This is a genomic window from Pseudomonas canadensis (assembly GCF_000503215.1).
Taxonomy (GTDB): Bacteria; Pseudomonadota; Gammaproteobacteria; order Pseudomonadales; family Pseudomonadaceae; genus Aquipseudomonas; species Aquipseudomonas canadensis.
This window is the reverse complement of the sequence record NZ_AYTD01000012.1, coordinates 113,931-161,759: the sequence shown is the minus strand read 5'-3', so window position 1 is coordinate 161,759 and position 47,829 is coordinate 113,931. Positions and strand designations below refer to the sequence as shown.

40 protein-coding genes and 1 pseudogene (1 of these 41 cut by a window edge) are annotated in these 47,829 nt (G+C 61.6%); 25 read left to right on the top strand and 16 right to left on the bottom strand.

Translation table 11 applies throughout. The features are described from left to right. On the bottom strand, positions 1 to 1,916 hold a 1,916-nt coding region (locus tag U367_RS0108625), incomplete at its 3' end, for an RHS repeat domain-containing protein (protein WP_161634119.1). A gap of 222 nt (positions 1,917 to 2,138) precedes the next feature. On the opposite strand from U367_RS0108625, the gene lexA reads away from it, so the two are divergent. The 6 genes from lexA (at position 2,139) to U367_RS0108595 (ending at position 12,327) form a co-directional block, all read left to right on the top strand. After that, complete coding sequence (gene lexA / locus U367_RS0108620; RefSeq protein WP_028616585.1) at positions 2,139 to 2,756, top strand: transcriptional repressor LexA; 618 nt, start codon at positions 2,139 to 2,141, stop codon at positions 2,754 to 2,756. Beyond that, positions 2,756 to 3,370, top strand: coding sequence for a translesion DNA synthesis-associated protein ImuA (gene imuA, locus U367_RS0108615; protein ID WP_016980372.1), 615 nt, complete (start codon positions 2,756 to 2,758; stop codon positions 3,368 to 3,370). Before lexA ends, imuA begins: the two co-directional genes overlap by 1 nt. Before the next feature lie 7 nt (positions 3,371 to 3,377). Next, on the top strand, positions 3,378 to 4,790 hold the full coding sequence (locus U367_RS0108610) for a Y-family DNA polymerase (protein ID WP_028616584.1): 1,413 nt from the start codon (positions 3,378 to 3,380) through the stop codon (positions 4,788 to 4,790). 127 nt (positions 4,791 to 4,917) lie between these two features. Next, a complete protein-coding gene (locus tag U367_RS0108605) occupies positions 4,918 to 7,989 on the top strand; it encodes an error-prone DNA polymerase (RefSeq protein ID WP_028616583.1) in 3,072 nt (1,023 codons plus the stop codon). 109 nt (positions 7,990 to 8,098) lie between these two features. Beyond that, entirely contained in the window at positions 8,099 to 9,811 is a 1,713-nt protein-coding gene (locus U367_RS0108600) for an ATP-binding protein (protein ID WP_028616582.1), read from the top strand. Continuing rightward, the gene (locus U367_RS0108595; RefSeq protein ID WP_028616581.1) at positions 9,808 to 12,327 is read left to right on the top strand and encodes an excinuclease ABC subunit UvrA; all 2,520 of its coding nucleotides are present in this window, start codon (positions 9,808 to 9,810) and stop codon (positions 12,325 to 12,327) included. The genes U367_RS0108600 and U367_RS0108595 overlap by 4 nt, the downstream gene beginning before the upstream one ends. A gap of 619 nt (positions 12,328 to 12,946) precedes the next feature. Here the strand turns inward: U367_RS0108595 and tkt are convergent. Continuing rightward, positions 12,947 to 15,010, bottom strand: a complete 2,064-nt coding sequence (tkt, locus tag U367_RS0108585) for a transketolase (protein WP_028616580.1) — start codon at positions 15,008 to 15,010, stop codon at positions 12,947 to 12,949. 175 nt (positions 15,011 to 15,185) lie between these two features. On the opposite strand from tkt, the gene U367_RS0108580 reads away from it, so the two are divergent. Beyond that, the gene (locus U367_RS0108580; RefSeq protein WP_028616579.1) at positions 15,186 to 15,410 is read left to right on the top strand and encodes a DUF465 domain-containing protein; all 225 of its coding nucleotides are present in this window, start codon (positions 15,186 to 15,188) and stop codon (positions 15,408 to 15,410) included. Positions 15,411 to 15,565: 155 nt separating this feature from the next. Here U367_RS0108580 and hglS read toward each other — a convergent pair whose 3' ends face one another. Further along, a complete protein-coding gene (hglS, locus tag U367_RS0108575; protein ID WP_028616578.1) occupies positions 15,566 to 16,942 on the bottom strand; it encodes a 2-oxoadipate dioxygenase/decarboxylase HglS in 1,377 nt (458 codons plus the stop codon). Between the two features lie 289 nt (positions 16,943 to 17,231). Here hglS and U367_RS0108570 point away from each other — a divergent pair, with 289 nt between their 5' ends. Then, complete coding sequence (locus tag U367_RS0108570) at positions 17,232 to 18,641, top strand: OprD family outer membrane porin (protein ID WP_028616577.1); 1,410 nt, start codon at positions 17,232 to 17,234, stop codon at positions 18,639 to 18,641. A 69-nt stretch (positions 18,642 to 18,710) separates the two neighbouring features. Then, the gene (locus U367_RS0108565; RefSeq protein ID WP_028616576.1) at positions 18,711 to 21,347 is read left to right on the top strand and encodes an MGH1-like glycoside hydrolase domain-containing protein; all 2,637 of its coding nucleotides are present in this window, start codon (positions 18,711 to 18,713) and stop codon (positions 21,345 to 21,347) included. A 27-nt stretch (positions 21,348 to 21,374) separates the two neighbouring features. On the opposite strand, the gene U367_RS0108560 is transcribed toward U367_RS0108565, so the two are convergent. From U367_RS0108560 to U367_RS1000000131550, 3 genes are all read right to left on the bottom strand, one after another. Next, positions 21,375 to 22,802 (bottom strand): serine hydrolase domain-containing protein, encoded by a 1,428-nt coding sequence (locus tag U367_RS0108560; protein WP_028616575.1) that lies wholly within the window; start codon positions 22,800 to 22,802, stop codon positions 21,375 to 21,377. Between the two features lie 24 nt (positions 22,803 to 22,826). Continuing rightward, positions 22,827 to 23,741: a LysR substrate-binding domain-containing protein gene (locus tag U367_RS0108555; RefSeq protein ID WP_028616574.1), complete on the bottom strand. Its 915-nt coding sequence runs from the start codon at positions 23,739 to 23,741 to the stop codon at positions 22,827 to 22,829. A gap of 99 nt (positions 23,742 to 23,840) precedes the next feature. Further along, positions 23,841 to 24,122, bottom strand: coding sequence for a hypothetical protein (locus U367_RS1000000131550; protein WP_134743041.1), 282 nt, complete (start codon positions 24,120 to 24,122; stop codon positions 23,841 to 23,843). Between U367_RS1000000131550 and U367_RS0108550 the strand changes: the two genes are divergently transcribed. The 9 genes from U367_RS0108550 (at position 24,121) to U367_RS0108510 (ending at position 36,335) form a co-directional block, all read left to right on the top strand. Beyond that, positions 24,121 to 25,683, top strand: coding sequence for an ABC transporter substrate-binding protein (locus U367_RS0108550; RefSeq protein ID WP_028616573.1), 1,563 nt, complete (start codon positions 24,121 to 24,123; stop codon positions 25,681 to 25,683). The two genes, U367_RS1000000131550 and U367_RS0108550, sit on opposite strands and share 2 nt — an antisense overlap. Positions 25,684 to 25,685: 2 nt before the next feature. Next, positions 25,686 to 26,627, top strand: coding sequence for an ABC transporter permease (locus U367_RS0108545; protein ID WP_028616572.1), 942 nt, complete (start codon positions 25,686 to 25,688; stop codon positions 26,625 to 26,627). After that, positions 26,624 to 27,502, top strand: a complete 879-nt coding sequence (locus U367_RS0108540) for an ABC transporter permease (protein WP_028616571.1) — start codon at positions 26,624 to 26,626, stop codon at positions 27,500 to 27,502. The genes U367_RS0108545 and U367_RS0108540 overlap by 4 nt, the downstream gene beginning before the upstream one ends. After that, the gene (locus U367_RS0108535; RefSeq protein ID WP_028616570.1) at positions 27,499 to 29,142 is read left to right on the top strand and encodes an ABC transporter ATP-binding protein; all 1,644 of its coding nucleotides are present in this window, start codon (positions 27,499 to 27,501) and stop codon (positions 29,140 to 29,142) included. The genes U367_RS0108540 and U367_RS0108535 overlap by 4 nt, the downstream gene beginning before the upstream one ends. A gap of 112 nt (positions 29,143 to 29,254) precedes the next feature. Next, on the top strand, positions 29,255 to 30,508 hold the full coding sequence (locus tag U367_RS0108530; protein WP_032864160.1) for an OprD family porin: 1,254 nt from the start codon (positions 29,255 to 29,257) through the stop codon (positions 30,506 to 30,508). A gap of 130 nt (positions 30,509 to 30,638) precedes the next feature. Further along, entirely contained in the window at positions 30,639 to 31,757 is a 1,119-nt protein-coding gene (locus tag U367_RS0108525; protein WP_028616568.1) for a succinylglutamate desuccinylase/aspartoacylase family protein, read from the top strand. A gap of 27 nt (positions 31,758 to 31,784) precedes the next feature. Then, entirely contained in the window at positions 31,785 to 32,978 is a 1,194-nt protein-coding gene (gene rocD / locus U367_RS0108520; protein WP_028616567.1) for an ornithine--oxo-acid transaminase, read from the top strand. Then, positions 32,975 to 35,629, top strand: a complete 2,655-nt coding sequence (gene acnA, locus U367_RS0108515; protein WP_028616566.1) for an aconitate hydratase AcnA — start codon at positions 32,975 to 32,977, stop codon at positions 35,627 to 35,629. Before rocD ends, acnA begins: the two co-directional genes overlap by 4 nt. Further along, positions 35,622 to 36,335, top strand: a complete 714-nt coding sequence (locus U367_RS0108510) for a transporter substrate-binding domain-containing protein (protein WP_028616565.1) — start codon at positions 35,622 to 35,624, stop codon at positions 36,333 to 36,335. Before acnA ends, U367_RS0108510 begins: the two co-directional genes overlap by 8 nt. Here the strand turns inward: U367_RS0108510 and U367_RS0108505 are convergent. Further along, positions 36,321 to 36,683, bottom strand: coding sequence for an NUDIX hydrolase (locus tag U367_RS0108505; protein WP_028616564.1), 363 nt, complete (start codon positions 36,681 to 36,683; stop codon positions 36,321 to 36,323). The two genes, U367_RS0108510 and U367_RS0108505, sit on opposite strands and share 15 nt — an antisense overlap. A 127-nt stretch (positions 36,684 to 36,810) precedes the next feature. Between U367_RS0108505 and U367_RS0108500 the strand changes: the two genes are divergently transcribed. Beyond that, entirely contained in the window at positions 36,811 to 37,791 is a 981-nt protein-coding gene (locus tag U367_RS0108500; RefSeq protein ID WP_028616563.1) for a Gfo/Idh/MocA family protein, read from the top strand. A gap of 36 nt (positions 37,792 to 37,827) precedes the next feature. After that, positions 37,828 to 38,457, top strand: coding sequence for a ribonuclease T2 family protein (locus U367_RS0108495; protein WP_028616562.1), 630 nt, complete (start codon positions 37,828 to 37,830; stop codon positions 38,455 to 38,457). Here U367_RS0108495 and U367_RS0108490 read toward each other — a convergent pair. Further along, positions 38,448 to 39,314, bottom strand: a complete 867-nt coding sequence (locus U367_RS0108490) for an AraC family transcriptional regulator (protein ID WP_032864164.1) — start codon at positions 39,312 to 39,314, stop codon at positions 38,448 to 38,450. The genes U367_RS0108495 and U367_RS0108490 overlap by 10 nt on opposite strands. 108 nt (positions 39,315 to 39,422) lie before the next feature. Between U367_RS0108490 and U367_RS0108485 the strand changes: the two genes are divergently transcribed. Continuing rightward, complete coding sequence (locus U367_RS0108485) at positions 39,423 to 39,833, top strand: hypothetical protein (protein ID WP_028616560.1); 411 nt, start codon at positions 39,423 to 39,425, stop codon at positions 39,831 to 39,833. A gap of 126 nt (positions 39,834 to 39,959) precedes the next feature. Here U367_RS0108485 and U367_RS0108480 read toward each other — a convergent pair whose 3' ends face one another. Next, the gene (locus tag U367_RS0108480; protein WP_028616559.1) at positions 39,960 to 40,307 is read right to left on the bottom strand and encodes a hypothetical protein; all 348 of its coding nucleotides are present in this window, start codon (positions 40,305 to 40,307) and stop codon (positions 39,960 to 39,962) included. A gap of 91 nt (positions 40,308 to 40,398) precedes the next feature. Here U367_RS0108480 and U367_RS0108475 point away from each other — a divergent pair, with 91 nt between their 5' ends. The 4 genes from U367_RS0108475 (at position 40,399) to U367_RS1000000130460 (ending at position 42,888) form a co-directional block, all read left to right on the top strand. Continuing rightward, a complete protein-coding gene (locus tag U367_RS0108475) occupies positions 40,399 to 40,743 on the top strand; it encodes a hypothetical protein (protein WP_028616558.1) in 345 nt (114 codons plus the stop codon). Between the two features lie 55 nt (positions 40,744 to 40,798). Further along, a complete protein-coding gene (glsB, locus tag U367_RS0108470) occupies positions 40,799 to 41,707 on the top strand; it encodes a glutaminase B (protein WP_028616557.1) in 909 nt (302 codons plus the stop codon). A gap of 151 nt (positions 41,708 to 41,858) precedes the next feature. Further along, positions 41,859 to 42,149: a hypothetical protein gene (locus U367_RS0108465; RefSeq protein ID WP_028616556.1), complete on the top strand. Its 291-nt coding sequence runs from the start codon at positions 41,859 to 41,861 to the stop codon at positions 42,147 to 42,149. A 256-nt stretch (positions 42,150 to 42,405) separates the two neighbouring features. After that, positions 42,406 to 42,888 carry a zeta toxin family protein gene (locus tag U367_RS1000000130460; protein WP_236639969.1) on the top strand — a complete coding sequence of 161 codons (483 nt, stop codon included), beginning with the start codon at positions 42,406 to 42,408 and terminating at the stop codon, positions 42,886 to 42,888. Between the two features lie 39 nt (positions 42,889 to 42,927). On the opposite strand, the gene U367_RS0108455 is transcribed toward U367_RS1000000130460, so the two are convergent. From U367_RS0108455 to U367_RS0108430, 7 genes and pseudogenes are all read right to left on the bottom strand, one after another. Continuing rightward, complete coding sequence (locus U367_RS0108455) at positions 42,928 to 43,431, bottom strand: signal peptidase II (RefSeq protein ID WP_028616555.1); 504 nt, start codon at positions 43,429 to 43,431, stop codon at positions 42,928 to 42,930. Between the two features lie 72 nt (positions 43,432 to 43,503). Beyond that, positions 43,504 to 43,584, bottom strand: a pseudogene (locus U367_RS1000000132905) (DUF6124 family protein); the annotation flags it as partial. Between the two features lie 27 nt (positions 43,585 to 43,611). Beyond that, complete coding sequence (mddA, locus tag U367_RS0108450) at positions 43,612 to 44,397, bottom strand: methanethiol S-methyltransferase (RefSeq protein WP_028616554.1); 786 nt, start codon at positions 44,395 to 44,397, stop codon at positions 43,612 to 43,614. A gap of 127 nt (positions 44,398 to 44,524) precedes the next feature. Then, positions 44,525 to 45,793 (bottom strand): NAD(P)/FAD-dependent oxidoreductase, encoded by a 1,269-nt coding sequence (locus tag U367_RS0108445; RefSeq protein WP_028616553.1) that lies wholly within the window; start codon positions 45,791 to 45,793, stop codon positions 44,525 to 44,527. Then, a complete protein-coding gene (locus tag U367_RS0108440; RefSeq protein ID WP_028616552.1) occupies positions 45,790 to 46,542 on the bottom strand; it encodes an amino acid ABC transporter ATP-binding protein in 753 nt (250 codons plus the stop codon). Before U367_RS0108440 ends, U367_RS0108445 begins: the two co-directional genes overlap by 4 nt. Then, entirely contained in the window at positions 46,539 to 47,207 is a 669-nt protein-coding gene (locus U367_RS0108435; RefSeq protein ID WP_028616551.1) for an amino acid ABC transporter permease, read from the bottom strand. Before U367_RS0108435 ends, U367_RS0108440 begins: the two co-directional genes overlap by 4 nt. Then, positions 47,204 to 47,829: the 3' portion of an ABC transporter substrate-binding protein gene (locus U367_RS0108430; RefSeq protein ID WP_028616550.1), read on the bottom strand. The gene runs 157 nt beyond the window's last position; the window shows 626 of its 783 coding nt (coding positions 158-783); its start codon lies beyond the right edge, outside the window; its stop codon occupies positions 47,204 to 47,206. The genes U367_RS0108435 and U367_RS0108430 overlap by 4 nt, the downstream gene beginning before the upstream one ends.

Here is a 47,829-nt window from a genome sequence, read left to right as displayed (position 1 = left end):
AAACTCGCGCCACCGGCCAAGCCACGCTCAAGAATGACGTGCTGCTCGTCGTACCGATAAACCTCGCTTTCGCCTACCGCATTGGTCGCAGAAACCAACCGACCCGCCACGTCATAGGCGTAGGAAACAACGTTCTGCTCCGTCACCCAGACAAACGGACCGTCATCGACGGCCCGCTCAATCTGGTAGTCCACCGCCACAATGCGACCCAACGCATAGCGCAAAAACAACGAGCGCCCGACGCCGTTATCCAGCCGCTCAATCTGCCCCAGATAATTCCGGGAAATGCGCAACCGGTTGTCATACGCATCGCTGATCGCCGTCAGCACACCGTCGCGAAAATGGTAGAAGCGCGCCCCTTGAGACAGGACTAACTCATCGGGCAACGACCCCAAGTAGATCGCCGCTTCGGCCAGGCTGTTGGTAATCGCCGGTCGAGAGTCAGAAGGCAGGGGCAGGGTAGTCGACCGATTCTCATGATCGTTCCACACCACCGAATCCCCGGAAACACTCAGCCGATGCGCCAGCGAGTGACTCCAGCCAAACCCCAATCCACAATCCACTTCCACCGCGCTGGTGCGATACAACCGCGTCCACTCAAACGGCAAGATCCCATCCAACGTGCCATCGGTGAGCGTCAGCAGCTCCTCGCCCGTGACCATCGACACCGGGCAGCCGTTGGTGGCCGTCTTGTCCGAAGAATCAGCCGCATCTCCAGCCGGGTTTCGAGCAGAAGCAGGCGCATCATCCACATGTTCCTGGCGCACCAACACCGTCCGTTGGGACTTGTCCCGCACCACCGGCACCGCGTTGGAAACCACCTGATCCCCAGCCTTCAACGGCACATCCGGAATCGTCCGAATCGGCGTCGCCGAGCTGCCCAACAACATGGGCTTGGCCGCTTCGACATGCGCGTCCAACCGAGGCCCTGCCAGTTGCTCAGCCAACATCCCCAGCCATTTGCGCACCCGACCGGATTTGATATGCCCCATCACCTGGGCGCCGAGGCGCACCGCCACGCCCATGCCCGCCGTCGCCCAGATCAGCACCAGGTTGATCAGGATCTCTCCGGTGATCTCACCCATCACCTCGTTCATCTCCTGCGGCGGCAACATCCGAATCCAGCTGCAAATTGCCGACACATAAATGAACAGCAGCGGCTCATCGCTGAGCACCAACAAGCCTTTTGCGATGGACTCGCTGCCCAGTTTCAGCAGTTCATCCAGTTCGGTTTGGGACAGGTAGTGCAGGAGCTTTTCGCTGTTGGGCTTGAGGTCGGCCAGCAGGTCGCACAGTTGGGTGAGGTTGTCCCAGAGGTTGTAGAGCGCCTTGCACATGCCGCGCAGAAACGCCGCCTCCAGCATTCTGCGTTGATCAAGCGGGCTCGCATCGGTGTAGTCCTTCCACAGCGTCTGGAAGGTGCCGGTCCACTCGTTGCGCAGACGGATTTCCAGTTCATCAATCACTGTCTGATAAGACGCATACAGCGCCTTGACGTGATCCTTGGAGACATTGGGATAGAAGCTGACCCGATACTGCTGGTTGCGCTCACACTCGTCGATTTCGAGAATGCCGCTCGGGCCGATGGTCTTGTGGATCGGCTCGCCGAGTGGGCCGCCGTTGGGGTCGACGCGTTGCAGAATCACCGGCGTGTTGCCGATGGGCACAAATCGCGTGCTCTGGAACATATGCACCAGGGTCAACGTGCCGTTGGCCTGGCAGGTAGCGACGGTGCTGCTCGGGTAAAGAGAGCGGTTGATCGGCGCGACCAGCGCCACTTCGTCCCCGACCTTGAAGACCTGCTCGACATCCAGCGCCGAAAAGCTCCAAAAGCTCGATGCCCAGTCGTCAAAGGTATTCAGGCATTCTCGGAAGTCGCGAAAGACAGCCTCGACATCGACCGTTTTCACCTCCATTGGGGTCAGGGCCAGCCTGCCAATGGCCGGGTTCAAGAAACAGCTCCAACAAGAAAATTCATCCGCAATCCCTCGCACTGTGTATTCAGGCGAGGGACTTTGCTGAGGTTCTAAGGGGAGGGGAGTAGAGCTAATCCGGCCGATACGTGGGACGTTTCGACAAACCTTGTCGTCCCCCACACGACTAGCGGCTATTGTCAGAAAATTCCCACAGGAGTACAAATGTACTCCATGACGACTCTAACCCCCCGCCGTACCGCCATCCTGACCTTTATCCGCGACCGCATCGCGCAGCAAGGCCAGCCTCCCAGCCTCGCCGAGATCGCCGAGGCGTTCGGCTTTGCCTCGCGCAGCGTGGCGCGCAAGCACGTGCTGGCGCTGACGGAAGCCGGGTTTATCGAGGTCAACCCGAACCAGGCGCGCGGTATTCGCCTGCTCAATCAACCGAAGCGTCCGGAATGGCTGGATGTACCGGTGCTCGGCCGTGTGGCTGCTGGTTTGCCCATCGGTGCCGATGCCGAAGTGCACAACCGCCTGCAACTCGACCCATCGACCTTCGCGAAAACTCCGGATTACCTGCTGCGCGTGCAGGGTGATTCGATGATCGAGGACGGTATTCTCGATGGCGATCTGGTGGGCGTGCGCCGCAGTGCCGAGGCCTTGAACGGGCAGATTGTGGTGGCGCGCCTGGACGGTGAAGTGACTATCAAGCGTTTCGAACGCCATGGCGACAGTGTGCGTTTGCTGCCGCGCAACCCCGCGTATCAACCTATTGTGGTCGGGCCCGATCAGGACCTGGCGATCGAAGGGGTGTTCTGCGGCTTGGTGAGGCAAGGCTGATGGGCGCCGTGGTTGCACTGGACACGCTGTTCAATGGCGGGCGTGTCTGGAAAGGCCGGCCCGCCGCGCCGCCGGCCAGTGTGTATCCCACCGGGCTGGCAGCGCTGGATGCTGTATTGCCCACGGGCGGCTGGCCGGAGGCGGCCTTGAGTGAAATCCTCATGGCCAAGGAGGGGGTGGGTGAACTGCAACTGGTGCTGCCAACCCTGGCCCGTTTGTCAAAGGCGGGCGAGCGCATTGTGTTGGTGGCGCCGCCCTACACGCCCTATCCGCATGCCTGGCAGAACGCCGGGGTGGATCTGCGCCTGCTTTCGGTGATCCAGGCCGAGGAGCGCGATGCCTTGTGGGCGGTGGAGCAATGCCTGCGTTCCGGCAGTTGCGGTGCAGTGTTGTGCTGGCCGCGCAAGGCTGATGACCGCGCGCTGCGGCGCTTGCAAGTGGCGGCGGAAACCGGGCAGACCCTGGCCTTTGCCTGGCGTGCCTTGAGTGAGGCGGTCAATTCATCACCGGCCGCCTTGCGCCTGGCCGTGGAGGCCAAACCTGCGCAGGTGCGGGTGCTCAAGTGCCGGGGCGGCCTGGCCCATCCGGCGCCGATTGCACTGGCGGGGCATTGAGGTTGCCATGCGTTGGGTGTGTATTGTCTTCCCGCAATTGGCGCTGGACGGGGTGCAGCGTGTGCACCCCGAGCCGGAGCAACCCCTGGTCTTGCTGGCCGGCACGCCGCAACGCCGTCTGCTGCAAACCGTCAACGATGCCGCCCGTGCCCTGGGCTTGCGTCCCGGTCAATCCCTGACGGCGGCGCATGCCCTGGTCAAGACCTTTGCCAGCGCCGAATATGATCCCGCCGAAATCGAACGCTACCAGCAGTTCCTCGCTGCCTGGGCCTATCAGTTCAGCTCCCAGGTCAGCCTGTACTATCCGCGTGCCTTGTTGTTCGAGATCGAGTCGAGTCTGGGGCTGTTCGGCCCTTGGTCGCGCTTCGAAGCGCGCTTGCGCAAGGAATTGACCGAACTGGGTTTTCGTCACCGAATAGTCGCTGCGCCCAACCCGGCGGCGGCGCGGGTGCTGGCAAATATCTACGATGGCCTGGCGGTGCAGGATGACGGCTTGATGCAGGCCCTGGCGCCGCTGCCCATCGACCGCGCCGGCCTCGATCCGCAGGCCGCCACGGCTTTGTCGCGCATGGGCCTGCGCACATTGGCCCAAGTGCAGGCGCTGCCTCGGCATACCCTGGCACGGCGCTTTGAGGCCGGCCTGCTCAAGCATCTGGATGCACTGGCTGGGCAGCGGCCGCTGGCCTTGGCGTTCTATCAGCCGCCGGACCGGTTTGATGTGCGTATCGAGCTGAATTTCGACGTGCAATCCCATCAGGCGCTGCTGTTTCCGTTAAGGCGTTTGACTGGCGATCTGTCCGCGTTCCTGTGTGGCCGCGACAGTGGCGTGCAGCGTTTCGACCTGCATCTTGAACACGCCCAGGCGCCCGACAGCGTGATCAAGGTCGGCCTGCTCAGTGCCGAACGCGAACCGGCGATGCTGTTTGAATTGGCCCGTGGCCGTCTGGAGCAGGTGCAAGTTACCTCACCGGTACGCGGCTTTCGCCTGGTGGCCCAGGACCTGCCGGTGTTTGTGCCCCAGCGCCAGGACCTGTTCGACGACCGCCCGCAACAAACCCTGCCGTGGGAGCAACTGCGCGAACGCCTGCGTGCCCGCTTGGGCGATGAGGCGGTGCAGGGCTTGCGCTTTCACGCCGACCACCGCCCCGAATGCGCCTGGCAAGCGGCAGCGGATAAAACCCCATGCCCAACCTTGAACAAAGTGCAGCGCCCCGGCTGGCTGCTGAACGAACCGACCTTGCTGGGCGAGCAGGGCGTGCAGATCCTCATGGGGCCGGAACGCATCGAGTCCGGCTGGTGGGACGGCGCCGATGTTCGTCGTGACTACTACCTGATCCAGACCCGCGCCGGCCAGCAAGGCTGGGCCTTTCGCACTGTCGGGCAAAGTGATGGATTGTGGCTGCAAGGCTGGTTCTCATGAACACACCCTCCCTTTGTAGGAGCCGGCTTGCCGGCGAAAAAACCATAGGCACCGCGTTCTGCCTGGCTGTCCGCGTTATCGTTGACGACCCTCGCCGGCAAGCCGGCTTCTACAGGGGGTGGTGGTCATGAGCTACGCCGAGTTGCACTGCCTGTCCAATTTCAGCTTCCAGCGTGGCGCCTCCAGTGCGCTGGAACTGTTCGAACGCGCCAAGCGCCAAGGCTACAGCGCCCTGGCAATCACCGACGAATGCACCTTGTCGGGTATTGTGCGCGCCTGGCAGGCGGCGAAGGCGGTGGAGCTGCCGCTGATCATTGGCAGCGAGATGCGTATCGACAACGGCCCGAAACTGGTGCTGCTGGTGGAAGACCTCAGCGGCTACCAGCACCTGTGCCGCTTGATCACCCTGGCCCGGCGGCGCGCCGAAAAAGGCCGCTATCGCCTGCTGCGCGAGGACTTCGAGCAACCGCTGCCCGGCCTGCTGGCGCTGTGGGTGGCCGAAGACAGCGACACCCAGGCCGACGTCCAATGGCTGTGCCGGACCTTCGCGCAACGCCTGTGGCTGGCGGTGCACCTGCACTGCGGTCAGGACGATGCTCGCCACCTGGAACAACGCCTGCAATTGGCCGCCAGCCTGCATATCCCAGCTGTGGCCTGCGGCGATGTGCATATGCATGCGCGTGGCCGCCGCGCCCTGCAAGACACCATGACCGCCATCCGCCATCACGTTCCGGTGGCCGAAGCCGGCACGCGGCTGCACCCCAATGGCGAGCGGCACCTGCGCAGCCTGGAGGCGTTAAGCGCGCTGTACCCCGCGTCGTTGCTCGACGAAACCCAGGCCATTGCCCGCCGCTGCACCTTCGACCTCAGCCAATTGCGCTATCACTACCCACGGGAACTGGTGCCTGAAGGTCACGACGCCGAATCCTGGCTGCGCGCCGTGACCGAAGAAGGCATCGCCAAACGTTGGCCGCAGGGTGTCGACGCCAAGACCTTGCAGCAGATCAACAGCGAGCTGGAGTTGATCGGCGAGTTGGGTTACGAAAGCTACTTCCTCACGGTGCACGACATTGTGCAGTTCGCTCGCAGCCGGTCGATCCTGTGCCAGGGGCGCGGCTCGGCGGCCAACTCGGCGGTGTGTTTTGCCTTGGGCATCACCGAGATCGACCCGAGCCTGACCAGCATGCTGTTCGAGCGTTTTCTTTCCAGGGAGCGCAATGAGCCGCCGGATATCGACGTGGACTTCGAGCACGAACGCCGCGAAGAAGTGCTGCAGTACGTGTTCCAGCGCTACGGCCGTACCCGCGCGGCGTTGACGGCGGTGGTCAGCAGTTACCACGCGTCCGGCGCGGTGCGCGATGTGGCCAAGGCCCTGGGGTTGCCGCCGGATCAGATCAATGCCCTGGCCGACTGCTGCGGGCGCTGGAGTGACGACGCGCCTCCGCTGGAGCGCCTGCGCGAAGGCGGCTTCGACCCCGACAGCCCGATCCTGCGCCGCGTGCTCACGCTCACCCAGCAATTGATCGGCTTCCCCCGGCACCTGTCCCAGCACCCTGGTGGCTTCGTGATTTCCGAATACCCGCTGGACACCCTGGTGCCGGTGGAAAATGCCGCCATGGCCGAGCGCACCATCATCCAGTGGGACAAAGACGACCTCGACGCCGTCGGCCTGCTTAAGGTGGACATCCTGGCCTTGGGCATGCTCAGCGCGATCCGCCGCTGTTTCGACCTGCTGCGCCGCCATCGCAACCGTGACATGAGCCTGGCGTCGGTACCCAAGGAAGACCCGGCCACCTACGCGATGATCAGCAAGGCCGATACCATCGGTGTGTTCCAGATCGAGTCGCGGGCGCAGATGTCGATGCTGCCCAGGCTCAAGCCGCAAACGTTCTATGACCTGGTGATCGAGGTCGCTATCGTGAGGCCGGGGCCGATCCAGGGTGGCATGGTGCACCCGTACTTGCGACGGCGGAACAAGGAGGAGGCCACCACGTATCCGTCACCCGAACTGAAAGTGGTGCTGGAGCGCACCCTGGGCATTCCGCTGTTCCAGGAACAGGTGATGCAGATCGCCATGGTCGCCGCCGATTATGGCCCCGGCGAGGCTGACCAGTTGCGCCGCTCCATGGCCGCCTGGAAACGCCACGGTGGCCTGGAACCGCACCAGGCGCGCCTGCGCACCGGCATGCTGAAAAACGGCTACAGCGAGGCCTTTGCCGCGCAGATTTTCGAGCAGATCAAGGGTTTTGGTAGCTACGGTTTCCCCGAGTCCCACGCGGCCAGTTTCGCCTTGTTGACCTACGCCAGTTGCTGGCTCAAGTGCCATGAGCCGGCGGCGTTTGCCTGTGCGCTGATCAACAGCTGGCCCATGGGTTTCTACAGTCCGGACCAGATCCTGCAGGACGCGCGGCGCCATCGCTTGCAGATCCGCCCGGTGGACGTGCAGGCCAGCGACTGGGATTGCAGCCTGGAGCCGATTGACGGCGCACAGCCGGCGATTCGCATGGGCTTGCGCATGATCGCGGGGTTTCGCGAAGAAGATGCGCGGCGCATCGAAAGCGCACGCCAGCGCCGGGCGTTCAGCGATATTGCCGACCTGGACGAGCGTGCCGGGCTGGATGCACGCGCCCAGGCACTGCTGGCGGATGCCGGCGCCTTGCGCGCCCTGGCTGGCAACCGACACAAGGCGCGTTGGGAAGTGGCCGGCGTACACAAGCAACTCGGGCTGTTTGCCGGCCTGCCGAGCCCGGACGAAGCCGTGGTGGAATTGCCGACGCCCACCGTGGGTGAGGACCTGCACGCCGACTACGCCACGGTCGGCACCACCCTGGGGCCGCATCCGTTGGCGTTGTTGCGTGCGGAACTGCGCAAGCGGCGCTGTCGCAGTTCCCAGGAGCTGATGGCGGTGGAGCATGGGCGTAATGTCAGTGTCGCCGGGCTGGTTACTGGTCGACAACGTCCCGGCACGGCCAGTGGGGTGACCTTTGTCACCCTGGAAGATGAATTCGGCAACCTCAATGTGGTGGTCTGGCGTGACCTGGCTGAGCGTCAACGCCAGGCATTGGTGGGCTCGCGGTTGTTGAAAGTAGACGGTCGCTGGGAAGCGGTGGGCGAAGTGCGGCACCTGATTGCCGGGCGCCTTACCGACCTGACGCCATTGCTGGAAGGCATCCATGTGCGCAGCCGGGATTTTCATTAGGGGCAGTGGCTTCTGCGGCCATTACCCCCTAAGTTATACAAGATGAAACCATCCGGCCCTGGTGCGCTCCAAATTTTGCGGCTGTCCTTTCTTTGCGCAGAGTTCAATGATGCAATTTTTATCCAACCCCCACGGCTGTGAAGGTTGGGCCGGAGAAATGGCCCAGCGTATCCGCGACTTCGATTGGGCAACCACCGACCTGGGCCCTATCGACCAATGGTCCACCAGCCTGACCTGCACCGTGCAGATGATGCTGGCGTCACCGGTGCCCATGGTGATGCTGTGGGGCCAATGGGGGTACATGATCTACAACGACAGCTACTCGGCCTTTGCCGGTGGCCGCCACCCGTACCTGTTGGGGACGCCGGTAGAGTTGGGTTGGCCGGAAGTCGCCGAGTTCAACCGCCATGTGATGGATACCTGCCTGGCCGGCGGCACCCTGTCGTTCAACAACAAGGACCTGGTGCTTTTGCGCAATGGCAAGCCGGAAACCGTGTGGCTGGACCTGTATTACAGCCCGGTCGCCGGCGACAACCAGCAACCGGCCGGGGTATTGGCGATTGTGGTGGAGACCACCGAACTGGTGAAGTCCGAACAGGTGCGCCAGGAACTCACGCATAACCTGGAGCAACGGGTCGCCGCTGAGGTGCACGCGCGTTCCGCTGCCGAGGACCAACTGCGCCAGTCGCAGAAACTCGAAGCCATCGGCGGCCTGACCGGTGGCGTGGCCCACGACTTCAATAACCTGCTGCAAGTGATCGCCGGCAACCTGCATTTGCTGGCTCGCCATGAACCGGACAACGCCCAGGTGCAGCGCCGTGTCGCCGCGGCCATTGCGGCGGTGGAACGCGGGGCCAAGCTGTCGTCGCAGTTGCTTGCGTTTGCCCGTCGCCAACCCTTGTCGCCGGCGGTGTATAACCCGCAACGCATCTACGCGGGTCTTGGCGAACTGCTGCAACGGGCGCTGGGGGAAACCATCCATATCGATGTGCAATTGCCCCAGGACTCCTGGTTTATCAACGTCGACCGCAATCAGCTGGAAAATGCGCTGCTCAACCTGGCGATCAACGCCCGGGACGCCATGCAGGGCGAAGGCGTGATCCGTATTACCGGCGAAAACATCATCCTCAACCCGGACGATTGTGTGGGCAAAAGCATCAAGCCTGGCGAATATGTGCGGCTGGCGGTGATCGACACCGGTGTCGGCATGTCCGAGTCCACGTTGAAACGGGCGTTCGAACCCTTTTTCACTACCAAGCGCGAAGGCCATGGCACCGGCCTCGGGTTGAGCATGGTGTTCGGCTTTGTGCGCCAGAGTGGCGGGCATGTGGAGATGTGGAGCGAGGAGGGCAAGGGTTCTGTGGTGCAGATGTATTTCCCCCACAGCCTGGAGCCGGAAAGCCTTGATGTGCATATCGATCAGATCCCTCAGAGTGGCGGCCAGGAAACCATCCTGGTGGTCGAGGACAATGAAGGCGTGCGCCTGACCGTCGTCGAGCTGCTTGAACAGTCCGGCTACACCGTGCTCACGGCGGATGACGGCGACCAGGCCATGCAAAAGCTGCAAGCCGGTTTGCAGCCGGAGCTGATCTTCACCGATGTGGTCATGCCTGGCCGCGTCAAAAGCACCGACCTGGCCGACTGGGCCCGTGCACAGAGTCCTCCAGTTGCAGTGTTGTTCACCTCCGGCCATACGCGTGACATTCTCTCCAGCAATCACCTGCTGAGCGCCGAAATTCATCTGCTGAGCAAGCCCTACAGCCCCGAAGCCCTGACGCAACGGGTGCGCAGCGTGCTCACCGCCCGACAAGGTTGTCCATGACTTCACAGCGCAACATCCCAGCGATCACTGCCCAGCAAAGCGGCTTCGTCCGCGTGCGCGGCGCCCGCGAGCACAACCTGCGTAACGTCGATGTGGATATTCCCCGGGATGCCCTGGTGGTGTTTACCGGTGTATCGGGTTCCGGCAAGTCGTCCCTGGCGTTTTCCACGGTGTATGCCGAGGCGCAGCGGCGTTATTTCGAGTCGGTGGCGCCGTATGCGCGACGGCTGATCGACCAGGTCGGTGTGCCGGACGTGGACAGCATCGAAGGCCTGCCGCCCGCCGTGGCCCTGCAACAGCAGCGCGGTACGCCGAGTGCGCGCTCGTCGGTGGGCAGCGTGACGACGTTGTCGAGCCTGATCCGCATGTTGTACTCCCGTGCTGGCAGCTATCCGCCGGGACAACCGATGCTGTATGCCGAGGACTTCTCGCCGAACCTTCCCCAGGGCGCGTGTCCGCAATGCCATGGCCTGGGCCGTGTGTATGAAGTGACCGAAGCGTTGATGGTGCCGGACCCTTCGTTGACCATCCGCCAGCGTGCAGTGGCGTCCTGGCCATTGGCGTGGCAAGGCCAGAACCAGCGGGACATCCTGGTGACCCTGGGCTACGACGTGGATATCCCGTGGCGTGACCTGCCGAAAAAGCAGCGCGACTGGATCCTGTTCACCGAAGAGACCCCCACCGCACCGGTCTACGCTGGCTTTACTCCGGAACAGACCCGCGATGCGCTCAAGCGCAAACTGGAGCCGAGCTACCAAGGCACTTTCATGGGCGCCCGGCGCTACATACTGCACACCTTTGCCCACACCCAGAGCGCGCTGATGAAGAAGCGCGTCTCGCAGTTCATGCAGGGCAGCGCCTGCCCGTTGTGCGAAGGCAAACGCCTGACCAAGGCCGCGCTGTCGGTGAAGTTTGCCGGGGTGGACATCGGTGAGTTGTCGCAGTTGTCATTGACGCGCTTGGCCGAGTTGCTGCGGCCGGTGGCGGCGGGCCAGGACACGATGAAACTGTCGGTGGAAAAACGTCTTGCGGCGCAGCGTATTGCCCAGGATTTGCTGGAGCGGGTCAGCACGTTGACCGAGTTGGGCCTGGGTTATCTGTCCCTGGAGCGCAGTACGCCGACCTTGTCGTCCGGGGAGTTGCAGCGGCTGCGTTTGGCCACACAACTGGGCTCGCAGTTGTTCGGCGTGATTTACGTGCTGGATGAACCCTCGGCGGGTCTGCATCCGGCGGATGGCGAGGCGTTGTTCACCGCCCTGGAGCGTTTGAAAGCCGCGGGCAATTCATTGTTTGTGGTGGAACATGACCTGGAAACCATGCGCCGCGCCGATTGGCTGATCGACGTCGGCCCGGCGGCCGGCGAACAGGGCGGGCAGGTGCTGTACAGCGGCCCGCCCGCAGGGCTTGCGCAAATCGAGGCGTCGCAGACCCGTGAGTACCTGTTCGCAGAAAAACGCGCGCCGAACCAGGCGCGCCGCGAGCCCACCGGCTGGCTGAAACTGCAAGGGCTGACGCGCAATAATCTCAAGGATCTGAACGTCGATTTTCCGCTGGGCTGCTTCACCGCGGTCACCGGCATTTCCGGGTCGGGCAAGTCCAGCCTGGTCAGCCAGGCCCTGCTGGAACTGGTGGGCGCCGGTCTCGGGCGCGCCGTGGAAAATGACGAAGAACCAAGCCTGGAAGACGACGCGCCGCAAACCAGTGGCGGGTACATCAAAGCCGGGCTGGAGCACATCCGCCGCCTGGTACAGGTGGATCAGAAGCCCATCGGCCGCACACCGCGCTCGAACCTGGCGACCTATACCGGCCTGTTCGACAACGTGCGCAAGCTGTTCGCGGCCACACCGGCGGCGAAGAAGCGTCATTACGATGCCGGGCAATTCTCCTTCAACGTCGCCAAGGGCCGTTGCCCGAATTGCGAAGGGGAAGGTTTTGTCAGTGTCGAGTTGTTGTTCATGCCGAGCGTGTACGCACCGTGCCCGACCTGTCATGGAGCGCGCTACAACCCAGAGACCCTGTCGGTGACATGGCAAGGCTTGACCATCGCCCAAGTGCTGGGGCTGACGGTGGAGCAAGCGGTGGACGTGTTCGCCGAACAACCGAGCGTACTGCGCCCGTTGCTGGTGCTGCGGGATATCGGCCTGGGCTACCTGCGCCTGGGCCAACCGGCCACTGAGCTGTCGGGCGGTGAAGCGCAGCGCATCAAACTGGCGACTGAGCTGCAACGTAATGCGCGGGGCGCGACCTTGTATGTGTTGGATGAGCCGACCACCGGGCTGCATCCACGGGATGTGGACCGTTTGCTCAGCCAGTTGAATCACTTGGTGGACGCGGGGCATACGGTGGTTGTGGTGGAGCATGAGATGCGCGTGGTGGCGCAGAGTGATTGGGTAATTGATATCGGGCCGGGGGCGGGGGATTTGGGGGGTAAGGTGGTTGTCAGTGGTACGCCGCAGAAAGTTGCGAAAAGCAAGGTGAGCCGGACTGCGCCGTTCCTGGCCCGAGAGCTGATTTAACTGGCAATTTCGATCACATGTGGGGGGGTATTTGTGTTGGTGTACATATCCGTTGTTTAGGTAACGGCGGCCTATGGTTCCGCTCTTACAGCGGGTCACTTTTGGAAAGGCCCAAAAGTAACCAAAAGGCCTTCGCCCCAACACTCGGTGCCTCGCCTAGGCTCGGCATGCCCTCACTCCGGCTTGAATCCGTGGGCCGCCGCGATGGGCCATCCTTGGCCCAGCGCGGCTAACCCGGCGTCCTGCCGGGTTACCCACGGATTCAAGCCTGCGTTCGGCCAGCGTGTTTGACGGGGCGCCTAAGATCAAGATCAAGAGCGACTCGCTTCGCATCTTGGATACGCTTTTCGTTTTCTGTAGGAGCCGGCTTGCCGGCGAAAAACGTGAGAACGCCGCGTTCATTCTGGTTTCCCACGTCATCGTTAACGACCATCGCAGGCAAGCCAGCTCCTACAGAAAACGCGTTCGCCTTTGCCTTTGCTCTACACCACTCAAGCCGGCCTTTCCAAAAGTGAGCCGCTGTAAGAGCGGAACCATAGGCCGCCGTTACCTAAATAACGGATATGTACCCCACCCAAAAAAACTGCCCCCCGCATTCGCGCGCAATCCTACTTTTAGCTCAACCCTGAATCAGTTGAACCTGCGATAAAGCCTGCTCCACCACATTCTCCACCGTAAACCCAAACTTCTCCTGCAACTTCGCCAGCGGCGCCGACGCACCGAAGCTGTTCATCACCACTTTGGCGCCGGTCTGCCCCACATACCGGTCCCAACCCAATGGCCCAGCCTGTTCCACCACGACGCGCGCTTTCAGCGCTGGCGGCAACACGCTGTCGCGATAGGCCTGGTCCTGGTCTTCAAACAATTCCCAGCTGGGCATCGAAACGACCCGCGCAGCGATCCCTTGACCTTTCAACTGTTCATACGCCGCCACGGCCAGGCTGACCTCGCTGCCGGTCGCCAGCAGAATCACTTTGGGCTCTTCGGCACTCGCCAGTACATAGGCCCCTTTGGCTGCCCCGGACGCCGCCGCGTACTTCGTACGATCCAACGTCGGCAACGGCTGGCGCGACAACACCACGCAACTCGGCCGATGGGTTTGCGCCAGGGCGACCTTCCACAGCTCCAGGGTTTCGTTGGCATCGCCGGGCCGCAGCGTCAGCAACCCCGGTGTGGCGCGCAGTTGCGTGAGGTGTTCGATTGGCTGGTGCGTCGGCCCGTCTTCACCGACGCCAATCGAGTCATGGGTGAACACAAACACCACCGGCAACTCCATGATCGCCGCCAGGCGGATCGGTGGTTTCATATAGTCGCTGAACACCAGGAAGGTCGAGGTGTACGGCCGCAGGTAGGACAACGCCATGCCATTGGCAATCGCGCCCATGGCGTGTTCACGGATGCCGAAGTGCAGGTTGCGCCCGCTGTAGTCGTCGGCACTGAAACGCCCGGCGCCGTCGAAGGTAAGGTTGGTCTTGGTCGACGGTGACAGATCTGCCGAGCCGCCGAGCAACCAGGGGACTTGTTGGGCAAACGCATTCAGCACTTCGCCACCGGCTGCGCGGCTGGCCACGCCCTTGGTGTCGCTGTCGAAGTGCAGCAAATTGTCTTGCCAATGCTCGGGCATTTCCCCTGCGCGCATGCGGTGCAACTCGTCAGCCAGTTCCGGCTCGTGCTGCGCCAGCTGCGACAGGTGCTGACTCCAGGTTTCGTATAACGCCTGGCTGCGTTCCAACAGGGCATCACGCAAGAGGGTGCGCGCGTCGTCCGGCACCAGAAAACTTGAATCCTGTGGCCAGCCATAAGCGGCCTTGGTCAGACGAATCTCATCATCACCCAATGGCTCGCCATGGGCGGCGGCGGTGTTGTGCTTGTGGGGCGAGCCGTAGCCGATCACGCTGTCGACCACGATCAGGGTCGGGGCTCCTGTGTTCGCCTTGAATGTCTCCAACGCTGCGCTCAGCGCCTGCAAGTCATTGGCGTCAGTCACGTGCAACGTGTGCCAGCCATAGGCCTGGAATCGCTTGATCACGTCTTCGCTGAACGCCAACTCGGTGTGCCCTTCGATACTGATGGTGTTGTTGTCGTAGATCCAGCACAGGTTCGCAAGCTTCAAATGTCCGGCCATCGACGCGGCTTCGCTGCTGATGCCTTCCATCATGTCGCCGTCACCACACAGGGTGTAGACGTTGTAGTCGAACAACACCTTGCCATCACGGTTGAAACGCTCGGCCAACCAGCGCTCGGCCATCGCCATGCCGACGCTGTTGGCGCAGCCTTGGCCGAGTGGCCCGGTGGTGGTTTCCACGCCAGTGGTCATGCGGTACTCGGGATGGCCCGGAGTTTTTGAATCGGCCTGCCGGAACTGCTTGATATCGTCCAGGCTGATCGCCGGCTGGCCAGTGCGCTTGCCATGGGCGTCGATTTCCACCACACCCGCCAGGTGCAGCAGCGAATACAGCAACATCGACGCATGCCCCACCGACAACACAAAGCGGTCACGGTTGGGCCAGTCGGGATGCTCCGGGTGATAACGCAGGAAGCGACTCCACAGCGTGTAACCCACCGGCGCCAGGCCCATGGGCGTGCCCGGATGGCCAGAATTGGCCTTCTGCACGGCGTCCATGGCCAGGGTGCGGATCGTGTTGATGCATTGGGTGTCGACAGCGGTGGCAGCATGAGTCATGAAACCGGTCTCCCTCGAATGGCTATCTAGAGTGGAGGGCAGGGCGCCGCAAAGGTTTGATCCAAACACCTGCGCCGCGACGAACGGGGCTGTATTGACCCCGGACATGACAAGACCCCTCGCAATGGTCTAGCTTCTAGGGCGTAAGCCATTGATCAACTTGCGGAGGTACGCCATGCCAGTGAAACACGACCTGTATCAGGACTTGGGGTTGAGCAAGGAAGTCGTTCACGCACGCAGGGCGAGCGACAAACGTCTGGACTCGCTGCTCACTCAATACGATGACGCTGACAAGGAGGTGCTGAAGGCAGAATCGGCAAGCGCCAGCGATGAGGATGTGGAGAAACTGAAGAAGAAACGACTGTTGATCAAAGACGACATTGTGGCGAAGTTGGGGTAAGCCACCGTCCGCGTTCCTACAGGCGCGGACACATTTGTTCAGAATTGTCTGAAGGACAGGGCGGCTTTCACTGCCTATGATGCCCACCGCCCACCCGGCTCTGGGGACTGTTGCGGCGCAAGGATTGCGCTGGTGAGCCGGGTGGGTACTTCATTTCAGGCCAGCAGTGCCTGTGTGCACGCATCAATCGAGCGCTGCTGCGTCTCGCCATACAGCTTCAATTCATCGATCGTCGGACGGCCCAGCGCTTTTTCAAATTCGGCCTGGTTCGAGTTGGCTGCGTAGTGACTCTGCGCCGCATCCCCCAGGTTTGACTGGAAAATCCCCGCTGCACTCACCGGCAGAAAATCTTCATACACCAAAGGCTCCACATCGATGTGGCCCGCTGCGATCAATGCGTCCAGGGTTCGCGGTTGATCAGCCGAACCGCGCGCCGCCAGGCCCTGCTCGGTTGTGAAATAGCGGAAGTAGGCCAGGCCCTGTTCACGCATCTGCGCGTGATCATCCGGGAAGGCCTGGAAGTGCCGTTCCATCAATTCGACATAACGCGCGGCGTTGCCCTCATTGGGGAAAGCGCCCAGTTCGTCGCGCGCGGCGTTCAGTAACTGGTCGTACAGCGCACGGCCTTTGGGCGTGAGCGCTACGCCGCGTTGTTCGATTTCACCAAAGCGTGCGCTGTGGCTGCCTTGGGCGTCGGTGAAGGCGATGGGTTCATCCAGGGCCTTGAAGCTGGTCTGGCGCAGCAGGATCGGGCAGCGGCGGCAAGGGGGTCCTTCGATCACGGCTTTTGGCGTGATGCCTTTGTTGGGCATGGCGGCCTGGACGTGGTCGATGTCCAGGGTGCGCGGGGTCAGGTGGTTGATGTGCGGGCCTTTGAAGGCGACCACGTCCGCGATCAAGCGATGCTGGTCGCTCAGTTGCTGGTACTGCGCGCCGGTGACGGTGGCGGTGTGGTGCCAGCGGAAGGTTTCCAAGGCCTGGCGGACAAATTCATCGGCGTTCTCAGCGTCGAGGCCTCCCTCCTTTTCCGCCTGTTCGATCAGCGCCAGAGCGCCAGGGGTGAAGATCGAGCGCTTGGCCAGGGCGGTTTCGGCAAAGGCGCGCAGGTCGGGGTTTTCGATCAGTTCCAGGCGCAGCAATGAGGTAAACACGCGAAACGGGCTGGTTTGCAGCGCTTGTTCATGCACGGCACGAAACGCGGTGGAGTGCACGGGCACGCCAGCCGGTGTCAGGTCGTAGTAGCCCACCGGTTGCATGCCCATCACTGCGAACAGGCGGCTGATGGTCGCCAGTTCTTCAGCCGTGCCAAGACGGATCGCGCCGTGGCGTTCCATGTCCAGGCGCTGGATTTCGCCAGTGCGTTGCAGCTGCTGCGCCAGCTGCGGCTGGGTGTCGAGCACGTAGGTATTGGTCTCGGCCACCAGCTCCATCAGCGCGCCATACAGGGGAACTTCATCTCGGTACATGTCGGACATGGCCTTGGAAAAGCCCTTGCGGATCTCGTCTGGGCTGACATGTGCGGTGCTAGGCATAGAAAAATTCCTGATGGCTATGACGATAGAGGTGGCCTGTGCCTGGATTTTGTTGAGCGCAAGTCGCGCTTGCAAACGAAGAATCCTCAGGACTTCATTCTGCAAATGAATGAGATGACGTGAATATGACAAAAACCAGCCCGTGAGAAATTTCATTTACGGGCGGTTTTCCTAACTAATTCTTCACGGAGTCCGCCCCGGTCGGCATGAAAGAATCGTCACGTTTGCAAGGATGAAAACGCCGTTATGCACACCAGACACATAAAAAAATGTTTAGGGGCTGTCGTTAATGAAAATTTCTACACTGGCGTTGTCGATCACCGCCGCCGTTCTTGCACAACAGGCATTCGCTGATGATTTCGGGCTCGGTTCGCTGGGCACGGGCAACGGTCACAGCGGTTTCCTTGAAGACAGTCACGCGGCCATCAGCTCGCGGACCATGTACTACAGCGCGGATAACCGCTCGGGGACCAACAACGACTTGCGCGAAACTGCAACCGCGCTGCGTTTTGACTACAAATCCGGCTTCACCCAAGGCACCGTCGGCCTGGGGTTTGACGTCATGGCCTTCGGCGCGCTGCGTCTGGACGGTGGCGATGGCCACACGGCGGGCGCGGGCCTGTCGGGCAACGGCAACAGCTTCTTTCCGACCAAGAACAACGGCACTGAACCTGCCGACTCCTTTGGGCGCGCGGCGGGCAACGTGAAGTTCCGCATTTCCCAGACCGAGTTGCATGTGGGTGGTGGCTTGGCGCCGGTCTTGCCGATCCTGGTGTCCAATGACAGCCGCGTGGCGCCGCAGACCTTTGACGGCGGCATCCTGACCTCCAACGACATCCCCAACGTCACCTTCACCGGCGGTGAACTGAACCGCGCTGAAGGCCGTGCCTCCAGCAACTCTACGGGCTTGAGCGTGGCCGGTGGGACTCGCGACAGTGACAGCTTCAAGTTCGGTGGGGTTGACTACAAGCCGTTTGGCTCTTCCGACAACGTCATCGCGAAAAACCTGACGTTGCAGTACTACTATGCCCAGTTGCAGGACTTCTACAAACAGAACTACTTCGGCTTGGTCCACGTATTGCCGCTGGGCAATGACCAGTCGTTCAAGACCGACCTGCGCTACTTCGACAGCAGCAGCGACGGCAAGAACGGCGAGAGCGGCTACCAGTTCAACAACAACGGCGGCTACGCCAAGCACGCCAACGAAGTGGACAACAAAACCTACAGTGCGGCCTTCACCTATCAGTTGGGCGGCAGCAGCTTGATGCTCGGCCACATTGGCGTGGGTGACGACGGCGGTTTTGTGTGGGTGAACCAGGGCAGCCTGGCCGATCCGCACGCACAAGGCGCTGGCGGCAGTGACTTCTACCTGTTCACCGACGCCGTGGTCGGCCAGTTCTCCCGCGCGGGCGAGCAGGTCAACTTTGGTCAGTACTCTTATGACTTCAAGGCCTACGTGCCGGGTCTGAAGGCGTCCGTGGCTTACCTGGATGGCCGGGACATCAAGTCGAAGGTAGCCGGTGGCCCTGACCAGAAAGAAAACGAAGCCGACTTCCGCCTGGACTACGTTGTGCAGGCCGGTCCTCTGAAAGGTTTTGGTACGACTTTCCGTACCGGCACCTATCACGGCAAGAACACCGGCACCGCCGACCAGGACCAGACCCGCCTGATCTTCAACTACACCTACGCGATCTTCTAAGTCTTCATGTGCACCCGGGCGTCATTGGGCTCTACACTGCCTCTCACTTGGTAGGCGATGGACGACCCGATGACGGCCACACCCGACAACCGAATACTTGTAACCCTCGAAGGCCAACGCCTGGCGCAGCCGGATGCCGAGTGCTGGCGCGAGTGGGGCCCTTATTTAAGTGAACGCCAATGGGGCACAGTGCGCGAAGACTACAGCGCCGATGGTGACGCCTGGACCTACTTCCCCCATGAACACGCACGCAGCCGCGCCTATCGCTGGGGCGAGGATGGTTTAGCCGGTTTCAGCGACAAGTCCCAACGCTGGTGCTTGGGCCTGGCCCTGTGGAACGAACGTGACGCGATCCTCAAGGAGCGCCTGTTTGGTCTCAACAACGCCGAAGGAAACCACGGTGAAGACGTCAAGGAATTGTACTTTTTCGTCGACGGCGTACCGAGCCATGCCTACATGCGCATGCTCTACAAATACCCCCACGCCGCCTTTCCCTACGCCGATCTGATCAGCGAAAACGCCCGGCGTGGCCTGGCAGATGCCGAGTACGAGATCCTCGATACCGGCGTGTTCGAAGACAACCGCTACTGCGATGTCAGCGTCGAATATGCCAAGCATCAGCCTGACGACATTTTCATGCGCGTCACCCTGCACAATCGTTCGGACCAGCCAACGCGTTTGCAGGTGTTGCCCCAGCTGTGGGCGCGCAATGACTGGAGCTGGACCTTCGACGCGCCCAAGCCACAGTTGACGCGGGACGGGGAGCAGGTGCTGGCGCGTCATCATGAGTTGGCGGATCGCCATCTCAATGCCTGGGGCCAGGACGGGGTGGAGTGGTTATTCTGCGAGAACGAAACCAATGTCCCCCGGTTGGATGGGCAGCCGGCACCGGGGCCGTTCAAGGATGGGATCAATGATTACGTGGTCGGCGGTGAGCAATCGGCGGTTCGCCGTGACTGCGGCACGAAAGTCGCCGCACGCTTCATCCTCGATCTGGCAGGCCTGGAAAGCAAAACCCTCTATTTGCGTTTTGCCCCGCTCGACGCACCGCCTGTCAACGCCCGCAAGCTGTTCGAACAACGCCGCCAGGAGGCCGATGACTTCTACGCCGCCTTGCAACACGGCATTGCCAATGAGGACGCGCGTAATGTGCAGCGTCAGGCCCTGGCCGGGCTGCTGTGGTCCAAGCAGCTCTACTATTTCGACGTGAACCAATGGCTCGACGGCGACCCGGCACAACCTGCGCCGCCGCCCGAGCGCCTGCATATCCGCAATACCCATTGGCGGCACCTGTCGAATTTCGACATCCTTTCCATGCCCGATACCTGGGAATACCCGTGGTATGCCTCGTGGGACCAAGGCTTCCAGGCAGTGGCCATTGCGCTGATCGATCCGGGCTATGCCAAGCAGCAACTGTTGCTGCTGGTGAAAGACCGCTTCATGCACCCCAACGGCCAGTTGCCGGCTTACGAATGGCGCTTCGACGACGCCAACCCGCCGGTGCATGCCTGGGCCAGTTGGCGGGTCTACCAGCAGGACAAGGCGCTGACTGGCGTAGGCGATATGGATTTCCTGGAGCGGATATTCCACAAGCTGCTGCTGAATTTCTCTTGGTGGGTCAATCGTAAGGACGCCGAAGGGCGCAACCTGTTCCAAGGCGGCTTCCTAGGGCTGGACAATATCGCCTTGTTCGACCGCTCGGCCGCGTTGCCACCGGGTTACCAGTTGGATCAGGCCGACGGCACGGCGTGGGTCGCGGCCTATGCGCTGGACTTGATGCGCATCGCGCTGGAACTGGCCAAGCGCAACGGGGTGTATGTCGACATCGCCGTAAAGTTCTTCGAGCACTTCCTGTATATCGCCGGCGCCATCAACCGCATCGATGACAGCGCGGAAGGCCTGTGGGACGAGCAGGACCTGTTCTTCTACGATGTGCTGCATCGCCCCGATGGCCAGAACGAACCGGTGCGCCTGCGTTCGATCGTCGGGCTAATGCCGCTGTTTGCCGTGCTGGTGCTGGAGCAGCGCGAGCATGAAGGCCTGGAAGGGTTGCGCGAGCGTTTGCTGGGCTTCATGAAGCACCGGCCCGACCTGGCCAAACTGGTCTCGCGCTGGAACGAGCCGGGGCAGGGCAATCGCCTGCTGCTGGCGCTTCTGCGCGGCGAACGCACCAAGGACCTGTTGCGGCGCATGTTGGATGACGAAGAGTTTTTGTCGGCCTTTGGCGTGCGCTCCCTGTCCAAGGCGTTTGCCGAACAACCGCTGGCGTTGAAAATGAACGGCAATTCCCTGAGTGCGAGTTACCAGCCCGGCGAATCCGACTCGCGGTTGTATGGCGGCAACTCCAACTGGCGCGGGCCGCTGTGGATGCCGGTGAACTACATGCTGATCGAATCGTTGCGGGAGTTTCACCGCTATTACGCGGACAACTTCTCGGTGGAGTATCCGAGCGGCAGTGGTTACCTGTCCTCCTTGGAGGAAGTGGCTGACAGCCTCAGTCAGCGCCTGACGCGTCTCTTTCTGCGGGATGAAAATGGCTCACGGCCGTCGATGGCGGGATACGTCCAGTTGGAAGCCGACCCGGCCAGCCGTGATTTGGTGTTGTTCCACGAGTATTTCCACGGGGAAACGGGACGCGGGCTGGGCGCGTCGCATCAGACGGGATGGAGTGCGCTGGTGGCGTTGTTACTGCAGCCGGGTGCTTAAGCCTCCCTGTGGCGAGCGGAAGATCGCTTAGCGCGATCTGCCGATCAACACTGCCTGCTCGCGCTCCGCACTGTTGACGTTAACTGTGCGCGCAAAGCTCACGCCATCCCCGTCGAACACACACACCACCTGGTCCCTGAATGCCGTTTGAGGGTAGATCCAGGTCATTTCCAGCGTCCTGGCGTCCAGCCAGCGCGCACCGGCAACGATCTGCGCGCCGTTGAATTCATAACCGTGATGCAACGCCCGGCCGGGCATGCTGGTCAGGCCGCTGAGCCAGTGATCAACGCCCACCTTCAACGAATGGGTGGCTTGACTGTCGCTGAGTTCAAAGGTCAAGACATCGCCTGCAAACTCAAACGACAACTGGCGCACGCCCAAGCCGTTGTCGGCCATTCCAAACACGCGCTTCACATTCGCTGGTGCAGCACATAAAGACACTAGCGAAGGTCGCTCAGCCATGCTCGTCAGCCGCTGTTCCAGGCGTGCATCTGCGCCAGGGCTGCCGCCGCTGGTGAATGCCGCCGGGAAATGCGCTTCGACAAGCGGCAGGATCGCCGCCGAGTTTTTTATCCCACCCACCAATACCAGCGTTGCGCCGTACTCGCGGTACACCGCGGCCATCTGCACAAACACCCCCAGCGCACTGAAGGCCCCGCTGGGCTTCATCATCCAGTGGTAGCCGTAACGGCTGTCCGGCCCGCCTTGGGGTTGGGTGGCGGCGCGGACCCAGGCGGCCGGCAATACTTGTTGTCCATTCCACAAGCCGTCCTGGGCGTGCAGCACTGCCAGTTTCAGCGCAGCCGACACCGGTGCGGTGAGGCCATTGCCGCCGGGGTTCACGCCGTCCGGGCCGATGTCCCAGGTTTCGTTATGAATATCCAAGGGGATGAACAGGCGCGGCTTGAGGTAGTCGTGCAAGGTCTGCCCGGCAACGCGATTGATCAGCGCCGAGAGCATGTAGCTGGCCGCGCTGGTGTAGACGTATTCGGTGCCGGGCGCGTAGGCCAAAGGGATTTTGAAGAATTCCGCGATCCAGCTGGTGCTGATGCCGCGCCATACAGAGCCGGACGTATTGCTGGCGTGCCCGGTGCGCATGGTCAGCAGGTGTTCGACGGTCATGTCGGCCAGGCGCGGGTCGGCGTCGGTAGGCACTTGGTCGGGGAAGAAGATGACCAGGGGATCGTCCAGTTTGAGCAAGCCTTCTTCGATGGCCAGGCCGATGGCGCATCCGGTGAAACTCTTGGCCATGGAGTGCAGCACGCGGGGTTCGTTGGGGTCGACCGGCCAGGTCCAGCCTTCGGCGACGACATGGCCGTGGCGGTGCAGCATGAAACCATGCAGGTCGAGGCCGGCAGCCTTGACCTCGTCGAGAAATGCGATCAGGCGGTCGGGGTCAACACCAACACTGCTAGCGCTGGCGCGGGGCAAACCGTCATAGGAAGTCAGGGGCATGGAAACGCTCGGCAAAAGGGTGGATCAACGGCTGCGGTGCACCAGCCGGGAGTAGGAAATCAGCATGCTGGTGAGTTCCTGGCTGACCCCGGTGAGGGGCGCGGAACGACGGCTGATCAGGCACACATCACGGGGTGCCAGGGGTTCTTCGATGGCGATGGTGGTGAGTGCGCTGGAGAACAGCTTCATCCCCGGCAGCATGCGTGGCTCGATGGTCAGGTAATCGGTTTCCGAGACGATGTGCAGAGTTTCCAGCAGCGAGTCGGTGGTGATGGCGATCTTTGGCGGTGCCAGGCCCTGGGTGCGGAACAGTTGGACCAGACGGTTTTCAGCGCCGCCGATCACGCCGGTGGAGCGCACGCTGATCCATTGGCAGTCCACCAGTTCCTGCACCGACTTGGCCTGGGCCAACGGGTGGCCTTTGCGCGCAATGATGCCGGCGCTGGAGCTGTAGAGGCGGTCGATGGACAGGTCGATGTCGGTAACGTTCGGCGCCAATGGACACAGCACGAAATCCAGGCGGCCATCGCGGACTTTTTCCACCAGGCCCTTGGTGGTGCCGCTGGCCACGTGCACCTGGATGCGCGGGAAGCGCTGGGTGAAGTTGCTCAGCACCGGCACCAGCAGTTCGGCCAGGGGTTCGGATGTCACACCCAGGTCGATATGGCCTTCGGGCTCGCCTTTCCAGGGTTGCAGGTCGAGCAGGGCGCGTTCGCAGTCGAGGGTGATGGAGCGCGCGCGCACGAGGAAGACTTCGCCAGCCGACGTCAGGTTAATGCCTTGGTTCGAGCGTTGCAGCAGCACCACGCCCAGTTCCTTTTCCAGGGTCTGGATTGACTGGGTCAGGGTGCTTTGCGCCACGTCCAATTGGCGTGCGGCAGAGCGGAAGCTGCCTTTTTCGACCACGGCACAGAATGCGCGAAGATGGGTGAGAGTCATTAAGGACTGCCTCAGGTTTCAGCATTTAAACCATTGAATGCCCGCCAGCTTATCTGATGGCTCCAGGTGCGCACAGATCGGTTTAGCCGATCAGGTTCATTATTTTTGAACGCATGCAAACGGCTCCAGACCCTGGTTTTTCGGTAGGCTGGAGGCAAGTGAGGACAGGCTCGGCAGGTGATCGGAAAAGCCGAGCCTGATCACGTGGAGCGTTCTTCTCAAGCTTGCCGCGTGAAGAATAAGATCGGTCCAGGAACATTCGCCAACCGTGAAGGCGACTAAAACAACAACAACTCTCCAGGTGTTCGGCCGTGCCTCTTTTTGGGTCCTGCCAGCGTCCGAACCCCATGCGTAAGGAACATTTAAGGTGCAGTTATCCATGAACAAGACTCTTATCCTGGCGGGCGCCTTGTCTGCGGCGCTGGTGGGCACTGCTCACGCTGAAAGTGTATTGAAGGTGGCGCTCAACGCTGACATCCGCAGCACCGATCCGGGTGTGAACCGTGACACCAACTCCGACGCCGTGATCATGCACATCACCGAAGGGCTGGTAGCCTTCCGCGAAGATGCTACCGTCGGCCCGCTGCTGGCCAAGGACGTGCAGGTGTCCGATGACGGCCTGCGCTATACCTTTCACCTGCGCGACGGGGTGAAGTTCCAGAATGGCAAGGCATTGACCTCCGCTGACGTGCTATGGACCTGGAAGCGCTTCCTCGACCCCAAGACCCAATGGCGCTGCGCCCCTGAATTCGATGGGCATGGCGGTGCGAAGATCGTCGACATCAGCGCCCAGGACCCCCTCACCGTGGTCTTCACCCTCGACAAGCCCAATGGCCTGTTCCTGACCAGCACCGCGTTGCCTGAATGTGGCGGCAGCGGCATCCTGTCTGCAGACTCGCTCAACGCCGACGGCAGCTGGAAGACCCCGGTCGGCACCGGCCCGTTCCAACTGGGCGAGTGGAAGCCTGGCCAATACGTCGAGCTGCTGCGCAACCCCAACTACACCCCTCGCGACGAAAAAGAGCCGGACGGCTACACCGGCAACAAGTCCACCAGCCTGGACCGCGTGCGCCTGCTGGTGATCCCGGACCCGGCCGCCGCCAAAGCCGCGTTGTTGTCGAAAAACGTCGACCTGCTGATTGATGTCACCCCGCTGGACGCGACAGAACTGGCCGCCCATTCCGGTGTGCGTGTGACCTCCAGCGGCACCATGTCAGTCAATGCATTGCTGTTCCAGACCCGCGATCCGCTGCTAAAAGATGTACGTTTGCGCCAGGCCATCGCCCATGCCCTGGATTCGGCGCAAATTGTCGAAGCTTTGACCGGTGGCCGCTCCAAGGCCAACAACTCGATGGTCGCCAGCGGCAGCCATTACCACACTGCCGTCGAAGACCAGGGCTTCACCTTCGACCCGGCCAAGACTGCGCAACTGCTGCGCGAAGCCGGCTACAAAGGCGAACCAATCAAGCTGATCGTCAACAAACGCTATGCGGCGATCTTCGACATGGGCGTGTTCGTGCAGGCCATGGCCAAGGCCAGCGGCATCAACCTGGAACTGGAAACCCTGGAGTGGGGCACGCAGCTTGAGCGCTACCAGAGCGGCAACTACCAGATGATGGCGTTCCCGTACTCCGAACGCCTCGACCCGGCCCTGAGCTTCGATTCAATGACTGGCGACAAGGACAAGGAGTCGCGCAAGGTCTGGGACAACCCTCAGGCCCGCGAGTGGCTGCGTGAAGCCCAGCGCGAAGGCGACATCAGCAAGCGCCAGGCGCTGTTCGATCAACTGCACCAGCAGATGATCAAGGATGTGCCGATGATCCCGATGTACAACGGCAACGCGATTGCCGCCAGCCGAGATTACGTCAAGGGCCTGCGCACCTGGCCGGTGTCCAAGCCGCGCCTGTGGACTGTCAGCGTCCCCGCCGCCGGGAGTAATTGAGGATGTTCCGTTTTATCTCCCAACGCCTGGCGATGTCGGTGCCCACTTTGCTGCTGATCTCGCTGATGGTGTTCGCGATCATCCGCCTGGTGCCGGGTGATCCCGCGTTGCTGATGCTTGGCGACATGGCCGACGCCCACAGCCTGGAAGTGGCGCGATCGTCCCTGGGGCTGGACCAGCCGTTGCCGGTGCAGTTTGTGATCTGGCTCAAGGCGGTGCTCAGCGGTGACCTCGGGCATTCGATCACCACCAATGAGGCGGTGTTGCCGCTGATCCTGGATCGGTTCCAGATGAGTGCCGGGATTGTCTTGGTGTCGGTGTTGTTGGCGGCCTTGATTGCAGTGCCGGCGGGTTTGCTGTCGGCGTGGAAGCAGGACAGTGCGCTGGACTTCGGCGTGGTGTCGACGGCGACGCTGTTGCTGTCGATCCCCAGCTTCTGGCTCGGCTTGCTGTTGCTGTATGCCTTCGGCATCAAGCTCGGCTGGTTGCCGGTGGTGGGTTACGTGTCGTTCGGCCAATCGCCGTGGCAGGCCTTGAGTTTCATCGTGCTGCCGATTGTCACCCTGACGTTGGTGGAGCTGGGTGCGATCACTCGGATGGCGCGGGCCAGTGCGATCGAAGTGCTACGCCTGGAATACATCACCCATGCGCGGGCCAAAGGCTTGTCGGAGCGTGCGGTGCTGTGGCGCCATGCGCTGCGCAACTCGTTTGCACCGACGCTGACCCTGATCGGCCTGATCCTCGGCAACCTGCTCAGCGGCATCGCCGTGCTGGAAACCGTGTTCACCCTGCCGGGCATCGGCCGCCTGATGGTCGACGCCATCTACGCCCGGGATTACCCGGTGCTGCAGGGCTGCCTGCTGCTCGTGACCTTTGTCTATGTGCTGGTCAACCTGTTGGTGGACCTGCTGTACCCGCTCTTCGACCCCAGGGTTAAGTTATGAATAAGCCACTGCCTGTTGCACCCGAGGTGATGTTGCCTGCGCCGGTGCGTGCCCCCAGGGCCTGGCGCGTGCCGCCGTTGAACGCGCTGATCGGTGCGTTCCTGTTGGGCTTGCTATTGATCATGGCCGCGCTCGGCCTGGTGTGGACGCCCCACGACCCGCTGGCGCTGAACTTGCTGGCGCGCTTGCAGGCGCCGACCGCCGCGCACTGGTTGGGCACTGATGAATATGGCCGCGATGTGTTGAGCCGCCTGATGATCGGCGCGCACACCAGCCTGTGGGTGAGTGTGCTGACGGTGAGCATGGCGATTATCGCCGGCACCTTTCTGGGCTTGCTGGCCGGTTTCCTGCGCGGCTGGGTCGACCGTGGCTTGATGATGATCAACGACGCGTTGCTGGCGTTCCCTGGGATCCTGTTGGCGCTGGGGTTGATGGCGATTATCGGCCCGAGCCTATATGGCATCGTGTTCGCCCTGAGCCTGGCGTACACGCCGTCGGTGGTGCGCGTGGTGCGCGGTACGGTGCTGTCGCTGCGGGAGAAGGAGTTTGTCGAAGCGTCGCGGGTGATCGGCAACTCTGAGCTGTACACCATGCTGCGCCACATCGCGCCGAATTGTGTGGCGCCGGTGTGTGTGCTGGCTACCAGCATGTTCGGCTGGGCGATTCTCGCGGAAAGCTCGCTGAGCTTCCTCGGCTTGGGCGTACCGCCACCGGCAGCCACCTGGGGCAACATGCTTGCGGCCAGCCGGCCGTATATCGCCACGGCCAGTTGGCTGGGGTTGTTTCCCGGTGTCTGCATCGCCATGGCGTTGTTGGCGTTCAACCTGTGTGGCGACGCCTTGCGTGACCGCCTTGATCCACGGATGAGTAAATGAGCATGCCTGACGTACTTTTGGCCGTCGATCACTTGAAAATCCGCATCGGCACTCACGGCCCGCTGGCGGTCAATGACCTGAGCTTCACCATCGCCCCCGGCGAAATTGTCGCCTTGGTGGGGGAGTCCGGCAGCGGCAAGACCATGGCCGCCCGCGCCGCCATCGGCCTGTTGCCGCCGCCGCTGGAACACTGTGGCGGTCAGGTCCGCTTCCAAGGCCATGACCTCAACAGCCTCAAGCCCGAGCAATTGCGCGAGCTGCGCGGGGCCAAGATCGGCATGGTGTTCCAGGAACCGATGGTGTCGCTGAACCCGTCCATGAGCATCGGCGAGCAAATGGCCGAGGGCCTGCGCCTGCACACCAAACTGACGGATGAGCAGATCCGCGAACGCAGCCTGGAGATGCTCGGCCATATCGGCATCAAGGACGCCGAGCGTTGCCTGACGGCGTTCCCCCACGAGTTCTCCGGCGGCATGCGCCAACGCATCATGCTTGCGTCGGTGATGCTGCTGCGCCCGGCGCTGCTGATTGCCGATGAACCCACCACCGCGCTGGATTGCCTGGCGCAGCTGGACGTGTTGAAGCTGATGCTCGACCTCACCCGCGAGCAGGGCACGGCGATTCTGTTCATCAGCCATGACCTGTCCCTGGTGGCGCGCTACGCCCACAAGGTGGTGGTAATGCGTGAAGGCCGCGCAGTGGAGCAGGGCACCATTGAACAGATCCTGCTGGCACCCAAGGCCGAGTACACCCGGCAGTTGCTGGAGGCATTGCCGCGTCGCGGGGTACTGGCGGCCTTGCCCCAGGCCGACGGCCCGTTGCTCACGGTCAAGGACGTGTGCATCGAACACCCCGGCCCGCGCAGCCTGTGGGGCCGCACCGCGTTCAAACGCGTGGTGCACTCGGCCAACCTCTCCATCGCACCGGGGGAAACCCTGGCGCTGGTGGGCGGCAGTGGTTCGGGCAAGACCACCCTGGGCCGCGCCATTGTCGGCCTGAATAAAGCCTGTGCCGGTGCCATCGAGTTTGAGGGCGTGGACATCCTGAAGTCGGGCAACCGCGAACATCGACTGCAATGCCAGATGATTTTCCAGGATCCGTACTCGTCCCTCGACCCGCGCATGAAGATCGGCGACATCCTCGCTGAACCGTTGCGTCACGTGCCTGGCATGAGTGCCGAGCAGAAGCGTGAACGGGTCACCAAGACCTTGCTGGACATCGGTTTGGCCGAGCAGTTTGTCGAACGCTTCCCGCACCAGTTGTCCGGTGGTCAGCGCCAGCGTGTCGCTATTGGCCGCGCACTGGTGCGTCACCCACGGTTGGTGATCGCCGACGAGCCGATCTCGGCGTTGGACATGACCATCCAGAAGCAGATTCTGGAACTGTTCGAACGCCTGCAGGCGCAATACGGCTTTGCCTGCCTGTTCATCTCCCACGACCTGGCGGCGGTGGAGCGCATTGCCCACCGGGTCGCGGTAATGAGCGAGGGCAGGGTGGTGGAAATGGGCGCCCGCGATGAAATTTTCGACCGCCCGCAACACCCTTACACCCGCAAGTTGCTGGCCGCCGCCAGCCCTTTGGAGAAACTTGAAAACGGTGGCTACCGCATCCGCCAAGGCCCCGTACCGCTAGCGCTGTAGCCCAGGACTGACGTCACCCGCCGCGCAAATCCCGGATTTGCGCGAACGGCGAAGCCATGTCCGAAGAACAATAAAAAAAACCCAACCATGACACTGCCAGGAGCTTAAAAAAATGAAAAAATCCCTGACTCAACTCATCACCGGCGTTGGCGTCGTGAGCAGCGGGATGATCCCGTTCGCCGCCCATGCCGACTTCATCAAGGACAGCAGCGGCACGCTGGAATTGAAGAACTACTACTTCAACCGTGACTACCGTGAAGAGGCTAGCCAGTCGGTGCGCGCCGAATGGGCCCAGGGTTTTCTGCTGGGGATCAAGTCGGGTTTTACCGATGGCACCGTGGGCTTTGGCCTGGATGCCATGGGCATGCTTGGCGTGAAACTCGACTCCAGCCCGGACAAATCCGGCACAGGCTTGCTGCAGCGCGACAGCGACAAACGCGCTTCCGACAGCTATTCCAAACTCGGCGTGACCGCCAAGGCCCGCTTCGCCAAGAGCGAAGTGCGCATGGGCTACCTGGTGCCGGACCTGCCGACCCTGCAACCCAACACCAGCCGCCTGTTCCCGCAATCCTTCAGCGGTACGCAACTGGTGTCCAACGACATCAGCAACCTGAAGATCAGCCTCGGCCAACTGGACCAGGCCAAGGACCGCGACTCCACCAATTACGAAGACATGAAGCTGACCACCATCAGCAAGGTCTACAAAAGCACGGCCCTGAGTGACCAGTTCCGTTTCGCCGGCGGTGATTACTCGCTGACGCCCAACACTTTGCTCAGTTACCACTATGCCGAGCTGGACAGCATCTACCACCAGCAATACGGCGGCTTCAAGAACAGCTTCGGCCTGGGGCCGGGCAATCTGAAGACCGACGTGCGCTACTTCAAGGCCGACAAGGACGGTGCGGGCCTGGCCGGTAACGTCGACAACCGTGCCTTGAGTACACGCCTGACCTACCAGTACGGCGGCCACAGCATCGGCGGCGGCTTCCAGCAGCAGTACGGCACCACGCCGTTCACCTACCTGGATGGCTCCATCAGTTACTTGTTTACCGAGTACCAGTTCACCAACTTCACCCAGACCAAGGAGCGCGCCTGGCATGCGCGCTACGACTACAACTTCGCCGACCTGGGCCTGCCGGGCCTGTTGTTCGGCATCAAATACGCCAAAGGGGATTCGGCTGAGGTGATCGGCTTCAACGGCGAAGGCCGTGAATGGGAGCGCGACCTGGACATCAGCTATGTGGTGCAGACCGGCCCGTTCAAGGGCGTGTCGATGCGCTGGCGCAACGCCCTGGCCAAGGGCAACTTCTACAACGACGTCAACGAAAACCGCGTGCTGCTGGGCTACACCCTGGCGCTCTGGTAACCACGGGCGGGGCGGCCTGGGCTGATCGGTTTTGCAGATCAAGATAGCCCCGGCCGCCCTTACAGGCGATCACCCGGTCTCGTTAGTATTTTCCCAAGTTCTGTCACTCGAATATCGAGACTTCTGCGTTATGAAACTTAATCAGCATCCCTTGCTGCAAGCGACACAAGGCACCCACCGGCACGTGGAAAGTGAGCATTACGGTGCAGTGGGTGCCGGTCGGAAAATCTATATCCAGGCGGCGCTGCATGCCGATGAAACCCCGGCGATGCTGGTGGCTACGCACCTGCGCCAGCAACTGACGGCGTTGGAGAATGCCGACCGCCTCAACGCGCAGATCGTACTGGTGGCCGTGGCCAACCCGGCCGGCCTGGGCCAATACATCCTGGGCGCGCCCAGTGGCCGCTTTGAACTGGGCAGCGGGCGCAACTATAACCGTGGATTCCCGGTGCCTTACCAGGCCATTGCCGAGAAAATCGAGCACCGGCTCGGCCAGGACATCGACGTCAACCGCACGCTGATCCGCCAGGCCTGGGGTGAATGCCTGCGCGCCGCCCAGCCGATGGATGAATACCAGTCGCTGCAGCAGACTCTGATGCTGCTGGCCCACGATGCCGACATCGTCCTCGACCTGCATTGCTCCCGCGAAGCGGCAATGCATCTGTATACCGGCGAATCGGTGTGGCCGACCATCGAGCCGCTGGCCCGTTACATTGGTGCTGAAGCGACCTTGCTGGCGACTGATTCCCAGGCCAATTCCTTCGATGAAGCGCTGTACCTGCTGTGGGTCAACCTGCGCGAGCGTTTTGGTGCGCGTTTCCCGATCCCGGACAGCAGCATCGCGGTGACGGTCGAGCACCGTGGCCAGCGTGATGTGACCTACGAACTGGCGGAACACGACGCCACTGCAATCATCGATTACCTGACCTACCTCGGCGCCATCGATGGCACCCCGTGTCCTTTGCCGGCGCTGCGTAGCCCGGCCACGCCGCTGGCGGGCAGCGAGCAGTTCTACGCACCGAGTGCCGGGGTGCTGGTGCACCGTGCGGCGGTGGGTAGCCGGATCGAAGCAGGGCAGGCGCTGTTCGATATCGTCGACCCCCATAGCGGCAAGACCGTCACGGTCAATAGTCACAACACCGGTGTGCTGTACATGCGCCGTGATGTGCGTTTTGTGAAGCCGGGCGACCCATTGGGCCGCGTTTCCGGGGCTACACCGATTCGCAGCGGCAAGCTGCTCAGCGCTTGATCAGATATCTACTAGGCAGGACTCTCCATGCACGCCAACCCGGCAATCACCCTCGAACACCAATTCTGCGCCCATAACTATTCGCCACTGCCGGTGGTCATCGTCAAGGGCGAGGGCGTCTGGGCCATTGGCGATGACGGCAAGCGCTACCTGGACATGATGTCGGCCTATTCCGCCGTGAGCCACGGCCATGTGCACCCGCGCATCCGCGCCGCCGCAGTGGCGCAGATCGACAAGATCAGCGTGGTGTCCCGTGCCTTCTACAGCGAGCCGCTGGGCAATTTCCTCAAAGCGTTGTGCCGCATCAGCGGTTTCGATTCCGCGTTGCCGATGAACAGCGGCGCCGAAGCGGTGGAGACCGCAATCAAGGCGGCGCGTCGCTGGGGCTATCGGGTCAAGGGCATCGCCGCGAACCAGGCAAAGATCGTGGTGGCCGACAACAATTTCCACGGACGCACCTCAACCATCGTCGGCTTCTCATCCGAGGCGGATTACAAGGCCGACTTCGGCCCGTTCTGCAACGGTTTCACCGAGGCACGCTTTGGCGATATCGAGAGTTTCCGCCAGGCGATCACGGCTGACACGTGCGCGGTGTTGATCGAACCGATCCAGGGTGAAGCGGGTATTCGTGTGCCGCCAGCCGGGTTCCTGTGCGAGTTGCGAAAACTGTGCGATGAGACCAATACCTTGCTGATCCTCGATGAGATCCAGTCGGGCCTGGGCCGTACCGGCAAGTGGTTTGCCTTCCAGCATGAAGGCATTCGCCCGGATGCGCTGATCCTCGGTAAAGCGCTGGGCGGTGGGATCATGCCGGTGTCGGCGTTTTTGGCGGATCACTGGATCATGGACCTGTTCGATGCCGGCAGCCACGGCTCGACCTTCGGCGGCAATCCGCTGGCCGCCGCCATTGGCCTGGAAGCCCTGAACGTACTGGAGGACGAAGGCCTGATCGACAACAGCGCGCAGCTCGGCCATTACCTGGTGGAACGCCTCAAGGCGATGAATGCCCCAGCGATCCTTGAGATCCGCGGGCGTGGGTTGTGGGTCGGTGTGGAGCTGGATCGTGATGCCCGGCCGATCTGCGAAGCCCTGCTTGCCGAAGGTTTGCTGACCAAGGAAACCCACGAAAACGTGCTGCGCATCGCGCCGCCGTTGTCCATCACCCGCGACGAACTGGATTGGGGCCTGGCCCGTATCGAACAGGTCTTTGCGCAGCTATGAATGAGCCGATCAACCATCTGCGCATCGACGGGCAGCGCTACGCCTATATCGACCTGTATAAACTGCTGACGCCTGCGCAATTGCACCGTCTGCCGTATTCACTGCGCACCCTGCTGGAAAACATCGCCCGGTGCGCCCCGGCCTCATTACCTGCCGTGCTGGCGCGCGCCACAGGCGAAGGGCCGGACTGCGAGGTGCCATTCCAGCCCAATCGCCTGATGTTCCACGACACCACATGCCTGCCGGCACTGGCGGACTTTGCCGGGATGCGCGATGTGGTGGCGGAGCTGGGCGGTGATCCGACGGCGGTGAACCCGGCCATTCCGGCGGTGCTGACCATCGACCATTCGGTGATTGTCGAGCACTACGCCGAAGCGGGGGCGGTTGAGGCCAACCTGGATATCGATTTTCGCCGCAACAGTGAGCGCTACCGTTTTATCAAGTGGGCTCAGGCCAGCCTGGACAACTTCAAGGTGATCCCGCCGGGCACGGGGATCATCCACCAGATGAACATGGAGTCCATCGCGCAGGTGGTGTGGGAAAGTCCCGCCGCTGACGGCGGCGTGCTACTGCACCCGGACTGCATGGTCGCCACCGACAGCCACACGCCGATGATCAATGCCATCGGTGTGTTGGGCTGGGGCGTGGGCGGGCTGGAAGGGCAGGCGGCAATGCTGGGCGAACCGGTGCCGATTCCGTTCCCGCAGGTGGTGGGGATTCGCGTGAGCAACGCCTTGCGTCCCGGCGTAACGGCGACAGACCTGGCGTTGACCGTGACCGAGTTGCTGCGTCGACGCAACATGGTCGGCAAGTTTGTCGAGTTCACCGGGCCGGGGTTGGCGTCGTTGAGTTGGGCGGCGCGAGGCACGGTGGCGAACATGGCGCCGGAGTATGGCGCGACAGTGGTGTTTTTCCCGTTTGATGACGAGACCTTGTCTTACCTTGAATTGAGCGCGCGCCCGTCGGCGCTGCTGGCCAAGGTCTCGGCCTATATGGCGGCGCAGTCGTTGTGGCGTCAAGAAGGGGAACCCGAGCCGCGTTTTGATGAATTGATCGAGCTGGACCTGGCGCAGGTGGAACCGAGCGTGGCCGGGCCGCATCAGCCCCATCAGCGTCAGTCGCTGGCGGCGGCCGGTGCTTCGTTTCATCAACACGTGCAAGGCGAGGCCGGGCAGCTGTTTTTCGAGCCATCGTTTGAGGCGCCGCTGACCCACGGCGCGGTGGTGATGTCGGCGATCACCAGTTGCACCAACACCGCCAACCCGGCGCAGATGATCCAGGCCGGGTTGCTGGCGCGTAATGCAAGGGCACGTGGCGTGGGGCGCAGGCCGTGGGTGAAGACCTCGCTGTCGCCGGGCTCGCGGGTGGTCGCGGACTATCTGGAAGCGGCAGGTTTGCTGAAGGATTTTGCTGCGCTGGGTTTTGACCTGGCGGGCTTTGGGTGCATGACCTGCATCGGTAACTCCGGCAGCCTGGAGGCGCATGTGGAGGCCTTCGCCGAGCAGGGGCTCAGGGGCGTGGTGGTGCTGTCGGGTAATCGCAATTTCGAGGGGCGGGTCAACCCGAAAGTCCCGGCCGGCTACCTGGCATCGCCCGCGCTGTGCGTGGCGTATGCGATTGCCGGGAGCATCGACATCGACCTGTCCAGCCAGCCACTGGCACTGGATACCCAGGGCAGACCGGTGTACCTGCATGAACTGATGCCCAGCGACGCCGATGTGTCGGCGCAAGTCTCTGACGTAGTGCGGCCGGCGTTGTTCCAGCAACGCAGTGAACTGCTCTGGCAGGGCACGCATCACTGGCAGGCGCTGGAAGCCGATGGCAGCGTGCAGTTTGCCTGGCATCCCGACTCCACCTACCTGCGCCGCCCGCAGTACCTGGCGGATGTTCAGGCGTTGCCGGCGACGCGCTTATCGGTGTGCAACGCCAGGGTGTTGGCGGTGTTGGGCGATAACGTCACCACCGACCATATCTCCCCGGCGGGTACTATCCCAGCGCAGAGCCTAGCCGGTGCCTGGCTGCGTGAAAGGGGCGAGGCCGAGGCGGATTTCAACCAGTACTCGACCCGGCGCAGCAACCACGAAGTGATGGTGCGCGGCGCCTTTACCAACCCGCGGCTGAACAACCTGTTGGACCCGACGCAAGCGCCGCGTCCAGGCGTGTGGGCGTGGAACGCCGACCATACGGACTATCAGCCGCTGTATCTGGCTGCGCAAAGTTACGTTGGTACGCCTACGGTGCTGTTTGCCGGGATTAACTACGGCGCTGGCTCCAGCCGCGATTGGGCGGCCAAGGTCCTCAGTTTGCTGGGCATCAAGGCGGTGGTGGCGCGCAGTATCGAGCGTATTCATCGCAGCAACCTGATCGGCATGGGGGTGTTGCCGTTGGTATTCAACGAAGGCGAGACGGTGCAGGACTTGGCACTGGACGGCAGCGAGCGCCTGACCTTCCTCGGCCTGGATAACCTGCAGGTGGGCGAAAACCCGATCACCCTGCAGATCGATCGCGCCGACGGTGGTCTCACCCAATGCAGTTTGGTATTGCGCCTCGACTCGCTGCAAGAGCTTGGTTACCTTGTGCACGGCGGCGTGCTGCCGTTTGTGATCCGCAAAACCGTGCAACGGACCCGCCAAGGAGCGCTCGATGATTGACCCCCGCGTACTGCAACAATTGGCCCCCGATGGCGTGCTGCGTGCCGCCATCAACTTCGGCAACCCGGTGCTGGCGCAACGCGGTGCGAACGCAGAGGCCCAAGGCGTTTCCGTGGCGCTGGCCAAGACGCTGGCTGCAGAGCTGGGTGTCGAGTTGGAGCTCATCACATTCGAGGCGGCGGGTAAGGTCTTCGCCGCCTTGTCCGAGGACGTCTGGCGCGTGGCGTTCCTAGCTATCGAGCCGGTGCGTGAAAAGGAAATAGCCTTCAGCGCGCCGTATGTAGCGATCAAGGGCACGTATCTGGTGGCGGCGGACTCACCGTTCACCGACGTTGCCCAGTTGGACGCACCGGGCCGACGCATCGCCGTCGCCCAGGGTGCGGCGTACGATTTGTACTTGAGCCGCACCGTCGAGCATGCCGAGTTGGTACGCGCGCCGACCTCGGCCGCAGCGGTGGATTGGTTTATCGAACAAGGCTTGGATGCGGCGGCAGGGGTGCGGGACTTCCTGCAAACCCAGGTCACTGCGCAATGGCGCTTGGTGCAGGACGATTTCATGACCATCCGCCAAGCCATGGCCGTACCGGTGGCGCACGCAGCCGCTGCCGCGTTCGTCAGGTCCTTTGTCGAACGGCAGAAAGATAATGGCGGGGTGAAGCGAGGTCTGTTGGCCAGTGGCCAAAGCGCCGAACTACAGGCGACGTAGGAAGGATTTAACGATGCGTCGGGTGGCTTCGGTGGTGTCCAGATCATCCATGGCGCCATAGGGGTGCCACTGGCAGTCGATTATTTCATTGCAAGGTTTTGCATCGGCGATGTTCACCACCGACGCTTCGAACACGTGATGGACAGTGTCGCGGGCTTTCAACTCCTGCAAGTACAACAAGCCGTCCACATTCAATCCGGTTTCTTCTTCCAGCTCGCGTTCAGCCGCGCCAACCGGTCGCTCATTGCGTTCGACCTTGCCGCCCGGCAACGCCCATTTCGATCTGGCCTTGCGCACGAAGAGGATATGCCCCTCGTGTTCGCAAATGACCGTGGCCCGTATTTTCATCGTCTGTGCCCCCGCAGCGGGATGAGTGTCATAAAAGTGTAATGCAATTGTCATGCTAAGTGGTTATGGCGCTGACGTGTGGGGTTGTGGATACTGCCCGATTGATCAAAACGCACGAGGAGAGCAGATGAGCACCGTACGCTGGGGCATGATCGGCTGTGGCAGTGTCACTGAATTGAAGAGTGGACCCGCTTTCTACAAAGCGCCAGGTTCTGCGTTGGTGGCCGTGATGGGGCGTCGTGAAGAAGCGGTGCGCGATTATGCGACACGCCACGGCATTGCCCGCATTTACACCGACGCTCAGGCCCTGATCAATGATCCCGAAGTGGATGCGGTGTATATCGCCACGCCACCCGACAGCCACCTCGAGTACAGCCTGATGGTGGCTGCCGCGGGCAAGCACTGCTGTGTCGAAAAGCCGATGGCGTTGAATGCCGAGCAAAGCGCATTGATGCAGCGCACCTTCGAGCGTGCCGGCCTGCACCTGTTTGTCTCGTATTACCGCCGCTCGCTGCCGCGTTTCCAGCAGGTGCGTCAGTGGCTGCAGGACGGGCGCATCGGCCAACTTCGCCACCTGACCTGGACCCTGTGCAAGCCACCGGGCGCCGACGATGCCAGTGCCGCCAATTGGCGCACCGACCCGCTCATCGCCGGTGGTGGTTACTTTGCCGACTTGGCCAGCCACGGGTTTGACCTGTTCCAGTACCTGGCCGGGGATATCGTCGAGGTCTCGGGCTTCACCGCGCGACAGGCCGGGCGCTACGCCGCCGAGGATGCGGTGACTGCCTGCTGGACGTTCGCGTCCGGCGCGCTGGGCATGGGCTGCTGGAACTTTGTCGCCGACCGCCGCGAAGACAAGGTCGAGCTGATCGGCAGCAAGGGGCGCATCACTTTTGCCGTATTCGAAGACCAGCCGCTGCGCCTTGAAGGCGAGGTGGACGAAGTGCTGGAGGTGCCTTGCCACGCGCATATCCAGTGGCATCACGTGCTGGCCATGAATGCCCATATTCGCGGGGAAGCCGAACACCCTTCCCAAGCGATCGAGGCGTTGAAGACCGATCGGATCCTCGACAAGGTGCTACAACGTAACCCCCATCATCCTGGGTAGGTGCGATAGGGTTCTGTTTTTTCGAGGAATAGACGGATGAAATACTGGATGATGGTGTGGCTGGTCATAGCCACCAGTGCAATGGCTGCGCCACGTGAGCAACGCCCGGCAGGGGATTTTGATTTTTATGTGTTGTCTCTGTCGTGGTCGCCCACGTTCTGCTTGACGCACCCGAACAACGAGCAATGCACAGGTAAAGGCTACGGCTTTGTATTGCACGGGTTATGGCCGCAGTACGCCCGTGGCGGGTGGCCGGCGTCGTGCGACCCGCAATCGCGGTTGTCGGCCGACGACTTGGCAAAGGGCGCGCTGATGTTTCCCACACAGGCGTTGCTCAAGCATGAGTGGGCCAAACACGGCACGTGCAGCGGCTTGGGGCCCACGCGTTACCTGGAAGCAACCGACGCAGCGCTGGCCACGGTGCAGATTCCGCAGCAACTGCAGCCCTTCAATGTGCCCAGTTACCTTGAGGCACAGGACATCGAACGGCTGTTCCGACAGAGCAACCCAGCCATGGGCGATCACAGTGTGGCGGTGATCTGCAAGGGCAAGGTGCTGTCCGAAGTGCGGGTGTGCCTGAGTAAGGAGCTGCGCTTTGCCGGCTGCCCCAAAAGTGTGAAGACCCAGTGTCGCGGCGGTGATATTCGCATTCCGGTTCAGCGCTGATCTGGCGTCTGTAGCGCGTGCAAGGCAATGGTCGCGGCGGCGTTGGCCTTTGACGCACCGGCGCGATCGGCCAGGTAACGTGCTGGCGGCTGGCCCACCGCCTTGCGGAACATGGTGATGAAGCCGCTGGCGTTCTCATAGCCCAGGTCCAGGGCGACCCGCTGCACACTGTCGCCCCTGGCCAGGCGTTGCAGTGACAGGATCACATGCAACTGCCGGCGCCAACGCCCGAAACTCAGGCCAAATTCTTCCAGCAACAGGCGGGTCATGCTGCGCTCGCTCATGCCGATGCGCACGGCCCACTGGCCGAGGGTGGCCTTATCGCCGGGGGCGGCCAGCAGGCTGTCGGCCAGGCGCCGCAAGCGCGGGTCCTGGGGCATTGGCAGGTGTAGGTCCTCGATGGGCGCCTGGGCCAGTTCGTCCAGCAGCGTGCGGATCAGGCGGCCCTGCGCGCCGTCCTCTTCGTACATCGGCGGGAAGCTTACGGCCTTGCTGATCAGTTCATGCAACAGGCCGGACACCGACAGCGTGCAGCATTGCGGGGGCAGGGCGCCGGCGGCGTCCGGGTCGATCAACAGGCAATACACCTGCGCTTCGCCGGAGCCGCGTGCGGCGTGGGACATGCCGCCGGGAATCCACAGCGCGCACTGGGGCGGCACGATCCAGATGCCGGCCTCGATCTGACAATGAATCACCCCGCGCAGGGTGTACATCAACTGGCCCTTGCGATGGGAATGCGGGGCATGCTCCCAGCTCTCGGACGTGCTGGTGGCGCTCACGGCGATCACTGCACGCGGGAGCAGGTCGGCGTCCTTGACTCTGGAGGGGTCACGTTGATCGAGACGGTGGCGTTGCATGGCGGCTTCAAGCTTGGCTGAATTGCGAAACATTCTGGCTATTCTGTGCAATGCAGTCTAGTGGGGTGGTCGTTATAGTGAGATACATTCTCAACAAGGAGATTTGCCATGCGACTCGACAGCTCAACATTCCCAGTGGTGAAAATCGTCTTCGACGCGCCCAACGAGGGCGGACCGGAGGATGCCTTCCTGGTCTTCGAAAGCCTGCTGGCCCGTCAGCAACCCTTCCTGTTGCTGCACGAGAAGTCCGTGGATGAGAACAACCACGAACATTCTCATGAGGAGCGCAAGCAAGCGTCGATCTGGATGAAGAAAAACAAGCAGGCGTTGCGCACCTACGTCAAAGGCATGATCCAGGTCGAGCCCAGCCCCGCACAACGCCTGGCACTCAAGCCGTTTGCCGTAATGTTCGGCAAGGCCTGGGGCTACCCGCTGCTGGTGGTGGAATCCAAGGATCGCGCCTGGGCGCTGGCGCGGGATGTGCTGGATGAGCAGGTGTCGGATGTGGCGCATTTCTAAGCAGCGCTACAGACCTCTTGTGGGAGCTGGCTTGCCTGCGATGGCGGACTGTCAGTTAATACAACGCTACCTGATACACCGCCATCGCAGGCAAGCCAGCTCCCACAGTTCGATCGGTGGCGAGACTCAATCCACGCAAATCGCTCGGCCGAGCTTGCCTTTTTCCACCGTCGCCGAGCAGCCGAAGTGGCTGTTATCTACCTGGCACGCGCCTGTCACCGGGCCATTGCCAGTTTGGGTGGTGACACTGGTCTGGCACTCGCCATCACACTGACTAGAGTCGGTACACGCCTTGCCTGCATCCTTGTACGGCGTGATGCACTTCCAGCTCTGCAACTTGCCGACTTGCTTCATGGTGCCGCCGCCGGCCAGGCACGTCGACGCAGCGGAGTCTTGGGCGGGTGGCGTGGTGGGCGCGGTCGTGGTGCAAGCCGATACCAACAGTAGGGCGGCCAGGCCGATCATCAATTTCATGCAAAAGTCCTCATAGGGTAAGCGCAGCGGTGCAGTGTACGGGCAATTGGACTACTTTGATTGACGAGCGATCCCTACCCGGTACTTACCCATGCACACGTTATGGAAGCGGTATTTGGACTTGCTGGAAAACGATCTGAGCACACAGATTTTCGACAACGTGAAAAACCTGCTGGTGTGTGCGCTGTTGTTTGCGGCGGGGACCAACACGCTCGTGGGCCACCAGGACCTGTTTATCGGGGTGTTTGCCTCCAGCGTGGCCGGCTGGGGGTTGATTGTGCTGTCGACGCTGTTGATGCTGTTGAACGTCAGCGATGGCATCCGTCGATTGGCCAAGCTGCGTTATCACTTGGCGCTACAGCTGTTGTTGATCCTCGTGTATCTGGTGGTGGCCGAGCGGGTGGTAGAGATTGTGTGGGGCTTCCGCGCGCATTGAAGTATCCTCCGCGCCCCGCTTATCACTGATTCAAAGACAGATGACAGGACAAGACATGCAGGCGCTGCTGGACTCGATCCTTGACGAAGTTCGTCCACTGATCGGCCTCGGCAAAGTCGCCGACTACATCCCCGCGCTCGCCGATGTACCCGCCAACCAGATCGGCATCGCCGTGTACGGCAACGACGGCTCCGCCTACCGCGCCGGTGACGCCGATACATTGTTCTCGGTGCAGAGCATTTCCAAGGTGTTCAGCCTGGTGCAAGCCATCGACCACGGCGGCGAAACCATCTGGGAACGCCTGGGCCACGAGCCTTCCGGGCAGCCGTTCAACTCCATGGTGCAGCTTGAATTTGAACGCGGCCGCCCGCGTAACCCGTTCATCAATGCCGGCGCGCTGGTGATCTGCGACATCAACCAATCGCGCTTCGCCGTGCCGATCTTGTCGATGCGTGATTTCGTCCGCCGCCTGTCGGGCAACCCGCAGATCCTGGTCAACAGCATCGTCGCGGAATCCGAGGCGCAACACGGTGCGCGCAACGCGGCCATGGCGTATCTGATGAAGTCGTTCGGTAACTTCCACAACGATGTGGATGCGGTGTTGCATAGTTACTTCAACTACTGCGCGTTGCAGATGAGCTGCCTGGATCTGGCGCGGGCGTTCAGCTTCCTGGCCAACGAAGGCGTGAGCGCTCACAGCGGCGAGCAGATCCTCACCGCGCGCCAGACCAAACAAGTCAACTCGATCATGGCCACCAGCGGGCTGTATGACGAGGCGGGCAATTTTGCCTATCGCGTGGGGTTGCCGGGCAAGAGCGGGGTTGGGGGCGGGATCGTCGCGGTGGTGCCGGGGCAGTTTACGGTGTGCGTGTGGTCACCGGAGTTGAACGCGGCGGGGAACTCGCTGGCGGGAATGAAAGCGTTGGAGTTGTTGAGTGAGCGGATTGGGTGGTCGGTGTTTTGAGAGATCGAATGGGAAGCGCGTAAACACCGGGTCGCACGGCGGGGTGAGGGCACGGGACAGACATTGAGGTAAAGTCGAATCTGCGTTCGACGCTTGAGGTGATCTATGCTAACCGCCATTGGTCCGCCCCCGTCCTGAGCCGGAGACCAGCATGTCACGTAAAAAAGTTAAGCCACAAATCACCGAAGCGCAGATTCTTGCTCAAGAATCGAGTATTCCCTCTATTGCAGCCAAGGCATTCAGAGATGCCTACGAGGTTGCCCTTTCCAAGGGCGAATCTGTGCTTGTGGTCCGTGCCGGCCAGCTGGTGAAAGTCTCAAATACAGAAACGTTGGTTATCCGCCCCGTGGAAACCTACGGCACTCTCAAGGCGGGCACCCGCTTGAAAACCAAGAAGTCTCTCTTGGATCGACGGTCTACCCAGGCGCAGATTCAGGCTTGAGTACCACCCCCAGGGGCCGGATGTTCGCCGGACCGAACGGGAGTGGAAAGAGCACGTTCAACTCGAAAGTTCCGGCTCATTTGCTGGTGAACTACATCAACCCTGATGCAATTGAGTTGAGCATCCGCGAAACGGGAGCTTTTGAATTCGCTGCATTTGGCCTCGATCAATATGCCAGACGGGCGATTCCGTTCTTACGCGGTCATACGCTACTTTGAAATTTCCCGATTCTCTTGCCAAATTGGAAGACTTAGTCGTGGACGGCGATCGAATCGCTTTTCCCTCAAGGCAGGTGGACTCCTATATAGCCTCTGCATTGTCTGACTTTGTTCGAGTTTCTTTGATTGAAGAACGGGTGAGTTTTACCTTTGAAACCGTCATGTCAGATAGCAGCAAGATAGAGTTGCTGCGGCAGGCGAAAGCAGCTGGGTATCGGGTATACGTTTACTACGTCGCCACTGCGGATGCCGATATCAATGTTGCGCGGGTTGCGTATAGGGCATCAATCGGGGGACATGATGTTCCTGCGGACAAAATTCGCTCTCGTTACAAGCGCTCGCTGGAAAAACTCTCCGACGCTGTATTGCTTTCAAACAGAGCTTATATTTTTGATAACTCGCAAGACGGTGAGCCTAGTTTCGCTCAGCTTGCGGAAATTACCGAAGGTGAGGATATCGATATCGTTTCGGATACGCAGCCTGCCTGGTTTCAGCAATACGTGATCGATAAGTTGACGTAGAAGGTGAGACGCCTTCTTTTACGTAATGTGCTCATCGAACTATGCCCTTCGCGGTCGTACCAATAAGTCGATCATTAAATAAATCGCACCGGCCGTAATTGCGATATCAGCAATATTGAACACGCCGGTATGTGTCGGCCCTACATTCAACACCATGTAGTCGACGACATGCCCGTCACGAAAGACGCGGTCGATCAGGTTGGCGATACCGCCCAACGCAATTGCGTACAGCGGCAAGACTTTACGCAGCGGTTGGCTCCAGTTGGAAAGTGACCACCCCATCGCCCAAGCCACCATGACCGCCACACCCACGATAAAGATCAGCTGTTTGACCTGCGCCGGTAGTGCAGCGCCCAGGCTGAGGAAGGCGCCTGGGTTCAGGCTCAGTTCCAGCGCGAGGTTGATTGGGCTGGCGCCGAATTTGAAGCTGTTGGCCTGCAGTGAAACCAAGGCCAGTAGTTTGACGAGTTGGTCTATGGCAATAAAGGCGATGCCTGCGAAGAGGGCAAAGGTGCGGCTTCGCAGTAGGGACGACATGCTCAAGCGGTAACTTCCTGTTCCGGGTCGATCGATAAGGCGTCCGAAGATAGCTCAGGCGCCTTATGTCGTCTACGTTCAGGCGGTTGGATGAGCGTCATCCAATGCCTTGTTCACTAAAAGTTGCACACCTTCCAGCAGACGGCAGATGCCCAGCGCCCTCGCCACAGGGGGGCTCAGGGGCGATTAAGTGTCTGTGTTCCGCCCCTTGGACCGTCTCTTCGGCACCGGCAAAATCATGCTGGTCTCTCCCTGATACTGCCGATACCTATCACCAAACAACACCACCAGGTCCCTCTCTTCAAAGTAAGCACCGATAAAGAGATAGACCGTCAGGCCCATCGAGAACAGTAAATGCCCGACCGTCATGTCAGTCGTAGCCCAGAAGGCAATCAGGAACCCCAGGTACAGCGGGTGACGAACGAGCTTGTACAACAGTGGGGTCCTGAACACGGGCGCGTGTTGCGTTGTGTCGCGCCAGCGGTCAATTGCTTGCTTGAGCCCGAACAGTTCGAAATGGCTGATCAACAGCGTCGCCAGTAAGACAATGGCCCATCCCATCCAGAACAGCCCCGTTATCAAGGCACTGGCCCAAGGTATTTCGACACGCCATACCGGGAAGTTGATGGGGTACCACAGCCAGAACATCACCCCCAGTACCAGACTGCTGAGCAGCACATAGGTGGAACGTTCAGCCGCCGTCGGAATGAGTGCGGTCAGCCGGCTCTTGAAGCTTTTACGCGCCATCAGACTGTGCTGGAGACCAAACAGGATAACCAGCAAACCATCGACTAATGCTGCCAGTGGCCAGTCGATGAGTGGCCCATCTTTGATGTTCTTGGGCACCGCGATGCTACCCACGAAGCCAATCAGGTAAAGGAATGTGACCAGGAAAACCAAGTAGCAACCGAGGCTATACACCAGCCCGGCCACGCGTACCGGCAGGTTGTAGGCGTTTTTTTGCGGGTTCATGGACGATTCCTTTCGCGCATGGTGAACGGGGGGCCAGTCGAGAAATGAGCTCGACTGGCTCAGACTAGCGGAGTGTGTGGGTTGGGTAACCTGTGAGTGTTGACAGTTCTTTAGAGTATTTGGCGATTCAACCGATGTTCAACCGATCCAGCAGGCTGTACCAAGCCACCCCAGCCCCAATATAAAACCGCTGCAACCCATGCATCGGCAAGCGCTGCAACGCCGTCACCGGGTAGGCAAACTCTGCCTTGCCGTCACACAACCGTCCCGCCAATTGCTGTCCAAGGCTGGTACACAACGCAATCCCACGGCCATTGCAACCCAGTGCCAACGTGAGCCCCGGTGCCGGTTCGTGGACATGGGGCATGAAGTCGCGGGTGATTGCGATACGCCCAGCCCAACGGTATTCGAATTCCAATGGCCCCAACTGCGGAAACAGCAGTGCCAACGAACGCTCCAGATGAGCAAAATCCGTGGGCGAAGTGGGATCGTTGAACAGCCCGCGTCCGCCCATCAGCAAGCGCCCATGGCTGTCTTTGCGAAAGTACAGCAGCAGCCTTTGTGCGGTGGAAACGGTTTCCTGGCCCGGCAAAATACTTTCGGCCGCGTGCCCCGTCAAAGGCTTGGTGGCGACGATGAAACTGTTCGCAGCGAGGATGCTTTGCGCCATGCCCGGCCACAGGTTGCCGCTGTATCCATTAGTCGCGAGTACCACTTGGTCAGCGGTCACCTGCGCCCCGGAGGCGGTCTGCAATTGCCAGCCGGACCCCTGACGCTGCAACCCCGTCACCGCACTCTGTCCATGAATCCTTGCACCCGCCGCCAACGCCGCACCGACCAACCCACGAGCATACGCCAACGGCTGAATCGCCCCGGCCCGGCCGTCCAGCCAGCCACCGGCAAAGGCGTCACTGCCCATCCGCGAAGCCACCGCTGCTGCATCCAACCGCTGCACCGGCACACCCCGCCGGGCCCACTGATCTGCCCGCACGTGCAACCCGGCGACGCCTTTTTCGCTGTACGACACCTGCATCCAGCCCTTGCGTACCGGCGCGCAATCGATGCCGTGCTTTTCGATCAGCTTGAACACCAGGTCGGCCGAACTCGAAATAGTCGAGATCAATGGCTCTGCGCGCGCCGATCCGTACATTTGCACCAGTTGCTCCGGGTCATATTTGAGCGTCGGGTTGACCTGCCCACCGTTGCGCCCGGACGCACCCCAACCCGGTTCGTTAGCTTCCAGTACACACACGCTCACGCCACGCTCGGCCAAATGCAGCGCCGTCGACAAGCCTGTATAGCCAGCCCCGACAATCGCCACATCCACCTTCACCGACTCGCTCAACGCAGGTGTCCGCACCACCGAAGGCGCGGTCGCTGACCACAATGACTTCATGACAGGCTCCGCGTATCGCCAGTGGGGTGCAGCACTCGCCGTAGGAAGTCCTGGGTCCTCGGATGCTGCGGATTGCCCAGCACCTGTTCAGCTGCGCCGCTTTCGACGATGTAGCCGCCGTGCAGGAAGCACACGCGGTCGGCCACTTCCCGCGCAAAACCCATTTCGTGGGTGACCACGATCATGGTCATGCCTTCGTCGGCGAGGGTGCGCATCACCGCCAGCACATCGCCCACCAGTTCCGGGTCGAGGGCGGAGGTGGGTTCGTCGAACAGCATCGCCTCGGGTTTCATCGCCAGGGCGCGGGCGATGGCCACGCGTTGCTGCTGGCCACCGGAGAGTTGTTCCGGGTAAGCGTCGGCCTTGGCGCTCAGCCCGACTTTTTCCAGCAGCACCAAGGCTTCCTCACGGGCCTGTTGCGCAGGTTCGCCTTTGACGTACACCGGGCCTTCCATGACGTTTTCCAGCACGGTGCGGTGGGGGAACAGGTTGAAGCGCTGGAACACCATGCCCATGCGGCTGCGCAGGGCGTGCACGGTCTTACTGCCGCGCTGCACGGTTTCGCCGAACACGTGGATGTGTCCGCCGTCATAGGCCTCCAGCGCGTTGATGCAGCGCAGCAGGGTGGATTTGCCCGAGCCCGAGGGGCCGATCAGGCACACCACTTCACCCTTGGCCACGTCCAGGTCGACACCGTGCAGCACGCGGTGGCTGCCGTAGTGTTTTTGCAGTTGGCGAATCTCGATCATGCTTTTTTCCTCCGGCCCAGGTGCTGTTCCATGCGACGCAGGCCATACACCAGCGGCAGGCTCATCAGCAGGTAGAGCAGGGCGACCAGGGTGTAGACGGTCATGTTCTGGAAGGTCGACGACGCAATCAGCTGGCCCTGGCGGGTCATCTCGGCGACGGTGATGGTGGAGACCAGCGACGAGTCCTTGAGCATCATCACCAGGGTGTTGCCATACGGCGGCAGGGCGATGCGAAACGCTTGCGGCAGGATCACCCGACGCATCATCAGCGCCGAGCGCATCCCTAAGGCTTCGGCGGCTTCACGCTGGCCCTGTTCGACGGCAATGATGCCGGTGCGGAAGTTCTCGGCCTGGTACGCCGAGTAAGCGATGCCCATGCCGATCACGCCTGCGTAGAACGCGGTGAGGTGCACGCCCATGTCCGGCAGCACAAAGTAGATGTAGAACAGCTGCACAATGATCGGCAGGCCACGGATCACGTTGATGATGGTGCTGGCTGTCCACGACAGCGTGCGGATCGGCGACAGCTTGAGCAACGCCAGCACCAGGCCGATCGCGCTGCTGAGCAGGAACGACAGGACGGTAATTTGGATAGTCACCCAGGCGCCTTGCAGCAGGATCGGCAAGAAGTCCTGGGCGTTTTGCAGGAACTCGGCCGGGTTCATGGACGCACCTGGGTATCAAGTCCCCACTTCTTGAGGATGCTGTCGAGGGTGCCATCTGCCTTGATGCTGGCGATGGCTGTATTCAAGCGTTCGAGGGTTTGCGCATCGCCCTTGCGCACCACCAGGCACACTTCGCCGACGTTGGTAGGCTTGTAGTCGGGGGCCAGTTTCACGCCTTTGAACAGTTTCTGGCGGATCTGGTAGGCAACCACGGGCTGGTCTCCCACGGCGGCCTTGATGCGGCCCAGGGACAGGTCGCGGACCATCTCGCCGATGGAGTCATAGGTGCGGATCTCCTTGAAGATCCCGAGCTTGTTCAACTGGTCGTAGAAGACGGTTCCGGCCTGCACGCCGACCACTTGGTCCTTGAGGGGCGTGAGGTCGGGGTAGGCCGTGTTGTCGTCGGCATTGATGATCAGGCCTTCACCGTAGGCATACACCGGGGCGCTGAAGTCGACCACCTTGGTGCGCTCTTCGGTCTTGAGCATGCCGGCGGAAATGAAGTCGAGCTTGCCGGACGTGAGGGAGGGGATCAGCGCGGCGAAGTTGGTCTGCTCGATCTGGCTGGTGAACCCGCCAGCCTTGCCCAGGGCCTGGGCCACATCGACCATCACGCCCTGGA

Bases quoted from the DNA above. Each gene is read 5' to 3' on its own strand.
- lexA (WP_028616585.1), top strand. From the start codon at position 2,139: ATGTACTCCATGACGACTCTAACCCCCCGCCGTACCGCCATCCTGACC.
- imuA (WP_016980372.1), top strand. From the start codon at position 2,756: ATGGGCGCCGTGGTTGCACTGGACACGCTGTTCAATGGCGGGCGTGTC.
- U367_RS0108610 (WP_028616584.1), top strand. From the start codon at position 3,378: ATGCGTTGGGTGTGTATTGTCTTCCCGCAATTGGCGCTGGACGGGGTG.
- U367_RS0108605 (WP_028616583.1), top strand. From the start codon at position 4,918: ATGAGCTACGCCGAGTTGCACTGCCTGTCCAATTTCAGCTTCCAGCGT.
- U367_RS0108600 (WP_028616582.1), top strand. From the start codon at position 8,099: ATGCAATTTTTATCCAACCCCCACGGCTGTGAAGGTTGGGCCGGAGAA.
- U367_RS0108595 (WP_028616581.1), top strand. From the start codon at position 9,808: ATGACTTCACAGCGCAACATCCCAGCGATCACTGCCCAGCAAAGCGGC.
- tkt (WP_028616580.1), bottom strand. From the start codon at position 15,010: ATGACTCATGCTGCCACCGCTGTCGACACCCAATGCATCAACACGATC.
- U367_RS0108580 (WP_028616579.1), top strand. From the start codon at position 15,186: ATGCCAGTGAAACACGACCTGTATCAGGACTTGGGGTTGAGCAAGGAA.
- hglS (WP_028616578.1), bottom strand. From the start codon at position 16,942: ATGCCTAGCACCGCACATGTCAGCCCAGACGAGATCCGCAAGGGCTTT.
- U367_RS0108570 (WP_028616577.1), top strand. From the start codon at position 17,232: ATGAAAATTTCTACACTGGCGTTGTCGATCACCGCCGCCGTTCTTGCA.
- U367_RS0108565 (WP_028616576.1), top strand. From the start codon at position 18,711: ATGACGGCCACACCCGACAACCGAATACTTGTAACCCTCGAAGGCCAA.
- U367_RS0108560 (WP_028616575.1), bottom strand. From the start codon at position 22,802: ATGCCCCTGACTTCCTATGACGGTTTGCCCCGCGCCAGCGCTAGCAGT.
- U367_RS0108555 (WP_028616574.1), bottom strand. From the start codon at position 23,741: ATGACTCTCACCCATCTTCGCGCATTCTGTGCCGTGGTCGAAAAAGGC.
- U367_RS0108550 (WP_028616573.1), top strand. From the start codon at position 24,121: ATGAACAAGACTCTTATCCTGGCGGGCGCCTTGTCTGCGGCGCTGGTG.
- U367_RS1000000131550 (WP_134743041.1), bottom strand. From the start codon at position 24,122: ATGGATAACTGCACCTTAAATGTTCCTTACGCATGGGGTTCGGACGCT.
- U367_RS0108545 (WP_028616572.1), top strand. From the start codon at position 25,686: ATGTTCCGTTTTATCTCCCAACGCCTGGCGATGTCGGTGCCCACTTTG.
- U367_RS0108540 (WP_028616571.1), top strand. From the start codon at position 26,624: ATGAATAAGCCACTGCCTGTTGCACCCGAGGTGATGTTGCCTGCGCCG.
- U367_RS0108535 (WP_028616570.1), top strand. From the start codon at position 27,499: ATGAGCATGCCTGACGTACTTTTGGCCGTCGATCACTTGAAAATCCGC.
- U367_RS0108530 (WP_032864160.1), top strand. From the start codon at position 29,255: ATGAAAAAATCCCTGACTCAACTCATCACCGGCGTTGGCGTCGTGAGC.
- U367_RS0108525 (WP_028616568.1), top strand. From the start codon at position 30,639: ATGAAACTTAATCAGCATCCCTTGCTGCAAGCGACACAAGGCACCCAC.
- rocD (WP_028616567.1), top strand. From the start codon at position 31,785: ATGCACGCCAACCCGGCAATCACCCTCGAACACCAATTCTGCGCCCAT.
- acnA (WP_028616566.1), top strand. From the start codon at position 32,975: ATGAATGAGCCGATCAACCATCTGCGCATCGACGGGCAGCGCTACGCC.
- U367_RS0108510 (WP_028616565.1), top strand. From the start codon at position 35,622: ATGATTGACCCCCGCGTACTGCAACAATTGGCCCCCGATGGCGTGCTG.
- U367_RS0108505 (WP_028616564.1), bottom strand. From the start codon at position 36,683: ATGAAAATACGGGCCACGGTCATTTGCGAACACGAGGGGCATATCCTC.
- U367_RS0108500 (WP_028616563.1), top strand. From the start codon at position 36,811: ATGAGCACCGTACGCTGGGGCATGATCGGCTGTGGCAGTGTCACTGAA.
- U367_RS0108495 (WP_028616562.1), top strand. From the start codon at position 37,828: ATGAAATACTGGATGATGGTGTGGCTGGTCATAGCCACCAGTGCAATG.
- U367_RS0108490 (WP_032864164.1), bottom strand. From the start codon at position 39,314: ATGCAACGCCACCGTCTCGATCAACGTGACCCCTCCAGAGTCAAGGAC.
- U367_RS0108485 (WP_028616560.1), top strand. From the start codon at position 39,423: ATGCGACTCGACAGCTCAACATTCCCAGTGGTGAAAATCGTCTTCGAC.
- U367_RS0108480 (WP_028616559.1), bottom strand. From the start codon at position 40,307: ATGAAATTGATGATCGGCCTGGCCGCCCTACTGTTGGTATCGGCTTGC.
- U367_RS0108475 (WP_028616558.1), top strand. From the start codon at position 40,399: ATGCACACGTTATGGAAGCGGTATTTGGACTTGCTGGAAAACGATCTG.
- glsB (WP_028616557.1), top strand. From the start codon at position 40,799: ATGCAGGCGCTGCTGGACTCGATCCTTGACGAAGTTCGTCCACTGATC.
- U367_RS0108465 (WP_028616556.1), top strand. From the start codon at position 41,859: ATGTCACGTAAAAAAGTTAAGCCACAAATCACCGAAGCGCAGATTCTT.
- mddA (WP_028616554.1), bottom strand. From the start codon at position 44,397: ATGAACCCGCAAAAAAACGCCTACAACCTGCCGGTACGCGTGGCCGGG.
- U367_RS0108445 (WP_028616553.1), bottom strand. From the start codon at position 45,793: ATGAAGTCATTGTGGTCAGCGACCGCGCCTTCGGTGGTGCGGACACCT.
- U367_RS0108440 (WP_028616552.1), bottom strand. From the start codon at position 46,542: ATGATCGAGATTCGCCAACTGCAAAAACACTACGGCAGCCACCGCGTG.
- U367_RS0108435 (WP_028616551.1), bottom strand. From the start codon at position 47,207: ATGAACCCGGCCGAGTTCCTGCAAAACGCCCAGGACTTCTTGCCGATC.